This window comes from Candidatus Binatia bacterium, from assembly GCA_035631035.1.
Classification (GTDB): domain Bacteria; phylum Eisenbacteria; class RBG-16-71-46; order SZUA-252; family SZUA-252; genus DASQJL01.
The window spans coordinates 1-57671 of sequence record DASQJL010000072.1 but is presented as its reverse complement, the minus strand read 5'-3'; the positions used below and the strand labels follow the sequence as shown (position 1 = coordinate 57671).

The following is a 57671-nucleotide window of genomic DNA, read 5'->3' as shown; positions in this document are numbered from 1 at the left end:
GAGCCGGTCTCCGGCTTCGCGCTCGCCGACGTCGACCCGGCCTCCGTGCGCCTCACGGCGTGGACGGGATCGGGAACCGTCGAGGCGATCGCCCCCCTGGCCGAGAGCGTGGACGGCACGCACGACCGGGACGGAAACGGCGCCCTGGAGCTGCGCATGGACTTCGCGAAGGACGACCTGCGCGCGCTCTTCGCCAACCTGACCACGGAGGTCGCGGCGGACATGACGCTGCATGCGACGCTGCGGAGCGGAACCGCCGTCACGGCCCACGTCAGCACGTCGGTGGTGCCGGAGCGCGGCATGATCAAGAAGCTGGGCCCGAACCCGCTGAACCCCGAAGCGGTCGTGACCGTGCTGACGCCGCAGGACGGCGGGCTCACCATCCGGGTCTTCGACGCCCGCGGCCGGATGGTGCGGCTCCTGATGGACGAGTCGAACGTGCCGGCCGGGACGCACCTGGTCCGGTTCGACGGCAAGGACGATCGCGGCAAGACGCTCGCGTCGGGTCGCTACTACGTCCAGGCCCAGACGCCGTACACGAAGGACGTGAGCCCGGTCACGATCTTGAAGTAACCCGACAGCACGAGGCCGCGACCCCGCGGCCTGGGGCGGGAGCCGGACGCGCCAGCGTCACGCGCTCCCGCCCGCTTCGATTCCGGCGCTCGCGCCCAGGATCGAGCGAAGCCAGTCGCGCCAGATCGGCGCGAGCCACCACTTGAGAAAGATATCGAGGCCGAGCAGCAGGACGGCCACGATCAGGAGCCGGACCCACCGGCCCCTCGGCGCGCCGCGCGCCAGGAGACGCGGATAGCCCCAGAGCGCGGCGGCGGTGCCGGCGCAGACGAACGCGACGACGCGGGCGGCCGACCAGGGGGGCCAGGCGATGAGCGCGGCGGCGAGCGGCCCCACCCGCGCATCGGCGTTCGAGGCCACCCACCCCACGTAGCCGTTCATGTACCCGAGGAGTGCCGCCCCCAGGAGGAGCCCCGCCACGCCCGCGGTCGCGGCCGAGAGCGCGAGCACGAGCGCGAACTCGAGGAGCACGCGGGGAAGGAAGAGCCGGATGTCCCCCTCCGGGCCCACCCCGGTCGCGATCCAGCGCACCATCTCGTCCCGGAATTCCCCCGCATGCCAGATCCCGTGAACGGCCGCGTCCGGCCGCGCGGTGGCCGCGGCGATGGTGGAGACGCTGAAGGCCGCCGCCCAGGCGAGCGCCAGGGTGACGGCGCGCCCGGCGTCGCGCGCGGCGATGGCGCGAACGTAGACGATCGCGACCGGAATGACGGGGAGCACCGCGAAGAGGATCGGCATGGGCGCCAGGAACAGCGTCCAGGGCAGGAGGAGGGCCGGGATGACAGCCGTGGCGAGAGCGGATATCATGGGCGCCGCAGTATATCCCCCAACCACCTGAATGCTAAAGGAGCCGTCATGCTTCCCGAATTCCAGAACGCGGCGCTCCTCGATTTCTCGCGCCCCGAGAACGAGAAGGGCATGCAGTGCGGCCTCGAGACCATCCGGGGCCAGCTCGGCAAGACCCACCCCCTCGTGATCGGCGGTCGACGGATCGAGTCGAGCGACACGTTCCAGAGCGTCAATCCTGCCGACCCTTCCCAGTGCGTCGGCAACTTCGCCAAGGCCACGGCCGACCATGTGAACCAGGCGGTCGAGGCCGCCGAGCGCGCGTTCGAGTCCTGGCGCTGGGTGCCTCCGGCCGAGCGCGCCAACGTGCTGCTCCGCGTGGCGGGAATCATGCGGCGGCGCCGGAACGAGCTGTCGGCCGCGATGATCTACGAGGTCGGAAAGAGCTGGGCGGAGGCGGACGGCGACACGGCCGAAGCGATCGACTTCTGCGACTTCTACGCCCGCGAGATGCTGCGCTGGGGCGGCGAGCAGCCGGTCACCGCCTATCCCGGCGAGGCGAACGAATTCCTCTACATCCCGCTCGGCGTGGGGGCGGTGATCCCGCCCTGGAACTTCCCGCTCGCGATCACGACGGGAATGACGGTGGCCGCGGTCGTCACGGGGAACACCGTGGTGCTCAAGCCCTCGAGCGACGCGCCCTTCATCGCCTGGAAGCTCTTCGAGATCCTCGAGGAGGCGGGCGTGCCCCCCGGCGTCGTGAACTTCCTGCCGGGACCCGGCGGCGCGATGGGCGACGCCCTCGTCGAGCACCCGCGCGTCCGCTTCATCGCCTTCACCGGCTCGAAAGAGGTCGGCATCCGCATCCACGAGCGCGCGGCGCGCGTGCCGGCGGGACAGATCTGGCTCAAGCGGATGGTGCTGGAGATGGGCGGCAAGGATTTCACGATCGTGGACGAGGGGGCGGATCTGGATGCGGCCGCCGCCGGCGTGGCCGCGGGAGCGTTCGGCTTCCAGGGGCAGAAGTGCTCCGCCTGCTCGCGGGCGATCATCCATCGTTCCTTCTATGACGAATTCGTGCAGCGCCTGAAGGCGCGCGTCGACGCGATCACGGTCGGCCCCACGACCAGCCGGGAGAACTACCTCGGCCCCGTCGTGAGCGCGCGCGCCGAGAAGACGATCCTCGATTACATCGAGGTCGGGAAGAAGGAAGGGAAGACGCTGAACGGAGGGGGCAAGCACTCGGGCCCCGGATACTTCATCAAGCCCACCGTCTTCACCGACGTCCGCCCCGAGGCCCGCATCGCCCAGGAGGAAATCTTCGGGCCGGTGCTCGCGGTCATCCCCGCCGCGTCGTTCGAGGAGGAGATCGCCATCGCCAACGGAACGATCTACGGCCTGACCGGCGCCTACTACTCGCGCGACCGCGCCAAGGTCGTGGAGGCCAAGCGCCGCCTGCACGTCGGGAACCTCTACATCAACCGGAAGTGCACGGGTGCCTTGGTCGGCGTCCACCCCTTCGGCGGCTTCAACATGAGCGGCACCGACTCCAAGGCCGGCGGGCGGGATTACCTGGGGCTCTTCCTGCAGGGGAAATCGATCGCCGAGCTGGTCGGCTGACGTCGCCGATCGTCGGCGCGCGCGTTACCGCGCGTTGACGTTTCGTGATTTTGGGCTCCGTGCCATGGAAGCGGCGCGGAGCCCTTTTGTCGCGCCCGCACGCGCCGCCGCGCGCGCGGCTCCGGCTCGCTCGATCGCGGCACGCCTCTCGCAGTAGGCCCCGGTTCCCGACACCACCCATTCCCGGAGGCCTGCCGTGTCCCATCGTCGTCTGCTGTTCCCGTTTCTTGCCGTCGCATTCCTGCTCGGACCCGGATCGGCCGCGGCCGGGTTGATCTCGCTCACGCTGGTCGGTGGCGCGACCGCGACGGACGGATCGACCACGGTCGCGGATCCCCTCGCGCAGGAGTCGCTCAGCGGCACCACGCTCACCCAGCTCGGCGCGCCGCTTCTCTTCGACCCCTCGGGCGCGCTGGGCTTGACCGTGCGCGTCCAGAACACCTCCGACCAGGAGATCGCGTTCCCCGACGTCCTGCCCGGCGTCTCCGTGCTCACCGGGGTGAACGGGATCACGGGCTATTCGTCCAAGCTGAACGTCGGCGCGGGGGGCGCCGCGGGTAAATCGGGAGCCGCGGGAGCGGAGGGAGCCGTGAGCCGGACGGTGATCGACCTGACCGACTCCGTCTACGCGGTCAGCTCGCCCGCGTCGGGATCGAACGGCGGGGGCGGCGGCGCCTTGACCGGCGTCGCCGACAACTGGATCGGGCTCACCGGCGCCTCAGGCGCGGACCTCGCCGCCTACCTCGCCAACGTGCACCTGGCGCCCGGCCAGTGGATCGACATCCCCGATTTCGTGCGGATCTCGGCGTTCCAGCGGATGACCGAGGGAGCGCGCCTCGGGTTCGGGTTCGACATCCCCACCTTCTCGTTCGGGGGGATCAGCGTGACGTGCGGCGCGTGGACCGGCAGCTTCAGCGAGGCCGGCGAGACAGCGCCTCCGCCTCCCGATCCGATCTCGCTGCCCGAGCCCGGGTCGGGATCGCTCTGGCTGGCGGGACTAGGCGCGTTCGCGCTGTGCGGCCGGCGCGTCGTCGCGCGTGACTAGCGCGGCGTAGACCGACCGGGCGAAGGCGGGAAGGGTGTCGTCGCGGGCGCCCATGACCAGGAGCCGGTCGCCGGGCCGGAGCTCCTCGGTCATGGCCCGCGACGCCTCGTCCCGCGTGGGGGCGAGGACCACGGGAACCCCGCGGTCGCCCATGCTGCGGACGAGATCCTCGGAGCGGATCGAGCGGTCGGCCGTGCCCCCGGCGTCGTAGATCGGCGCCAGGTACAGGCGGTCGCCCGAGCGGAGCTCGTCGCGGAACGCCTCGGTCATCTCCTCGGCGAAAAAGCGCGTGGGGCCGTAGCCGTGGGGCTGGTAGTAAACGCGAAGCGACCCCGCGGGGCGGAGCGCGCGCAGCGCGGCCCGGATCTTCACGGGGTTGTGCGCGAAGTCGTCGAAGACGTCGACACCGTGATGGCCGCCGATCCGCTCCAGCCGGCGGCGCACCCCGCCGAAGGTGGCGAGCGCCGGTGCGGCGGTCTCGAGCAGCACCCCGGAGGCCACGGCCGCGCCGCAGGCGAGGAGCGCGTTCTCGACAGTGAGGATGCCGGGGAAGGGCACGCGCACCCCAACGCCGTTGATCGCGAAGCGGACGCCGTCGGGGGTGAGCTCGATCGCGCTCGCGCGGAGCGCGGGCTCGGCCCACGTCGCGCCAGGCATCGCCACGCGGAGGACGTCCAGACCCTCCGGGACGCGGACGTGCGCCAGCTCGGGATCGCTCACGTGGATCACGGCGCGCTCCCGCGTTCCGGCCAGGAGCGATTCGAAATTGCGGGCCGTTTCCTCGATCTCCTTGTGGTCGCGGCTCAGGTTTGTGAGCACGGCGACGGCCGGAGCGAACTCCGCGACGCTGCCGTCGCTCTCGTCGGTCTCGACCACGAACCAATCCGAGCCTCCGACACGCAGGCCGCCCGGGGGCGTGGCGCCCGCGAGGCCGGCGGCCGCGCCGCCCCCGAGGAAGCTGGGGTCGAAGCCGGCGGCGACCAGGATGTGCGCGGTCATCGCGGTCACCGTGGACTTGCCGCTCGTCCCGGCGATCGCCACGGCGCGCCGTGAAGCGGCGAGGCGCGCGAGGAAGGAGCCGCGCCGGACGCAGGCGATGTCCAGCGCCTGCGCTCGCGCGAAATCGGGATTGGAGGTCTCGACGGCCGTGGAATGGACCAGGGCGGTCAGCCCCTCGGTCACCCCCGAGCCGTCCTGGGGAAGGAGGTGGACGCCGGAGCGCCGCAGGTCCTCGAACACGTGCATCGCGACGCCCCGGTCGTGATTCCGGTCGGAGCCGGTCACGTCGGCGCCCAGGGCGACGGTGAGCATCGCGAGAGGGGCCATGCCGCTCCCGCCGACGCCGCTGAAGTGGTAGCGATGGCCGGTCAGCGGAGGCACGGGCGCATACTCGCCGCAGGGAAGCGCGGGGTCAAGGGCGGCACCGGGGGGCGGAAGTTCCAGTCCATGGTCGTTGACGGGCTCCGGAGCCAAGGGTACTCTCGTTCCGCTGCGACAGGATGGGGCTGTAGCTCAGTTGGGAGAGCGCTTGACTGGCAGTCAAGAGGTAGCGGGTTCGAACCCCGCCAGCTCCACCATCTTACTTTGTTCGCTCGCAAGCCTTCCGGCACCAAATGCTGTCGGCACCTTTCGCCCCTTCCTGTAGCTCCAAGAACGACAACAGCGGAAGACCCGGGCGGAGGGCCACGCAAATCCCATGATCCGACAAGCCGGCCGCGCGATCGTCGGGACCCGGTGGGAGGCGCCCGCCAAGCGGCTGTACGCCGCGATCACCGGAAACAAGAGCCATCTCTACGACGCGCAGACGATCGCGATCATGCGGCGCGTCCTCACGCCCGCCGCCAACGCGATCGACGCCGGGGCGTTCGAGGGGGGCATGCTGCGGCACCTCTGCCGGCTCGCGCCGCGTGGCCGCCATCTCGCGTTCGAGCCCAATCCCGAAAAATTCCGGAAGCTCGAGGCGGCCTTTCCCGATGTCCGTGTGCTCCCCTATGCCCTGGGCGATCGGCCGGGAGAGGTCCCGTTCCATCGCGCGATCGCCCATCCCGCCCTGAGCGGTTTGCGGCCTCGTCCGAAGTACTGGGGGGGAGAGCCCACCGAGGAGATCCGTGTTCCCATGGAGACGCTGGACCGCGTCGTGCCGCGCGAGCTTCCCATCGGCTTCGTGAAGATCGACGTGGAAGGGGGGGAGCTCGGGCTCTTGCAGGGCGGGGTCGAGCTACTCCGGCGCTGGCGCCCCGTGATCGTCTTCGAGTCGGGAATCGGCGGCGCGGACTACTTCGAGGCCCGGCCCGAGGCGATCTACGATCTGCTCGCGGACGCGATCGGACTCAAGGTGTCGCTCCTCGGGGATTGGCTGGAAGGAAAAGGGCCGCTGTCGCGGGGTGGCTTCACGGATCAGTTCGACGAGGGGCGGAACTACTACTTCGTGGCGGGTCCCTAGCGGTTCGGCGGTCTCGGCTCAGAGGATTGCGACGTCAGGGCGTCGAGGCCTCCGCCACGTCGGTCCGCCAGGCGACGGCCGCTTTCAGCGCGGTGTCCGCCTCGGCGAAGCTCATCCCGTTCTTGGCGGCGATCCCGACCCAGTTGTCCCGGAGCGATTCGATCAGGTAGCCCACCCCGCGCTGGAGCGTGATCCACGCCGGATTGCCGCGGGCGCCGGCGGCGAGGGTCTGGGCGAGGGTGTCGGCCCGCGAGAACAGCGCGAGCAGCGTGTCGGCGAACGCGGACTCGTCCAGGCGCCCGTTCGCAAGGCGGGCGCGGGCGGTCTCCAGGTCGGAGCAGATCCCCCGGAATTGATCGAGCGCGGCCTTGGGAACACCGGCGGCGTTGGCGAGCGTGGGGAAGGCGGGGGAAGCGGGCGCCGAGGCGGCGGGAGCGATCCGCGGCATCGCGGCCAGCAGGCTGATCGCCATGCCGGCGGCCAGGACGCAATTTCCGCGGCGAAGACGCGCGCGGTCCATGCCGAGACGTCCCATTTCGCCTTCCTCTCGTAAAGGCCCCCCGGCCTCATCTGAAAAATCGGCCTCGGCGCGGGCGAACTTAACGGGCGAAATGTCCTCGGGGGCGGTGTTTGCAAGGTACACACGGCGTGCACATCGCCCGCCGCGTTGACGGAGCGCGGTGGGTCTGCTATTCTCGGGAAAATGTCCCTGATCTCGAATCTTCTTTTGCCCAAACGACTTTCGCGGGTCGCCTCAGGCTGCGTCGTGGCTGTTTCCGGCCTTGTCGCGGCCCTGATGATCACCCTGGCCATGCCGGTCTCCACGGCCTCCGCCGGGCCGGCACCAGGCGCGTGCGTCCTCGCCCAAGCGGACCCGACCACCGCCCAGGCCTCGCCGGCCGCGCCTTCCGACACCGCCTCGGCCACCCCCGACTCCAGCCAGCCCGCCGAGGAGTTTCACGAGCGGGTCATGCCGGTGCTGCCCGAGCGGCCCCGCGTCGCGATGTACGACCCCGGCACCCCGATCTTCCGCAAGGTCCTCAAGAACGGCGTCGTGCTCATGGTCCAGGAGCAGCGGACCAGCGCGGACGTGGCGGGCATGGTGGCGTTGCGCATGGGGACGATGTACGAGGATGACCAGACGGCCGGCCTCTCGCAGGTGCTGATGCGCGCGCTCACGTCGGGGACGAAGAAGCTGCCCCCGGCCGAGCTGCAGCTCCGCCTCCTCGCCGACAAGGTCACTCTGGAATCGGGCGCGAGCGCCGACTACGGCCAGGTCGGCTTCCAGACCCTTCGCGAGGGTGCTACCAACGCGGTCGATCTCCTCGCGCAGATCGTTCTTTCGCCGTCCTTCCCCGACACCGCGGTCGAGAACTCGAGGAGCTACTTCCTGGCGCGCGCCGCCGACGACGTCGAGAACCCGCTCCTCGCGACCTACACCTACTTCCTCGGAGCGATGTACCAGGGGAGCCCGCTCGCGCGCCCGCCGCACGGCAGCGTGCAGTCGCTATCCGAAACGCGGCGCTCCGACGTCCTCGCGCTCTACAAGAAGCTCTTCGTCGGCGGGAACATGGCCGTGTCGGTCGTGGGGAACGTCGACGCCAAGAAGACGATGGCGCAGCTCGAGAAGCTCTTCGCCGCCGCACCTGCCGGCCCGCCTCCGGCGCCGCCGTCGGTGATGCCGCACGGACCTGCCGCCGACACCGTGATCACGGCCGAGCGCCCGATCCTGGCGCGCTCGCTGGTCTACGGCTATCCGGCTCCCGGCTATGCCGACCGCGACTACCCGGCGTTCATGGTGATCGACTCCTACCTGCGCTCGGCCGACCGCTCGCCGATCACGTTCTGGATGCCGCAGCGGGAGCAGGCCGCCGCCGTCGGCGTGATGTATCCGAGCTATCCGCATCGCTCGAGCGTGGCGGTCCATCTCGCCGCCAAGCCGGAGAACTATGCGGCGGCGCGCGACACGGTCGCCGCCGTCTTCGAGCAGATCAAGACCACGCCCTTCGACAAGGGCGAGTGGGGCGTCCAGGTGAAGCGCGTGCAGAACGGGTTCTTCTGGAAGCAGAACGAGCCGGTGATCCGGGCGCGCAACCTCTCCCGGTGGGAGGTCCAGGGCGTCACCACCGAGTTCCCCCGCCAGTTCGAGACCGCGCTCCTGCAGCTGAAGCCCGAGGACGTTCGGGATGCCGCCGCGCGCTGGTTCACGCACTCGGCGGAAGTGTCGCTGAAACCCTCCGGACGCGAGGGACAGCCCTAGGCTCGTTTCGGGCGCAGGGGCAGGGAGGACCGGGTGGACGGCGTCGCGGGGATGCTGCTGCTCATTCCGCCCATTCTCTTCGCGCTCACCGTCCATGAATTCAGCCACGCCTACGTTGCGTCGCGGATGGGCGATCCCACCGCGAGGCTGCTCGGCCGGCTCACGCTGAACCCGCTCGCGCACCTCGATCCGATCGGCACCATCCTGCTCCTCATCGCCGGCTTCGGATGGGCCAAGCCGGTTCCGGTGGACGCCCGCTACCTGGCGCACCCCCGGCGCGACATGATGTGGATCGCCCTCGCGGGCCCCGCGTCGAACGTCGTTCTCGCCGCCCTCTTCGGAACGCTCTTGCGCGCGGTGGACGGAAACGCGTATCTCTCCCAGACCATCATGGGCGCGGCCCTCGTGGACATGGTCCGGTACAGCGTCTATCTCAACCTCATGCTGGCGGTCTTCAACTTGATCCCGATCTTTCCCCTGGACGGCTCGCGCATCCTGACCGGGCTCCTGCCCGCGCGCGCGGCCGAGCGCTACCGCGCGCTCGAGCCGATCGGCCCCATGCTGCTCCTCGGGCTGATCCTGATCGGCAACCTGACGCGCATTTCGATCATCGGCATGCTGATCCTGCCGGTGGTCGCGGTCCTGACCCGCCTCTTCACCGGAGGGCTCGTCGGATGAGCGCCGCGCCGAAGCGCCCGCGCATCCTGAGCGGCATGCGGCCGACCGGGAGGCTGCACCTGGGGAACTACCTCGGCGCGCTCCAGAACTGGGTGGCGCTCCAGGACTCCAGCGAGAACTTCCACATGGTTGCCGACTGGCACGCGCTCACCACCGACTACGAGCACACCGACCAGATCCTTCCGAACACGCTGGAGATGGTGGCCGACTGGCTGGCCGCGGGAATCGATCCCGAGACGAGCCCGGTGTTCGTGCAGTCGCGGGTGAAGGAGCACGCGGAGCTGCACCTCTTGTTCTCGATGCTGGTCACGACCAGCCGCCTGGAACGGAACCCCACGGTGAAGGACCAGGCGCGCGACCTGGAGCTGGAGGACCGGATCTCCTACGGGCACCTGGGCTATCCGGTGCTGCAGGCGGCGGACATCCTGCTCTACAAGGCGAACCTGGTTCCGGTCGGCGAGGACCAGGTGCCCCACGTCGAGGTGACGCGGGAGATCGCGAGGAAGTTCAACTCCCTCTACGGCGAGGTGTTTCCGGTGCCCGAGCCCAAGCTGACCCGCTTCGCGCGCGTGCCGGGGCTGGACGGGCGGCGGATGAGCAAGTCGCTCGGCAATACGATCCTCCTCTCCGACACGCCCGAGGAGATCGCGTCCAAGGTGAAGACCGCCTACACCGATCCGAAGAAGATCCGGCTGACCGATCCGGGAAACCCGGACGGATGCGTCGTCTTCGCGTATCATCGCGCCTTCAACGCGGCGAACGCTCCCGGGATCGACCTGGCGTGCCGGGAGGGGCGCCTGGGATGCGTGGCCGACAAGCGGGACCTCTCCTCCATCCTCGCCGAGCAGCTCGCCCCGATCCGCGAGCGCCGGAGAGAGCTGGAGGCCCACCCCGAGCGGGTGGTCGAGGCGCTGCGCCACGGCGAGGCGAGGGCGCGCGCGGTGGCCCAGGAAACGATGCGCGAGGTGCGCGAGGCGATGAAGATCGGATGACCGAAGAGCGCGGGGACGTGACGACGACGCAGCCGGCGACCGAGAGCCAGCCGGCGACCGAGACGGGCATCCGCGTGCACGTTCCCGCGTTCGAGGGTCCGCTCGACCTCCTGCTCCATCTCATCCAGCAGAACGAGATCGAGATCACCGACATCCCGATCGCGAAGATCACGCGCCAGTACTTGGAGACGCTGGAGCTGATGCGCGAGCTGGACCTGGAGGTCGCCGGGGAGTTCCTGGTCATGGCGGCGACCCTCATGCGCATCAAGGCGCGCATGCTCCTGCCGCCGCCGATCACCGCCGAGGAAGAGGAAGAGGATCCGCGCGAAGGGCTGGTGCGCCAGCTCCTCGAGTACCGCCGCTTCAAGGACGCCTCGAAGGAGCTGGAGCGCCTGGAGGGAGACCGCCGCCTGCGCTTCGACCGCGGCGCCCCGGCGCAGCTCGAGGACCCGGAGGCGAGCGAGCTCCTGCCGGTCAGCCTCTTCCGCCTTCTCGACGCGCTGAAGGGGGTGCTCTCGCGCCAGGCGCCGGTGCCGGTCCACACGATCGTCGCCGAGCCGATCCGCCTGGAAGAGGCGATCGCGCTCCTCGCGAACAATCTTCGCGAGCGCCCGCGCATGCTGTTCGAGGAGCTGCTCGAGCCGTTCGTGAGCCGGATCGAGAAGATCACGGCGTTCCTCGGGCTTCTCGAGATGCTGAAAGCGGGGAACGTGCACGTCGCCCAGGAAGAGCTGTTCGGTCCGATCTGGGTCGAGTGGCGCGGCGAGGCGCCTCCGGAGGACGCGATGGACGAGTCCGCGCCCGGCGAGGGCGCCGGCCAGCCGGCCGAGGACCCGGCGTCCGAGTTACCGATGACCGATGACGGGGAGGGAGCGCGATGACCACCACGAAGCAAATTCTGGAGTCCCTCCTCTTTGCGAGCGACGCGCCGGTGGGGCTCTCGACCCTCGTCGAGGTTCTCGACGGTCCCGATGCCGCCACGGTCGCCGAGGCGCTCGAGCAGATGGCGCGCGACTACGAGCAGAGCGAGCGGGGCGTGACCCTGGCCGAGATCGCGGGCGGCTACCAGCTTCTGTCGAAGAAGGAATGCGCGCCGTGGATCGAGCGGATGCTCCGCTCGCGGCGCAAGGTGCGGCTCTCGCGAGCGGGGCTGGAGACGCTCGCCATCGTCGCCTACAAGCAGCCCGTGACCAAGGTGGAGATCGATTCCATCCGCGGCGTGGATTCCAGCGGCTCGCTCCACACGCTGCTCGAGCGCGGCCTGGTCGCCATCAAGGGGCGCTCCAAGGGCGTCGGCCGGCCGCTCGTCTACGCGACCTCGACGGAGTTCCTCTCCTACATCGGGATCAACGACCTCTCCGATCTGCCGGAGCTCAAGGAACTGGGCCCCGTGCTGGAGGAGCGCGAGCGGCTGGAGATGGAGCCGGAGGCGACGGCGGACGCCGCCGCGGAGGACGCTTCCGCGGGCCCGCCCGAAGCCGAGCCCGCCTCGGCCGCGGCCGAGGGCGCCGACCAGGAAGCGGAGCCCGCGCCCGAGGGTGCGGCTTAACCTCTTTCTCGCGCGCGCCGGCGGCGGATCGCGGCGCGAGGCCGACCAGTGGATCCGCGAGGGGCGCGTCACCGTGAACGGCCTCCCGCCTCACGGCATGGGCGCGCCGGTGACCCCGGGGCGCGACCAGGTCGCTCTCGACGGCGCGCTCCTCCGCCTTCCCGCCTCCGAGCGCTACGCCGCCTACCACAAGCCGCCCGGCCTTCTCGTCAGCCGCCGCTCCCAGGGGGGAAAGCCGACCATCTTCGATCGCCTCGGCGCGGAGGCTCGCGGGATGATGCCGGTGGGACGGCTCGACTACGACTCGGAGGGGCTCCTCCTCCTGACCACCGACGGCGCGCTCGCCGAGGCGCTCCTGCATCCGCGAAGCGCCCTCATCCGGAGCTACCGGGTCTGGGTGCGCCCCGTGCCCGATCCCGCGATCGTGCGCCTCCTGCGCGAAGGCGCCGTCGTCGAGGGGGTGCCGGTGCGTCCCGCGGCGGTCCTCCTCGAGGGAGCCGAGCGCGGCCGCGGCATCGTCCGCTTCGATCTCGCCGAGGGGAAGAAGCGCGAGGTGCGCGTGCTCGCCAAGCGGGCGGGGCTGGAGGTGGAGCGGCTCCTCCGGACCCGCTTCGGCCCGATCCGGCTGGGCGTGCAGCGCCGGGGCTCGCTCCGGCCGCTCACGGGACGCGAGATCGAAGCCCTGCGGCGCGCGGCGCTCGGCAGGGAGACGCGCGATGGGTGATCCCGAGCGGGACGAGATCCGCCGCGCGATCGACCGTTTGGATCGCGACCTCCTTCGCCTCCTCGAGGATCGGGCCGAGCTGGCGCGCCGGATCGGGGCGCTGAAGCAGGCCTCGGGGGAAGCGACGCTCGATGCGGCGCGCGAGCGCGATCTCCTCGAGCGGATCGAGCGCGAGGCCAAGGGCGCCTTTCCGCGCTCGGGGGTGCGCGCCATCTTCCGCGAGATCGTCTCCGCGTCGCGCGCGGCGCAGGGAGCCTTTCGCGTCGCCTATCTCGGCGCCGAGGGGGGATTCGCGCATCAGGCCGCCGTGCGCCGCTTCGGCGCCTCCTCGACCTACGCGGCCACCGCCTCGCCCCAGCACCTGCTCGAAGCGATCGGCTCCGAGCGGGCGGAGCACGGCGTCTTCGCGCTCGAGGGAGACGCCGAGGACCCGCCGTTCGACGCCTACGATCTCCTTCTCGGCGCCGAGGCGGCGATCACGGCGGAGTTCGTGGAGCGCGGCGGCTACGAGGCGCTGGGCCGGGCGCGGACGCCGAAGCGCCTGATCGCGCATCCGGCCGCGCTCGCCCTCTGCCAGCGGTGGCGCGTCGCGCTCGGTCCGGGCGTCGAGGTGGTCGCCGCGGCGGGAAGCCTGGAGGCGGGACGGCGCGCGGCGGACGATCCCGACGCCTGCTGCCTCGCGCCGGCGATCGTGGCCGATCTCGCGGGACTGCCCGAGGTCGAGCCCGAAGCCGAGGACGCGCCGCGCCGCACGCGGCGCTTCCTGGTGCTCGGCCGCGCGTCCGGCCCCGCGAGCGGGCGCGACAAGACGGCGCTCCTCCTCGCCCTCGACAACGCCCCGGGCGCGCTCCTCGAAGCGCTCCGCGCGCTCGCCGACCACGGCGTGAATCTCCTCTGGATCGAATCGCGGACGCATCGCTGGAGGCCCGGAGAGCACCTCTTCCTGCTCGAGGTCGCCGGCCATCAGGATGCCGATCCGCTCCGCCCGGCGCTCGCGGAAATGCGCGCGCGAACGCGCCTGTTCCGCGTGCTCGGAAGTTTCCCCGCGGCCGAATCGGGGTGGTAGACTGCGCCTCGGATCACGACCGGAAGGAGTGCTTCGCCATGACGCTCAAAGCGATGGATCCAATCCGTCCTGAGATTCGAAGCCTCACGCCCTACGTGCCCGGAAAACCCGTCGAAGAGCTGGAGCGCGAGCTCGGCATCACGGGCGCCGTCAAGCTCGCCTCGAACGAAAATCCGCTCGGCCCCTCGCCGCTGGCCGTGGCCGCCATCGCCGCCGCGGCGCACGGGGTGAACCGCTATCCCGACGGCTCGTCGTTCTACCTCCGCGAAGCGCTGAGCGCGCATTGGAACGTGTCGCCCGAGTGGATCGCGGTCGGCTCGGGGTCGAACGACCTGATCGACGTCCTCTGCCGCATCTATCTCGGCGCGGGGGACGAGGCGATCATGTCGCACCCGGCGTTCGTCATGTTCGCCGTCGCGGTGAAGGTGGCGGGCGGGACGCTGAAGCGCGTGCCCGGACGGGACCTGTTCCACGATCCCGACGCCATGCTGGCCGCCATCACCAGCCGCACCAAGCTGGTCTACTTCTCGAACCCCGACAATCCCACCGGAACGATCGTCCGGCGGCGCGCCATGGACGACTACTTCCGGCGCGTCCCCGACCACGTGCTCACGATCGTGGACGAGGCCTACTTCGAGTACGTCACCGATCCCGAATACCCCAACGCGCTCGACTACCTGCGCCAGGGGAAACGGGTCGCCGTGCTCCGCACCTTCTCGAAGATCTACGCGCTGGCCGGGCTCCGCGTCGGCTACGGCTTCTTCCCGGAAGATCTCGCGGCCGTGGTTCATCGCGTCCGGCTGCCGTTCAACGTCACCACGGTGGGGCAGGCGGCCGCGCGCGCCAGCCTGGCCGATCCGGAGCAGGTGCTCCGCAGCCGCCACGTGAACGCCGAGGGGATCTCCTTCCTCGAGCGCGCGCTCCCGGAGCGGGGGATCCGCGTGACCCCCTCCTGGGCGAACTTCGTGCTCGCGAAGTTCCCCGGCTCGGCGGTGGAAGCCACCCGCACGCTGGAGCGTCTGGGCGTGATCATCCGACCGATGACCTCCTTCGGGCTCCCGGCCGAGTACGCGCGGATCAGCGTCGGCACCCGGCTCGAGAACGACCGGCTGATCGAGGCGCTCGCCAAAGCGACGTGACGGAGCGCCCGACCCCGGACGCCCCGCCCCGGCGGGTCGCGATCCTCGGACTCGGCCTGATGGGCGGCTCGCTGGGGCTGGCACTCCGCGCGGCCGATCCCGGAGCGCGCGTCCTCGGCTTCGACGAAGACGACGCCGCGGCGCGCCGCGCGCTGGAGCGCGGCGCCATGACGGAGCGGCTGCGCGATCCCGGCGCCGTTCCCGCCGAGACCGAGGTCGTGGCGCTCGCCATGCCTCCGGGCGCCGCGGCCGGCTGGGTCCGCGGTCTCGGCGACGCCGTTCCCCCCGGAGCCATCGTGATGGATCTCTCGAGCATCATGCTGCCCGCCCTCGCGGCGTCCCTGGAGACGCCGTCCCTCGCCGACCGGTTCGTGCCGGCGCATCCGCTCGCCGGCTCGGAGTCCTCGGGGATCGAGTCCGCCCGCGCCGATCTCTATCGCGGCGCCGCCGTGCTGATCGGGCTTCCGCTGGAGGCGGGTAGGCCCGGGGGACGGGCGGCGGCGCTCTGGCGCGCGCTGGGCGCGCGCCCCGCCTCGATCGCGCCGGCGCTGCACGACGCGCTGGTCGCGCTCACGAGCCATCTGCCGTACGTCGCTTCGGTCGCGCTCGTGCGCACGCTGCGCCGTACGGGGTCGATGACGCGCGCGCTGGCCGAGACGGCGGGGCCCGGGCTGCGCGACACCACGCGCGTGGCGGGCTCGCCGCCGGCGCTCTGGGCGGAGATCCTCGAGCGGAACGGACCGAAGCTCCTTCCCGCGCTCGAGCTGCTCGAACGCGAGGTGCGCGCCCTGCGCCACGCCATCCAGGAAGGGGGGCCCGCGCTCCGCGCGTGCCTGGAAGAGGCCCGGTCGTTCCGGGAGGAGATCGTGCGATGAGCCGCGCCGCCACGCGTCCCGGAAAGCCGCTCCGCGGCGAGACCACGGTCCCGGGGGACAAGTCGGTCACGCAGCGCGCGGTGCTCCTAGGCGCGCTCGCGCCGGGAACGACGCGGATCCGCGGGGGAAACCCCGGCGCCGACGCGCGCGCCGCGCTGGGCCTCGCGCGGGCGCTGGGCGCGCGCGTCCGGACCTCCCGCGCCGAGTGGATCCTCGAGGGGGGAACGCTCGCCGAGAGCGACACGGTGCTCGACGCGAAGAACTCGGGGACCGCGCTCCGCCTGGCGACCGGCCTTCTCGCCGCGCAGCCGTTCCTTTCCGTGCTCACGGGCGACGCCTCGCTGCGCCGCCGGCCGGTGGACCGCGTCATCGCGCCGCTCCGCCTGCTCGGCGCCGACGTGCACGCGCGCTCGCGCGACCGCCTGCCCCCCGTCGTCGTCCGCGGAACCGCGCTCCACGGCGCGCACGTGGACACCAAGGTGGCGAGCGCCCAGGTGAAGAGCGCGCTCCTCTTCGCCGCGATCCAGGCGTCGGGAGCGACGATCGTGGAGGAGCCGGTCGCGACGCGCGACCACACCGAGCGGATGCTCCCGCTCTTCGGCGCGCGCGTCGTCCGCGAGGGGCGCGCCGCTCGCGTGACCGGTCCGGCCGCGCTCCACGGCGCCGAGATCGAAGTGCCGGGGGACCTCTCGGCGGCCGCCTTCCTCGTGGCCGCGGCCGCCCTCGTCCCGCGATCGGAGATCACGATCCGCGGCGTCGGCGCCAATCCGACCCGGACCGCGTTCCTCGATCTCCTCGCGCGGATGGGCGCCGTCATCGAGCGGCAGGAGCCGAGGGCCGCGGGCGAAGAGCCGGTGGCCGACCTCCACGTGAAGGCGGGCGGGCTCCGTCCCGTTACGGTCGGGGAGGACGAGGCGCCGCGCCTCATCGACGAGCTGCCGATGGTCGCGGTGCTCGCCGCGTTCGCGAAAGGGCGGAGCGAGATCCGCGGCGCTCGCGAGCTGCGCGTGAAGGAGTCGGACCGGATCGCAACCGTGGCCGTCGCACTCCGCGCGGCCGGAGGCGTCGTGGACGAGCTGGAGGACGGCTGGATCATCGAGGGGAAAGGCTCGCTGCGCGGCGGCCGCGTGGACGCGGCGGGGGACCACCGCGTCGCGATGGCCTTCCTCGTGGCCGGCCTCGCCGCGAAGGAAGGCGTCACGGTGGAAGGCGCCGACGCGGCCGCGATCTCGGACCCCGATTTTCTCGACAGGCTCCGGAGCCTTCGCCGTTGAAGGCTTTCGTGGTCGCCATCGACGGTCCCGCCGGCGCCGGGAAGAGCGCGACCGCGCGCGCCGTGGCGCGGACCCTCGCGCTGCCGCACGTGGACTCGGGGGCGATGTACCGCGCGGCCGCCTGGGTCGCGCTGCAGGCGGGCGCCGACCTCGACTCCGAAGCGGAGATGCTCCGCGCGCTGGAGGGGGTCCGCTTCGAGCCGACGCCCGAGGGCCTCCGCTGCGGCGGACGGCTCCTCGACGGCGAGATCCGCACTGCCGAAGCCGGAGACGCCGCCTCCCGCGTCGCCGTCCATCCCGGGCTCCGCCGCCGGCTGGTGGCCATCCAGCGCTCGTTCGCGCGCCCCCCGGGCGTGGTCATGGAAGGGCGCGACATCGGCACCGTCGTCTTCCCGAGAGCCGACCTCAAGATCTTCCTCGAAGCCTCGGCGGCGGTGCGGGCCCTGCGCCGCTTTCGGGAGCTGGAGGCCCGGGGCGAGCGTCCCGATCTGGCCGCGATCGAGGCGATGATCCGGGAGCGGGACGGCCGCGACCAGGGGAGAGCGGAGAGCCCGCTCCAGCCGGCGGAAGACGCCATCCGGCTCGACACATCAGACCTCGGGCTGGCCGAACAGGTCGAGGTGGTGACCCGCTGGGCCGAGCTGGCCCGCCGGGGACCCGGTCCGACGAGGCCCTTCTACTGGTTCGGAAGCCGATTCGTGAAGCGGTTTTCGCGGACTTTCCTCAAGTTCCGCATCGAAGGGCTCGATCATGTGCCGCGGAGCGGGCCCCTGATCGCCGCCTGCAACCACATCAGCTTCTGGGATCCGCCCCTGGTGGGGTCCAATTTCCCCCGGGTCCTGCACTTCGTGGCGAAGGCGGAACTCTTCCAAAATAAGGTGTTTGGGGCGATGCTCCGGGGGTATAATTCGATCCCCATTCAGCGAGGCACCCGGGCGAGGTCGGGTTTGCTCGGCGCCGAGGAAGTGCTGAACGGGGGAGGTGCGGTTCTGATTTTCCCGGAGGGGACCCGCAACAAGAGCGGTGCCCTTCTGGCGCCTCGGGCCGGTATCGGCCGTCTCGCGGTCGTGACCCGGTCGCCGGTGCTCCCCATCCGGATCTCCGGGTCCAACCAGATTCGGCGCTCCCTGCGTCGCCAGACGCTCGTCCGGATCGTCATCGGCACGCCGATGACGCCGCCGATCCGCGTCGAGGCGGACCGGGAGTCCATGAACACATTCGCGGCGGCCGTCATGGAAGCGATCGCCGCGCTGCCGGGTTGAGCCCGGCGGGGGACTGCATGGAAGTCGTCGTCGCGGACAACGCCGGGTTCTGCTTCGGGGTGAAGCGCGCCATCAAGATGGCGACCGACACCCTCGACCAGGCGCAGGGTCCCGTGAAGTCGCTCGGCCAGCTCATTCACAATCCGCAGGTGGTGAATCTCTTCCACCGGCGCGGACTGGAAGTGGTGAGCGATCTGACCGAGCTGGCTCCGGACGGCACCGTGGTGATCCGCTCCCACGGCGTCGGGCCCGAGGTGCACGAGCAGGCGGCGACGAGGGGGCTCAACGTGGTGGACACGACCTGCCCCTTCGTCACCAAGGCGCAGCAGTACGCGGCGAAGCTGATCGCCGACAACTACAAGGTCGTCATGATCGGCGACGCGCATCACCCGGAAGTGATCGGCGTGGTGGCGCACACGCAGGGCAAGGCGATCGTCATCGACACCGTCGAAGAGGCGGAGAAGCTGAAGTTCATCCCGCGCATGGGCGTCGTGTTCCAGACGACCCATTCGATCGGCCACGTGCAGGAGGTGGTCGGCGCGTTGCTGAAGCGCGGGAAGGAAGTGCGGGTGTTCAACACCCTGTGCGGCGCGACGACGTCGATGCAGAAGACGGCCGTCGAGCTCGCGCCCTCGGTGGACGCGATGGTGATCATCGGCGGCCGTCAGAGCGCGAACACGGCGCAGCTGGCCGAGGTCTGCCGCAAGGTGAATCCGCGGGTGCACCAGGTCGAGTCGGCCGAAGAGATCGACCCGTCCTGGTTCACCGGCGTCCGCCGGGTCGGCGTCTCGGCGGGGGCGTCCACGCCCGACGAAGTGATCGCCGAAGTGGTCGCACGCCTCACCGATCTGGAGCCGGGCCAGGCCCGCTCCGCGTAGCGCGACGAACGGCAGCACCGGCCCTTCGAGGCCGAAATTCATAGAAACAGGGGGTAACGTAACGGAATGGTTCGACGTCACGAAGAAGAGCTGGAAGTGAAGGACGATGGCGCGGATGAGGCGGAGGCCGAAGCCAAGCCGCGGAAGCGGCGCACGACCACCAGGCTGATCCATCAGGACGACGACGAGGAGCTGTTCACCTCGCCGGGCGCCGCGGGAGCGGTCGAGGTCGACGGCGAGGACGAAGCGGGCGCCATGGGGCAATGGCTCCAGCTCTACGAGGAGTCGCTTCAGGACCTCGAAGAGGGGGAGATCGTCCGCGGGCGGGTGCTCAAGATCGACGACAAGGAAGTCACCGTCGACGTGGGCTTCAAGTCCGAGGGGGTCATCCCGGTCGAGGAGTTCCCCGACCTCGAAGGCGTGAAGGTCGGCGACGAGATCGAGGTCTTCCTCGAGAAGACCGAGAACCAGGACGGCCTGGTCGTCCTCTCCAAGCAGCGCGCCGATTTCGTCAAGGTCTGGGACCGCGTCAAGGCGGCCGCCGACCAGGGCGAGCTGGTCGAGGGGCGGCTCATGCGGAAGATCAAGGGCGGCGTGGTCGTCGACCTCTATGGGGTCGAGGCCTTCCTCCCGGGCTCGCAGATCGCGCTGCGCCAGGTGCAGAACGTCGACTCGCTGCTCGGCCAGTCGATGGAATTCAAGATCATCAAGCTGAACAAGCGGCGCCGGAACATCGTGGTCTCGCGGCGCGCGGTGCTCGAGGAGCACCGGGCGAAGCAGAAGAGCGAGATCATCCAGGAGCTGGCCAAGGACCAGATCCGCGAGGGCCAGGTCAAGAACATCACCGACTTCGGCGCGTTCGTGGACCTGGGCGGCATCGACGGCCTGCTCCACATCACCGACATGTCCTGGGGCCGCGTCAGCCATCCCTCCGAGCTGGTCTCGATCGGCGACAAGGTGAAGGTGAAGGTCCTCTCCTTCGATCCCGAGAAGGAGCGCATCTCCCTCGGCATGAAGCAGCTCACGGCGTATCCGTGGGAGGACGTGGACAAGCGCTACAACGTCAGCCAGCGCGTGAAGGGGAAAGTAGTCTCGATCACCGATTACGGCGCCTTCGTGGAGCTGGAGAAGGGGATCGAGGGGCTCATCCACATCTCCGAGATGTCCTGGACTCGCCACGTGCGTCACCCGAGCAAGGTCGTCGCGATCGGGGACGAGGTCGAGGCGATGATCCTGAAGATCGACAAGGACAACGAGAAGATCTCGCTCGGTCTGAAGCAGATCGAGCCCGATCCGTGGCTCACGCTGGACGAACGCTTCCCGATCGGCACCCGGCTCTCGGGGAAGGTCCGCAACCTGACCAACTTCGGGGCCTTCGTGGAGATCGAGGAGGGGATCGACGGACTGGTCCACATCAGCGACATGTCGTGGACCCGCCGGGTCGCCCACCCCAGCGAGATCTTGAAGAAGGGCGACAAGGTGGACGTGGTGGTGCTCTCCATCGACAAGGACGCGCGCCGGATCAGCCTCGGGCTGAAGCAGGTGAGCGACGATCCCTGGCCCACGCTGGCCGAGCGCTACCTCCCCGACATCATCGTGAAGGGGACGGTGGTCCGGCTTCTGGACCGCGGCGTCATCGTGGACCTCGAAGACGGTCTCGAAGGGTTCATCCCGCTCTCGCAGCTGGGCGTGGACGGACTGAAGAAGCCGTCGGACAGCTTCAAGCCGGGTGACACGCTGGACCTCAAGGTCACGCGCGTCGACACGCAGGCACACCGCATCATCCTGAGCGCCAAGGCCTGGGTCGCCGATCAGGACCGGGCGGGCCAGGAGTCGTTCCAGGAGCGGTTCAAGCCCTCGCCCTCGGCAGCCGAGGAGCCGGGGGAGCCGGCGCCGGTCGCTGAAGGAAGCGACGACACGACGGTCGCGTAGCGTTCATGCCGTATTTCCAACGACCCGGGGCGACCGCGAAGGCGCCCCGGGTTTTCTATTTCACGCTGGGCTGCCGCCTGAACCAGCACGACACCGCGGCCATGCGCGCCTCACTCGGAGACGCCGGATGGGCCGAGGCGCGCGAGGGGGAAGCGGCGGACGTGGTGGTGGTGAACACCTGCACCGTGACCGCGCGCGCCGACCAGGAGGCGCGTCAGGCGATCCGGCGCCTTGCGCGCGAGCACCCCGGGGCCCGCGTCGTCGTGACGGGGTGCTACGCGCAGCGCGCGCCCCGCGAAGTGGCCGCGATCCCGGGCGTGTCGGACGTGCTCGGCACGGCGGAGCGCGACACGATCGCCGAGCGGCTCGGCGCGCCGCGCGCGGGCGCGCCTGCTGATCCGAACGCGCCGGCGGCGCCGCCCCGCGGGCCGGTGATCGCCGCGGCGCCGGCGCGCGCGAAGCGGCCGGCCGCTTCGGCTGCCGTCCCGGCCCCCGTCCCGATCGCATTCGGACGGACGCGCGCGCTGCTCAAGGTGCAGGACGGCTGCGACGCCTTCTGCTCCTACTGCGTGGTTCCGTACGTGCGCGGGAGGAGCCGGAGCCTGCCTCTCGCCGAGGCGACGGACCGGGCGCGGCGTCTTCTCGAGTCGGGATTTCACGAGATCGTCCTCACGGGAGCCGATCTGGGCGCCTACGGGCGCGATCTGGGCCGCCGCGGGCTCCTCGCCGCCCTGATCGAAGCGATCCTCGACCTCGGCGCCTCGCACCGGGTGCGGATCTCCTCCATCGAGCCGAACAAGGTGGACCCGTCGCTGCTCGCGCTGGCGGAATCGGAGCCGCGCCTCTGCCGCCATTTCCACCTGCCGCTCCAGAGCGGCTCGCCCGCGGTGCTCGGCGCGATGCGCCGCCCCTACGATCCCTCGGCGTACGCCAGGCTGGTGGAGCGGCTCGCCGGCGGCGGCCCCGCGGCGATCGGGGCCGACGTGATCGTGGGACATCCCGGAGAAGGGGAGGCGGAGTTCGAGGAGACGTACCGTTTCGTCGAGGCGCTCCCGGTCACGCACCTGCACGTCTTCCGCTACTCGCCGCGTCCCGGCACGCGGGCGGCGCTCCACAACGACGCGGCGCCCCTCGCGGTGGCGCGCGAGCGGTCGGAGCGGCTCCGGGTTCTGGCCGACGCCAAGCGCGACGCCTTTCATCGAAGCCTCATCGGCTCGCTTCGCCCCGCCATCGTCGAGGGGGCGCGCCCGTCGGTCGAGCCCTGCGTCGCGATGACCGACGTCTACGCGCCGGTCCGGCTCGAGCAGCGGCCTCCGGCGGGAGGCATCGTTCCCGTGCGCGTGGACGCGCTTCGAGACGGGGCGCTCCTGGGTTCCGCCCCCGGTTGACCCGGGCGCGGTACACCTCTATTCTGGCGCGGATCGGTGCGGCGTTCGCCCGCGCCCATCTCCCCCCAAGGAGGCCGTGCCATGTGGTTTCTCCGGAACGTCCTTTGGCTCGCCGTCATGATCCTCGTCGTGGGCTTCGCGATCCTGAACATGCGCGAGAGCGTGACGGCGATCAACCTGCCCGGGCACGTCTACCGCTCCATTCCGGTCAATGTCGCGGTGTTCGCCGCGTTCGCCACGGGAATGTTCCTCGCGTTCCTGCTGGTGCTCTTTCAGGTGTTGAAGGCCCGCTCCGAGGTCGCGGCGATCGAGCGGCAGAAGCAGGAGCTGGAACGGGAGCTGGCGGAGCTCCGTAACCTTCCGCTCGAGGGGCTGGCGCTCGGGTCCAAGGCCGGCGGGGGACGCTGATGACGGAGGGGGGCGGGGGGCGCTGATGGCGCCGCTGTTCACCTGGGTGGCGGTGGTGGGGGCGCTGGCGGCGGTGGGGTATGCGGCGTGGCTCTTCTCGCGCGACGCGAACACCGGCCCGCCCCGTCCGGAGACGCCCTACCAGCGCGGCGTGCACGCGCTGCTCGCGGGGGACAAGGACGCCGCGCTCGAGGCCTTCGCCGATACCGTCCAGGAAGACAGCGGGAACATCGACGCCTACATCCATCTCGGCAATCTCCTTCGCGAGCGCGGCGAGGCCGCGCGCGCCCTCGATCTGCACCGGAAGCTCACCGCGCGCGCGGCGCGCACCCCCTCCCAGGACAAGGCGATTCGCGAGGCCCTGGTGCTCGACTGGATCGCCGTGGGACGGCCCCAGGAGGCGATCGCGGAGGCCTCGGCGCTGCGCGAGCGGGAACGGAAGAACGGCAGCGGCCTCCCGCTCCTGCTCCAGGCCTACGAGGCGGGCGGCGAATGGGACCATGCCTACGACGTGCGGGTCGAGATGGCGAAAGCGCGCGGCGAGAAGGAGACCGCGGCGCTCGCCCGTTACCGGGCCGCGATCGGCGAGGTCTATCTCCGGAACGAGCAGCTGGAGGAGGCGGCGCGGCACTTCAAGGCGGCGCTCAAGATGGAGCGCGATCTCCCCGTGGCGCTGCTCCGGATGGGGGACATCTACTATGAGACGAACCATCCCGACCGGGCCATGGCGCTCTGGGAGGGACTCGCGGCCGCGCACCCCGAGCACTCGCACCTGGTGCTCGAGCGGCTCGAGGTCTCCTATTTCGAGCGGGGCCGCTTCGGCGACCTGGCGCCCCTCTACGAGCAGATGCTGCAGAAGAACCCGCGCGACGCGCGGATCCTGCTCGCGCTGGCGCGCATGCACATGAAGCGCGGCGATCTCTCCGAGGCGACGCACGCGGCGCGCGAGGCCCTGACCGTGGATCCCCATTCGCTCGAGGCGCGGCTGCTCGTGATCGAGATCCACCGCCGCCTGGGCGATCCCGCGCGGGCGTTGAACGAGGTGGACTCGCTGCTGCGCGAGCTGGGCGGCTCGGCGCCGCTCACCTGCCCCAAGTGCGGGGAGCGCGCCGAGGAATACTGGTCGCGCTGCCCCTCCTGTCTCGCCTGGATGGAGCGCGCGTGAGGCTCGGCCGCTTCCGCGCCGCCGCGCTCGCGCTGCTCGTCGCCGGCGCGGCCACGCTGGTCGCGGCGGCGCCCCGGAAGGAGGCGAAGAAGCCCTCCGCGCCGGAAGCGAACGCGGCGCTCCTCGCCTCGGCGCGCGAGGCCTTCGACCGGGGCCGCCCCGAGGAGGCGCGCGCCATCCTGATCCGGATTCCCGAGAACGGCCTGGCGCCCGACAAGGCCGACGCCGCGGCGTACCTGCGCGCGCTCCTGCTCGAGGACGGCAACGCCTACGACCAGGCGCTCTCGGAGTACCTGACCCGCTACCCGAAGGGCGCCTTCCGGCGCGAGGCGACGCTGGCCCAGGCCCGTCTCCGCTACGTGAGCGGCGACTACGCGCAGGCGGAGAACCTGCTCGCCATCTTCACCCCCGGCGTGGAGCGGAGCGCGACGGGACGGCAGGCCCTCGTGACGCGCGGGCTGGCGCAGCTCGGCCGCGGGGACGCCGCGGGAGCGCTCCAGTTCCTGGCCTCCGCCGAGTCCGATCTCCGGGGCTCGCCCGAGGAGGAGTCCTACGACTACGCCACGGCCCAGGCCGCGCTGCGCGCCAGCAAGCCCTCGGCGGCGATGGCCGCGCTCCGGACGCTTCTCGAGCGCCATCCCCAGGGGGAGTACGCGCCGCAGGCGCTCTACGCCATGGGCATCGCGCTCGAAGCGGTGGGGCGTCCGGCCGACGCGGCGAGCGTGTTCCGCCAGGTGGCGCAGCGCTTCCCGCTCTCCTACGAGGCGGCGCGGGTCCGCGACCGCGGCATCCGCCCCGGCGACACGGTGACGCCCCTCCTGCCGATCGGCGGCGGATACGCCATCCAGATCGGCGCGTTCACGAAGAAGGGGCTGGCCGACGCGCTGGCGGGCGAGCTGCGCCAGGCGGGGAACGACGACGTGTCGGTACGACAGGGGACCGAGACGCCGCCCCTCTTCCGCGTGCGCGCGGGCTCCTTCGCCACGCGCGACGAGGCGCGCGCGCTGGGCGAGCGGCTCCGGCGCGAGCGAGGGCTTTCCTACCAGGTCGTGCCCCACTAGCGTGGAGACCACCCCGGTCCGCACGGAAGCGAACGGCGCGGCGGAGAGCGTCGCCGCCCGCGGGGAGACGACCCCGATGCTCGAGCAGTACCGGAGGCTCAAGGCGGAGCATCCGGGGAGCATCCTCCTCTTCCGCATGGGCGACTTCTACGAGACCTTCGGCGAGGACGCGCTCGTCGCCTCGCGCGTGCTCGGCATCGCGCTGACTTCCCGCGACAAGAAGCGCGACCCGCTTCCGCTCGCGGGCGTGCCGCACCATTCGGTCGAGGGGTACCTCAAGAAGCTGGTCGAGCACGGCTACTCGGTCGCGATCGCCGAGCAGATGGAGAGCGCCGAGGAGGCGAAGGGGCTGGTCGACCGCCAGGTGGTGGAGGTGCTCACGCCGGGCACGGTCACGCGGCTCGGGCTTCTGGAGGCGACCGAGAGCCACTACATCGTGGCGCTCGCCCCCGGCGAGGCGCGCATCGGGGTCGCCGTGGCCGAGGTCTCGACGGGGGAATTTCGCGCGGGGACGGTGGACGCCGAGGGACTCGCCGCGCTCCCGCTCGCGTTTCCCGCGCGCGAGGTGCTGCTGCCGCTATCCGGTCGCGGCGGGCGCGACCCGGCGTGCGGCGACGGCGAGGGCTCGCCCTACGGCAAGGTGCCGATCACGCGCCGCGAGCCGGCGCGGTTCGATCCCGAGGCGGGACGCCAGGCGCTGCTCCGGCACTTCTCGGTGGCCCGCCTCGACGCGTTCGGGCTGGACGCGGGACGCGAGGGGCTGGGCGCGGCCGGCGCGCTGCTCGACTACCTGCGCTCGCTCGCGAAATCGGACCTGCCGCAGATCCGGGAGATCCGCCCGCTCCGCGAGGGAGAGCCGCTCGTCGTCGACGAGGTGACGCTTCGGAATCTCGAGGTCTTCGAGTCGCCGGCGGGGAAGGAGCACGCGCTGCTCCACCTGCTCGACCGCACCGAGACCTCGATGGGAGCGCGGGCGCTCCGGGCGCTCCTCAGGAAGCCGGCGCGCGAGCGCGCGGTGGTCACGTCGCGCCTCGACCGCACGGCCTGCTTCGCCGAGTCGGCGCCGCTCCGGGCCGAGCTGGCCGAGCGGCTCCACCGCTTCCCCGATCTCGAGCGCACGCTCGGACTCCTGGGCTCCGGACGCGCGGCGCCCCGCGACCTGGGCGCCGTGCGCGACGCGCTCCGGCGCCTGCCCGCCGTGCGCCTTACGCTGGAGGCGCGGACGGGGGCGGCGATCGGCGCCTGGCGCGAGGCGCTTCCCGACCTCTCGGGGCTCGCGGCGCTGCTCGAGGAAGCGCTGATGGAGGAGCTCCCGCTCACCGCGACCCAGGGGGGGATCATCCGTCCGGGGTTCGATCCCGACCTGGACGCCATGCGGAGCGACGCGGGCGACGGCCGCGAGCAGGTGCTCGCGCTCGAGGCGCGGGAGCGCGCGCGGTCGGGGATCTCCAATCTCAAGGTGGGCTACAACCGTGTCTTCGGCTACTACATCGAGATCACCCGCTCGCAGCTCGCCCGCGCGCCCGAGGACTACATTCGAAAGCAGACGCTGGCCGGCGCCGAGCGCTACGTCACGCCCGAGCTGAAGCGGATGGAGGAGCGGATCGAGGCGGCCAACGTGGAGAGCCGCCGCTCCGAGGCGGCGCACTTCCACCGCCTGCGCGAGCGGTGCCTGGAGTCGATCGGCGCCCTGCACGACGCCGCGCGCGTGGTGGCCGAGCTCGACCTGTACCGCGCGCTCGGCGAGACCGCCGCACGCGAGCGCTGGACGCGCCCGGTCCTGACCGAGAGCCGGAAGCTCGTGCTGAAGCAGTCGCGGCATCCGATGGTGGAGCGCGCGCTGGACGGCGGCGCCTTCGTTCCGAACGACTGCGCGCTCGACGGGGAGCGGGAGCAGATCTGGCTGATCACCGGCCCCAACATGGGGGGCAAGTCCACCTTCCTGCGCCAGGTGGGGCTCGCGGTCTATCTCGCGCAGGTCGGCTCCTACGTCCCGGCGGCGTCGGCCGAGATCGGGCTCGCCGACCGGATCTTCACGCGCGTCGGCGCCTCGGACCAGATCGCGCGCGGCGCCTCGACCTTCTTCGTCGAGATGGAGGAGACCGCGGCCATCCTGCGCCAGGCCACCGACCAGAGCCTGGTGCTCCTGGACGAGGTGGGGCGGGGGACCAGCACCTACGACGGGCTCTCCCTCGCGTGGGCGGTGACCGAGGCCCTGCACGAGGGCCCGCGCGCGCGCCCGCGAACCCTCTTCGCCACCCACTACCACGAGCTGACCGATCTCGAGGCGACTCTGCCGCGCCTCAAGAACCGGAACGTGCGGGTCTCGGAGACCGGGGGGAGGATCGTTTTCCTGCACGTGATCGCGCCGGGGCGCGCCGACCGCTCCTACGGGATCCACGTCGCCCAGCTCGCCGGCGTGCCGGGGGAGGTGCTCGCCCGCGCCGAGGAGATCCTGGCGCGCCTGGAGCGGGAGCACGCCGCCGGCCAGAACGGCGCGCGGGGGGACGCGGGGGGCGGCCCGGGGCGGGGCGTGGGGGCGGACGAGCGGGCGGCGCTCCTCGTCGAGCTGGCCGACGCCCCGGTGGAGCGGCTCACGCCGCTGGATGCGCTCCAGCGCCTGGCCTCGCTGCGTGACCGGGCGCGGGGATCGGGCGGGACTCGTTGACGGAACCTTCCTCCAGTCCGTATTGTTCCCACTACTAATGACCATTCGTCGCGCGCTCGGGCGCGTCCTACCGGCTCTCCTCCTCGCCTCCGGAATCGCTGGGGTCCTCGCGGGGGGAACGCTGCCCGGCGCCGCCTGGGCGGCCCCGCCGCCGCTCATCCCGCCCTCGGCCAGGCTCCCCGTCTCCGAGATCCGCGAGGGGATGGTCGGCACCGGCTACAGCGTCTTCTCCGGCACCCAGATCGACACCTTCTCGGTCACCATCGTGGGGGTGCTGAAGAGCTATCGCCCCGGCTTCGACCTCATCATGGCGAAAGCGTCGGGCCCGGTCGTGGACCGGACCGGCGTCATCGCGGGGATGAGCGGAAGCCCGGTCTACGTCGGGGGAAAGCTGATCGGCGCGGTCTCCTACACCTGGGCCTTCCTGAAGGAGCCGATGGCGGGGATCACGCCGATCGACCAGATGCTGAGCCTCCTCCCGGCCCCCGGCGCCCGGCCGTCGAACCCCGAGGACGCCTTCGGATCCCTCGGGGCGCCCAAGGAGCCGTCGGGCGACGTCGGCGGCGCGAGGCCGATCGCCACGCCGCTCGCGCTCGCCGGCTTCACCAGCGAAGCGATCCGCTACCTCCAGCCCTGGCTCTCCGAGCGCGGCTTCGTCGCAAGCCCCGGCGGGGCCAACGCCCCCGGGGGCTCCTGCGACTCGCTCCGCCCCGGCTCGGCCGTGGGGGTTCAGCTGGTGCGGGGCGACTGGTCGGCGGCGGCGATCGGCACCGTCACCTACCGCGACGGCGACCGCGTGCTCGCCTTCGGGCATCCCTTCCTCGCGATGGGCTGGATGGAGCTGCCGATGACGGCGGCCAGGATCCACACGATCATGTCCAGCCAGGAGATCTCGAACAAGATCGGCTCGCCCACGGTGACCTGCGGCACCATCTTCGCCGACCGGAGCACGGGGATCGCGGGGACCCTGGGCCCGTCGCCGTCGATGATTCCGGTCTCCGTCGCGATCACCGGGACCGGCGGGCGTTCCCGCTCCTACCGCATGGAGGTGGCGCGGAGCCGCTATCTCACGCCCGCGCTCGTAAGCGCGACCGTCGTGAACTCGATCTCCGAAGCGCTCTACGACGCCGGCGTGGCCACGCTGCGGTACGACTTCGCGCTCTACATGAACGGCGGCGCGCGCACGATCCACAAGGAAGACACCTTCATCAGCACGGCACCCGTCTCGGGGGTGGGAGAGACCGTGGGGCAGTCGCTCACGCTTCTCCTCGGAGACCGGTTCCGCCCCTCGCGGCTCGACTCGGCGCGCGTCAGCGTGCGCGTGGAGGAGGGGATCGACGAGGCTGCGCTGCTCGGGATCCGCGTCGCGCCCGCCGCCGTCATCGCGGGCGATTCGCTCGACGTGGACCTCACGCTCCGCCGCTCGAACCGCCTGGTCGAGACCCGCCGCGTGCGGGTCCGCGTCCCGCCCTCGACGCCGGCGGGCGATCTCACGGTGCGCGTCTGCGACGCGACCGAGACCGAGAAGTGGGAGATGCAGCGGGCGCCGGAGCGATATCAGCCCGAGACGTTCGACCAGCTCGCCGATCTGATCGAATCGGACCGTCCGTCCGACCGGATCTACGTGCAGCTCTATCGCGCCGCGGGCGGCGCCGTCGTGGGCGGCCGTGAGATGTCCCAGGCGCCCGGCTCCGTGCTCAACGTGCTCGGCTCATCGCCCAAGTCGGGCGAGTCGGCCGCCACCAAGGGCGCGACCGTGTCCGAGGCCGCGATCCCGCTGGGGCACGTCGTGCGCGGATGCGAGAGCGCCACCGTCACCGTCATTCCCGGAAACCGATGATCGCGCCTCGAGACGCCTCCCGATGACGCCGCGCCCGTCCCGCCGCGAAAGGAGAGCCATTCTGACGCCCCTTCGACCCTCCGCGCTCGTCGCGGCATGGAGTGCCGCGGTCCTTCTTCTCGCCTGCCACGCCCCCGGCGCGCTCGCCGTGAGCACCTCCTTCTGGCGGCTGGACAGCGCCGGAGACTTCCTCCAGGGAGAGCAGGTCGTGGGCGTCTCGATCGAGAGCGACGGCTACTTGAGCCTCGGACCGGGATGGGATTCGGTCGTGACGCGCCTTCCCGACGTGGCCTACATCTGGAGCCTCGCGCGCGACGCGAAGGGACGGGTCTATTTCGGCACGGGCGACAACGGCGCCATCTACCGCTGGACGCGCGGCGAGGGAGCGAAGCTTCTCTGGAGGACGGGCGCCAGCGAGATCACCGCGATGGCCGTGGACGCCAGGGACGACGTGTACGCCGCGTCGGCGCCCGGGGGCGAGATCTTCCGGATCACGGCGCGCGGCGACACGACGCGCTACTTCAAGACGGGCGAGGAATCGATCTGGTCGCTCCTGGTCGGCAAGGACGGCGCCCTCTACGCCGGCACCGGCCCCCGCGGGAAGATCTTCCAGGTGACGGGGCCGGGAAAGGGCTCCGTCTACGCGGAGACCAAGGACGTGAACGTGCTCGCCCTCGCCTGGGCCAAGGACGGCGCGCTCCTCGCGGGCACAGGGGCGAAGGGGCTCCTCGTGAAGGTCGAGGGCGCCGGGCGCCAGCGCGTGATCTACGACGCCGACGCCGACGAGATCCGGGCCATCGCGGTGCTTCCCGACGGCTCCGTCGCGGTCGGCGCGAGCAAGGGGCAGGCGTCCTCGCGCTCGGCGGGGGGAGGCGGCGCCAGTCCCTACGCCGTCGACGTCACGCCCACGAGCGGCGGGCGGAGCGGCGTTTACCTGGTGCAGCCCGACGGGAGCGCGCGGCTGCTCTACGCGCCCACGGCCGATTACATCTACTCCATGATTCCCGCCGACGACCAGTCGGTGTGGGTGTCGACGGGCGACCCGGGCGCGCTCTTCCGCGTCTCGACCAATCGCAAGTACGCGCTGCTCGGCGCCCCGGACGAAAAGCAGGTGCTCGCCCTGATCCGCTCCGGCGGCGAGACCTTCGCCGCCACGGGGAACCCGGCCATCCTCTACGCCCTGGGCTCCGGCCCCGCGGCGCAGGGGACCTATCTCTCCGACGCGCACGACCTCCGCTCGGTGGCGTCCTGGGGACGCGCGCTCGTCTCCCTTCGCGACGGCGAGGCGACGTGGTCCTCGCGCAGCGGCCTCAGCCAGACGCCCGACGAGGGCTGGAGCGACTGGAGCCCCGAGACCCCGATCGGTCCCGGAGGGGCCGAGATCAAGAGCCCTCCCGCGCGCTTCCTCCAGTTCCGCCTGCGTCTCAAGAAGACGGGGAGCGATCTTCCGTTCCTCTCGATGGCCGAGGTCTCCTACCGGCAGCGCAACCTGCCGCCGGAGATCGGGAACATCCAGGTGTTCGGACCCGACCAGCCGTTCATGGAGGGGGGCCCGGAGTACCGGCCCCCGCAGATCTCGCAGACCTTCCCGAACGGATTGAAGGTGGAGTACTCGCTGCCGAAGACCGGCCCCCGCGCGGTCTCCGACGCGAGCGCGGCCTGGGCGCGCGGCGTGCGCACCGTGACCTGGGACGCCGCCGATCCCAACGGCGACGACCTCACGTACGACGTGCTGATCCGGAGCGACGACGAGAAGGAGTGGCGGAACCTGGCGACCGACAAGAAGGATCGCATCGTCTCGTGGGACGCCGAGTCCTACGCGAACGGGACCTACCGCATCAAGGTGATCGCCTCGGACAGGGTGGACAACCCGCCGGACGTGGCGCTCTCCTCGGAGCGGACCGGCCCGGCCGTCACGATCGACAACGTCCCGCCGCGCATCGAGGGGATGAAGACCTCCTCGGGCGGCGGGCTCGGCGGCCGCGGCGTCGTGGTGAGCGGCACGGCCGTGGACGCCGACTCGCGGATCGCGGTGATCGAGTATTCGGTCGACGGCGGCGACTGGGTCCAGATCTTTCCGGAGGACGGCCTGTACGACCAGCGCACCGAGAACTTCCGGATCCCCGTCCCGAGCCTTCCCCCCGGGGAACACACCGTCACGGTCCGCGCGTCCGACCAGGACCGCAACGTGGCGATCGCGAAGGTGCTAACCGTAGCGAAGTAGCCCCTCCGGGCCGTCGTGCAAAGCGCACGTCGCCGCGCACGATGCAACCCGCGCTCGCGCTTCCGGCGCGCCCCCGTGCGGTTTCCGGGGTGGTACACTCTTTGCGTTCTCGGCCTCGGACCATTCCGCCTACCAAACGGGGCCGGCACAACCAAATCCAATGAGACTCGCTTTCCTGGACCTGCCCGACGACCGGGTGGACCTCATTTCGACCGCGAGGGGTGCGGACGGGGTGGAGCTGGTCCTCGTCGCGAGCGCCGATCCCGAGGCCCTCTCGCTGCGCATCGCGGAGGTGCTCCAGATCCCGCGCTCCACCGAGCCGCTCGATCTCCTCGCGCTGAAGCCCGATCGCGTGGCCCTGCCGTCCCTGGAGTCCCCGGGCGCTTCCGCGCTCCTGCGCGCCGGGATCTCCCCGAACATCTTCCTGCCGCTGCCCGACCTGCTGGCGATCCTGAACGACGGACCGGCCGAGCGTCCCGCGGATCCGCAGCCCGCGCCGATCGACGAATGGGAGCGCGAATTCGAGGTGGCCGCGGGGGCGGGGAACCGGCTCACGGAGATCCGCGACGCGCTCGCCCTCTCCGACGACCGGCAGCGGCTCTTCCGCGAGGTGCTCGCCCTCTCGATCGCCGAGACGGGCGCCGACGCCGGCTCGCTCATGCTGGTGGACGAGGACGAAGGGGAGCTCCGCATCGCGTTCGCCGACGGGCTCTCGCACGACACGGTGCGGACCGTGCGGCAGAAGATCGGAGAGGGGATCGCCGGAACGGTCGCGCAGAGCGGAAAGCCGCTCATCGTGAACGAGCGGGTGCTGGATCCGCGCTACAAGGACCGGGAGCGTCCGCGCATCGCGTCGGCCATGTCCGCGCCGATCCAGCTGGACGACCGCGTGATCGGCGTCCTCAACGTCTCCAGCAACCGCCAGGGAAAGCGATTCAAGGACGAGGACCTCGACCGGCTGGTCGAGATCGGCGCCCAGATCTCCGCCATCCTCGACCGCGTGGTGCGCCGCTCGCGCAGCGACCTCGAGGCGCTGGAGTTCCGCGCGCGCCAGGGACTGGACCGGGTCTTCAAGGCGGAGAACGGGCCGCGCGCCGAACGGCTCCGCGCGGCCGCCACCCGCCTCGCGATGCGGCTGGGCGCGCAATCGGTCACGGTGTACGCCGCCGAGGCGGGCGCGCGGGAGTTCGCGGTGCTGGCGTCGGGGTCGGGCGCGGGGGAGACGGGCATGCTGCCGGTCCACGCGGCCGGTCTCGTCGGACGCGCCCACCGCGAAGGCGAGAGCGCCTGCCTCACGGGTGAGATCGTCCGCCCGGGCGAAGAGGGGATGACGCGCCCCGCCGTGCTCCTGGTCACGCCGCTCCGGGGCCGGGACGTGCACGGCGTGCTCGCGGCCGAGTTCGCGGGCGCCGGGGATTACGACCCGGAGGCGCTCGCGCACGTGCTCGACCGCGTCGCCGCCTATCTCGTCTCGCTCCTCGAGCATCGGAAGCCCGACGCGGGCGCGGACCGGCGCGGGACGATGGTCTCGCAGCTCGCCGACATCGCGCCGCGTCTCATGGTCACGCGCGAGATGGAGGGGCTGGCGCTGGAGACGATCGCGGCGCTGCGCGCGCTGTTCCCCAGCGGGCTCGCCGTCGCGCGGCTTCTGGACAGGAATGGCGACGTCGTCCTGCGCACCGCCTACGAGGGCGCCGAGGAAGGGCGCGAGCCGGCGCGCGAGCGCGAAGCCGCGCTGGCCGCCAGGTCGATGGCCGATGGGGTGGAGCTTTCGCCGGCATCACCCGTCGACCTCGACTCCCTGGGCGGGATGGGCGCGATGGGCGACGCCGACCAGGGGGACGCGGCGACGGTCCCCGTGCGCACCTCCGACCTCATCGCGGGCTCGCTCGGGATCGTGCTTCCTCCGCACGCGGGCCGGGGCGGCGGCCTGGGCGAGCCCGAGATGGACGCGCTCCGGAAGCTCGCGCTCTACGTCTCGATCGCGTGGGACCACGTGCGCGGACTGGGCGGCCAGGAGCCCGAGTCGCTGGACCGCGTGACCGGCCTTCTCACCGGATCGGGGCTGGAGGCGCGCATTCAGGACGAGGTGAAGCGCGCCGAGCGCTACCACGAGGGGTTCCTGCTCACGCTCTGCGCGATCGCCGAGTTCCCGCTCATCGCCGAGCGGCACGGTCCTGCGTTCGCGGAGCGGCTGCTCAGGGAATTCGGCGCCTCGCTGGGACGGAACGTGCGCGAGGTGGACACGGTGGCCCGCGTCGGCGAGGGGCGCTTCGCGGTGCTCTCGCCCGAGACCGACAAGGATTCCGGCGCGCTCCTGAAGCGGCTGGACCTCCTCCTCCCGCGTCTCGATTGCGTGCGCGAGATGGAGACCCCGAGCGAGATCCGCCTCCTCGGGCGGCAGTACGCCTACCCCGACGAGATCGCCACCGGCGGAGAGTTGATCGCGCTGATCCGCGGCGAATAGCCGCAACACTCCCGCTTGCCGCTCCTCGCCGCAGACCTTATTGTCCCTGCATGCCACCGACCGTCGCGACGCGCGCCCCCTCGCTGGGCGCGCAGAAGCTCGCCCAGGCCCAGTCGCTCCTCGCCGAGCACGACCTGGACGCCTGGCTCACCGTCGTGCGGGAGTCGAAGGAGCGCCCCGATCCGATGCTCCGCTACTTCCTCGACGTCGAGTTCACGTGGACGACCTTCTTCCTGGTGACCGAGCGCACCTCCACGGCGCTCGTCGCCACGTTCGACGCGCCCGACGTGCAGAAGGCGGCCATCTTCGACGAGGTCCGGACGTACAAGGAAGGGCCCAAGGCGGCGCTCCTCGAGATCCTGGACGGCGCGAAGCCGCGGAGCATCGGGATCAACGTCTCCGAGGACGACGCGCTGGCCGACGGGCTCACCGCCGGCCTCCGCGACTATCTCGGGAACGTCCTCTCGGCGACGCCGCACGCGGCGCGCCTCACCCCGGCGGGGAAGTTCCTCGCGCATCTCCGCTCGGTGAAGCTGGACGAGGAGCGGCAGCGGATCGAGCGCGCCATCCAGCAGACCGAGGGGATCTTCGACCGCGTCCGGGATGCCCTCGCGATCGGGATGACGGCGCGGGAGATCGCGGCCCTGGCGCACGCCGAGGCCGACCGGCTGGGAGCGCCCACGGCGTGGCCGCGCCGCCACTGCCCGACCGTGACGGTGGGGCCGCACGCGGCCGTCGGGCACGTCGCCCCGGGCGAGGAGAAGGTGACCCCCGGCTGCCTCGTCCACATGGACTTCGGAATCGTGCTCGATGGCTACTGCTCCGACCTCCAGCGGCTCTGGTACGTCGCGGCCGCGGGGGGCGCCGACGCTCCGGCCGAGGTCCGCCGCGGCTACGCCGCGGTGGTCGAGGCGATCGAGCGGTCCGCCCGGTCGCTTCGCCCCGGCGCGGCCGGATGGGAAGTGGACCAGGTCGCGCGGGGACACCTGACCGGCAGCGGCTACCCGGAGTACGCGCACGCGCTCGGCCACCATCTGGGCCGCGCGGTGCACGACGGGGGCGGCGTGCTGGGACCCCGCTGGGAGCGCTACGGGAACGAGCCGTTCGAGCCGGTGCGCCTCGGCAACGTCTACACCCTCGAGCCGAGTCTCTGGCTGGAGGGGCACGGCCTCGTCTCGCTGGAGGAGGACGTGGTCGTGGGCCCAGAGGGCGCGCGCTTCCTCTCCCGCTTTCCCCGAGAGCTTCCCATCCTCCGCCGCGCCTGATGACCTCCATCCGGGTTCTCCCTCCGGAGGTCGCGTCCAAGATCCGCGCCGGGGAAGTCGTCGACCGTCCCGCCGCCGTCGCGAAGGAGCTGATCGAGAACGCGATCGACGCGGGGAGCCGCCTCGTCGCGGTCCAGGTCGCCGCGAGCCCCGACAAGCTGATCCGCGTCCAGGACGACGGCGCCGGCATGTCGCGCGAGGACGCGCTGCTCTCGGTCCGCCGCCATGCCACCAGCAAGCTCTCCTCCGAGGAGGACCTCGAGGCGATCCGCACGCTCGGCTTTCGCGGCGAGGCGCTGGCGTCGATCTCCGAGGTGGCGCGCGTCTCCCTCTCGACCCGCTCCGCCGGCGAGCTGACCGGGACCCAGGTCGAGGTGATCGGCGGCACGGTGATCGGCGTCTCGGGGGTCGGCCGCGCGGTCGGCACCACCGTCACCGTCGAAGATCTCTTCTTCAACACGCCCGCGCGGCTCCGCTTCCTGAAGTCGAGGGAGTCGGAGATCCGGGCCGTCGCGCGCGCGGCGTGGGGCTACATCCTGACCTATCCCGCGATCCACTGGCGCTTCACCTCGGCCGGCCGCGAGGACGTGGACCTGCCCGCGGCCGAGGATCTCCTCGAACGCTGGCAGGTCCTCTACGGACGCGGAGCCTCCGAGGGAGCCTCGGCGTTCAGCGACGAGTCGGGTGAGATCGTCGTCCGCGGCGTGCTGGGCGCGCCGGAGCAGGCGCGCGCGGGACGGGAGCAGCAGGTCCTCACCGTGAACGGCCGCCTCGTGGTCTCGCCCGCGCTGGGCACGGCGCTGCGCCAGGGATACGGAAACCTCGTCCCCGGCGACCGCCACCCGATGGCCGTCCTCATGATCGAGATCGACCCCACGCAGGTGGACGTGAACGTCCATCCCACGAAGCGCGAGGTGCGCTTCCGCGACGAGGGACGCGTCTTCCAGGCCGTGAAGCGCGCCGTGGACGCGACGATGCGCCGCCACGTTCCGGTGTCGCTGGACATCCCGGAGGTGCGCGCGCCGCGGCCCGCCGCCGCGCAGCCCTCTCCACCGGCGGGGACGCAGGTTCAGGGGGCCGGCGTTCCCGGCTCCGCGGGCCCGGACGCCCTGGCCGGCGAGGGCGCCGCCTACTGGGGCGCGCAGGGCGCGCTCCTTCCGCGTCCCGGGGGCGCCGAGACCGCGACGGCGCTGGGCTCGGCGCCGGCGGCGACGCAGACCGTGATCGAGGAATACGCCGCGGCGCCGCGACTCGCCCCCGAGCGCGTGGAGGAGGGCGGGCAGGCCGCGGTTCGCGAGAACCTCCTCGAGACCGAGATTCCGATCTGGCAGCTCCACGACCGCTACCTGCTCGCGCCGATCCGCGGCGGACTGGTCGTCGTGGACCAGCACGCGGCCCACGAGCGGATCCTCTACGAGCAGGCGCGCGCCCGCCTGTGTGGGGAAGAGGCCGACAGCCAGCACCTCCTCTTTCCGCGCGTGCTCGACGTGACCCCCGACGAGCTGGACCACCTGCTTCTGCTGGAGGTGCAGATCCGGCGCCTCGGCTACGAGGTGTCGCTCTTCGGCGAAAAGCAGATCGCGATCCGCGCGGTCCCGGCCTCGGTGCCCGAGGAGGCGGCCGTGGAGGCGCTCCGCTCGCTCCTCGTGGGGGAGGAGGCGCACGGCGCGGGCGACGAGCCCCCCGAGGAGCGCGTCGCGAAATCGTTCGCCTGCCACGCCGCGGTCCGCTCGGGACAGCCGCTCCGCCCCGAGGAGCGGCGCGCGCTGATCGACCGCCTCTTCGCCACCGACCTGCCGCACGGCGACCCGCACGGGCGCGCGACGTACGTCCGCGTTTCGATGGAGGAGCTGGACCGCCGCTTCGGCCGCCGCTGACGTGCCCGCCGTCCCTGTCGTCCTCCTCGGTCCGACCGCCGGGGGGAAGAGCGAGATCGCCCTCCACCTCGCGGATGCGATCGGCGCCGAGATCGTCGGAGCCGATTCCCGCCAGATCTACCGCGGACTCGAAGTCGGCACGGCGGCGCCCAGCGCCGCCGACCGCGCGCGGGCGCCCCACCACATGGCGTCCTTTCTCTCCCCGGCCGAGACCTACAGCGCGGGACGCTACGCCCGGGAGGCGCGCGCCGCCCTGGCCGGGGTCGAGAGCCGTGGCGCAACCGCCGTCGTCGTCGGGGGATCGGGCCTCTACCTTCGCGCACTGCTCGAAGGGCTTTTCGCCGGGCCCGAGCGGAACGACGCGATCCGGGCGGAGCTCTCCGCGCGCCTGGAAGCGGAGGGGCTGGAGGCGCTCCGCGCCGAGCTCCTGCGCGTTGATCCCGCGGCGCACGCGAAGATCTTTCCCGGGGACTCGGTGCGGGTGATCCGCGCGCTCGAGGTCTACCGACTGACCGGGACGCCGATCAGCGTCCTGCGCCGGGAGCGCCGGAACCAGCCGACGGCGGCCCGGCGCTTCGGCATCCGCTGGGCGCGCCCCGCGCTCGCGCGCCGGATCGAGGACCGCATCCTCCAGCAGCTCCGGGACGGGTTCCTGGACGAGGCGCGGGTCCTCGAGCGCGCGGGCCTCCCGCCGGACGCTCCGGGCCTCCATACCCTGGGCTACCGGGAGCTGCTGCAGCACCTGCGCGGGAAGGCCACGCTGGAGGAGGCGATCCAGACGATCGCCCTGCGGACGCGGCAGCTCGCGAAGCGGCAGGAGACCTGGTTTCGACGCACCGCCGGCGTGCGCTGGTTCGACCTGGAATCGCCCGAGGAATTCCCCGGGGTGGCGCTCCAGATCCGCCGGGAGATGCTCCTTGACCCCGGGGAGGAAACCCCGTAATCTTCGGTCGTCACAGTTGTGGGAGCGGGCATAACTCAGTGGTAGAGTGTCAGCTTCCCAAGCTGAAGGTCGCGGGTTCAAATCCCGTTGCCCGCTCCAGTTTCCTTCGCCCGCCCGGCGTCCACCTCACGAAACCGTCGATGGGTACGAACGCGAAGTCACGCCTATGATCGGTCTGAGCGATCCCTTCACCATTGCCAAGGTCGAGCCGGGAAGCCTCGGCGAGCGACTGGGCCTCCTCCCGCGCGAGCGGATCCTCGAGATCAACGGGGTTCTTCTCCACGACGAGATCGATTTCGGGTCGCAGATCTCCGAGGAGCATCTGCGCCTGCGGCTCCGCTCCGAGGACGGCACGGAGCGCGAGGTGGAGGGTCTCCGCGAGTACGGCGTGCCTTTCGGGGTCGAGTTCGAGGCCCGCCAGCCCAAGCGCTGCCACAACAACTGCGTCTTCTGCTTCGTGTACCAGCACCCCAAGGGGGTCCGGCGCGAGCTGTTGATCAAGGACGACGACTACGTCTTCTCGTTCGTGCACGGGAATTTCATCACGCTGACGAACCTGGGCGAGGCGGAGTTCCAGCGCATCCTGGACGAGCGCCTGTCGCCCCTCTACGTGTCGGTGCACGCCACCGATCCCGCCGTGCGCGTCCGCATGATGAAGAATCCCAAGTCGGGGAAGATCCTCGCCGACATCGACCGGCTCGCCGCAGGCGGGATCGATCTCCACACGCAGCTCGTCGTGGTGCCGGGGATGAACGACGGGGCCGTGCTCACGCAGTCGATCGAGGAGCTGTCGGCCCGCCACCCCCGCGTCAAGACGATCGCGGTCGTGCCGGTCGGCCTCACGAAGCACCGCGGCCGCCTGCCCGACCTGCGCACCTTCACGCGCGAGGACGCGATCGGCGCGCTGGAGGTGGTGCACGCCTTCCAGGCCTCGCTCCAGAAGCGCCACAAGACGCGGATCGTCTTCGCCGCCGACGAGATGTACGTGCTGGCGGAACAGGCGGTGCCGCCCGCGCGCGCCTACGAGGGCTTCCCGCAGCTCGAGAACGGGATCGGGATGCTGCGCCAGACGATCGACGCCTGGTCGAAGGGAGCCGAGGCGATCCGGCCCCGGAACGGGACGCGCGAACGCGTCGCCGTCGTGACCGGGACGAGCGCCGCGCCGACCCTTCGCCGTCTCCTCGACGAGCGCCCGCCTCAGGGCGTGGACGCCTCGCTCTGCGTGGTCACGAACGAGTACTTCGGCGACACCGTGACCGTCAGCGGGCTCCTGGTCGGCGCCGACATCGAAGCGGCGCTGCTCCGTCACGGCCCGGTGGATCGCGTGCTCCTTCCGCCGAATTGCCTGAAGGAGCGCGAGATCTTTCTCGACGACCGCACGCGCACCGACCTGGAGCGCGCGGTCGGCGCGCCGGTGCAGATCGGCTTCGATGAGAGCGCCCGGTCGGAACGGGCGGCCTAGCCTCCTTGCTCCCGATCGTCGCGATCGTCGGCCGCCCCAACGTCGGCAAGTCCACCCTCTTCAATCGCATCCTGGGCCAGCGCCGCGCCATCGTGGACGAGCTCTCGGGGCTCACGCGCGACCGCCACTACGCCGAAGGGGAGTGGAGCGGGCACAAGTTCCTGCTCGTGGACACCGGCGGGATCGATCCGCAGAGCGCCCATCCCATCCAGAAGCAGATCCTCCAGCAGACGCAGGTCGCCCTGGACGAGGCCGACGTCGCGATGGTCGTCGCGGACGCCCAGACCGGCGTGACGCCGCTCGATCGCGAAGTCGCCGAGCGCGTGCGGCGGCGCGGAAGGCCGACGCTCCTCGTCGTGAACAAGGCCGACCAGCCCTCGCGCGAGGAGGTGGTCGCGGAATTCTTCTCCCTGGGCCTGGGCGAGCCGATGCCGGTGTCGGCATTGCACGGCCTCCGCTCCGGGGATCTCCTCGACGAAGTGGTGCGCCTCCTTCCCGATCACGAGGCCGAGCCCGAGGAACCGGACACCATCCGGATCGCCGTGCTCGGGCGGCCGAACGTGGGGAAGTCCTCCCTGGTGAACCGCCTTCTGGGGCAGGAGCGGATGGTCGTGGATTCGGTGGCTGGAACGACGCGGGACGCGGTGGACACCACGCTGCAGGCGCACGGCCGTTCCTTCCGCCTGGTGGACACGGCGGGGCTTCGCCGCGAGACCAAGGTGAACGATCCGGTCGAGTTCTACAGCGTGACGCGCGCGCTCCGCGCCGTGTCGCGGGCCGACATCGTGCTCCTCGTGATCGACGTCGGCCGGGAGCCGGCGCGCCAGGACGCGCGGCTGGCGGCGCTGGCCGAAGAGCAGCGGAAGGGCCTGGTCGTGGTCTTCAACAAGTGGGACCTGGTCGAGGAGCCCGCCGCGGCGCGCGCCGAGATCGAGGAGGAGTTCACGAAGGTCTATCCCTTCCTCGAGCACGTGCCGCGGCTCTACGTGTCGGCCCTCTCGGGGCGCGGCGTGGGCAAGATCCTGCCGACCGCCGTCACGGTGTTCGAGGAGTACACCCGCTCGATTCCCACCTCGACCCTGAACGAGGCGATCGGGACGATCCTGAACCGGGTCAGCCCGCCCGCCACCGCCGAGGGCCGGCACCTCAAGTTCTACTACGCCGCCCAGATCGGCACGCGCCCGCCTTCATTCGCGCTGTTCGTGAACAATCCTCGATATCGAGCTAAGAATTATGTAAGTTACCTGGAAAGCGGCTTGCGAACCCGCTTCGGCTTCCAGGGGACGCCGATCATCTTGGAGTGGAAGCGAAGCGAATAGTTCGAACTCGGGTCCGGTTCGGGGGAAATCGCGATTCCGTTCCATCCCATCCCCGTCATCCTGGGCTTCCTTCTGGGCTCGATCCCTTCGGGCCTCTGGATCGCGCGCGTCCGCGGCGTCGACCTTCGCAAGGTCGGAAGCGGGAACATCGGCGCGACGAACGCGATCCGCGGGCTGGGCCCGCGATGGGGCGGCCTCGTCTTCGCGATCGACACCGCGAAGGGCGCGGTGGCGGCGCTGCTGGGCCAGGGCCACGTCCCGACCGCGCTCGCGGCCGGAGCGGCGGCCATCCTCGGCCACGTCTTCTCCCCCTGGGCCCGTTTCAAGGGAGGGCGCGGCGTGGCCACCAGCCTCGGCGTCTTCCTCGCGATCCTTCCGGTCCCGGCCCTGCTCGCCCTCGCGATCTGGATCGTTCTCTTCGCGCTGTCGCGCCGCGTGTCGGTGGGCTCCCTGGGCGCCGCGATCGCGTATCCGCTCCTCGTGCTGTGGCTCGCTCCGCACGACGAGTATCGCCTGGCCCGGGTCGTCGCCGGCATCCTGGTGGCGCTTCTCGTCGTGATCCGGCACATCCCGAACATCCGCCGGCTCGCCGCGGGAAACGAGGCGCCCAGCTTCGGGGGGAAGGGAGCGAAGCCGTGAACGTCGCGGTGATCGGAGGCGGAGGCTGGGGCACGGCGCTGGCGGCCCTCCTCGTGAAGAACGGGCACGCGGTCCGCCTCTGGGTCTACGAGGCCGATCTCGCCGAGCGGATGCGGCGCGATCGGCGGAACGACCTGTTTCTCCCCGGCGTGGCGATCCCCGAAGCGGTCGCGATCACCTCCGACCTCGCCGAGGCCGCCACCGGCTGCGCCACGGTTCTCTTCGCCACCCCCTCGCACGCGCTCCGCGCGACCGCGACGCGCCTGGCCGCGGAGAAGACGGCGCTCGCCGCGGCCCGGCTCGCCGTGATCGCGACGAAGGGGCTGGAGCAGGACACGCACCGCCGGATGAGCGAGGTCGCGCAGGAGACGCTGCCGGCGCCGCTCGGCAGCGATCCGGTCGTGCTCGCGGGGCCGAGCCACGCCGAGGAGGTGGCGCGCGGCATTCCGACCGCCGTCGTCGCCGCGTGCCGGGATCACGCGCGCGCCGCGTCAGTGCAGGAGGCCTTCTCCAGCGAGACGTTTCGCGTCTACACCAACGACGACGTGCTGGGCGTCGAGATCGCTGTCGCCCTGAAGAACGTCGTCGCGATCGCGGCGGGGATCAGCGACGGGCTGGGCTTCGGCGATTCGACCAAGGGAGCGCTCTTGACCCGCGGCCTTGCCGAGATCGCGCGGCTCGGCGAGGCGCTGGGCGCGCGCCCGGAGACCTTCTCGGGTCTCGCCGGGATGGGGGACCTGATCGCGACGGCGACCAGCCGACACAGCCGGAACCGCCGCCTGGGCGAGGCGGTCGGACGCGGCGCCACCCTCGCTGAGGCGCTGGCGGCGTCGCCGATGGTGGCCGAGGGGGTCGGCACCGCGCAGGCGGCGGTGGACCTCGCGGCGCGGCTCGGCATCGAGCTCCCGATCGCGGAGCAGGTGCGCGCAATCCTGTACGAAGGAAAGAGTGCCCGATCGGCCATGCGCGAGCTCTTGACGCGCGATCTCAAACCGGAGGCCCGAACCGTTTCGAGGAGGTGAACCCGTGAAGTCGCTTCCGACCGGAAAACTCTACTACTCGATCAGCGAAGTGAGCGACTTGGTGGGCGTCAAACCCCACGTGCTGCGCTACTGGGAGACCCAGTTCAAGATGCTCCACCCGCGCAAGGGGCGCGGCGGCGCGCGCATGTACCGGAAGCGGGACATCGAGGTGCTGTTCGACATCAAGCAGCTCCTCTACGACCAGCGGTTCACGATCGCCGGCGCGCGGCGGAAGATCCTGGACGACAAGCAGGACGGCAAGGACCAGATCGAGCTCCCGTTCACCAAATTCGACAAGGAGGAGACGATCCGATCCCTCAAGAAGGACATGGAGTCGCTGCTCCAGATGCTGAAGCAGGACATGACGAAGCGCGCCCGCGGGCGCTAGGCGCCCGCACGGTGCGCGGCGCCGGCCGGGGGCGACTTGTCGCCGCGAGGCGCCCTCGTGTAGGATGGACCTGAGGCCGATCGTCGCCGCCGGCTTCGGGTCGGGGCGTAGCGCAGCCCGGTAGCGCACCTCCTTGGGGTGGAGGTGGTCGCAGGTTCAAATCCTGTCGCCCCGACCATTTTGATTCCCGCTGTCCCTCGCCCCGGCGCGAACCGTCCGGGGCGTCCGTGTTTCGGGGCCCGGCGCCGCGCGCCGCCGGCCCGCCGTTTCCGTGGGGGAGCATGACGGATCTGGGCTACCACATCGCCTCGATCGCGGCGCGCCGCCTGCCGGTCTGGATGACCGACCGGATGGCGGCGTGGATTGCCGACGTCTACGTCTCCACGCATCCCTCCCGCGCGCGCGAGGCGTCGCACCGCGTCGGGCGCGCGTGGCGCGCCGCCGGCCTCGGCGGACCCCCTCCGCCCGCGCGCGAGACCTTCCGCGCCTTCGCCTGGGCGCTCCGCGACTTCCTCGCGGCGCGCGGGGGAGGCGCCCGCGTCCCCGCCGTCCGCCTGGACGCCGAGGCCGCACGCCATCTCGCCGCGGCGCGCGCGGCCCAGGCTCCGACCCTCGTCGTGAGCGGACACTTCGGCCCCTGGGAAATGGCGCTTTGGTGGCTGGCGCGCGAGGTCGGCCCCATGGAGGCGCTCTCGGCGCCCCACCGCCTGGAAGCGGTGGAGCGCTTCTTCCGCTCGCGGCGCGCCGCCTTCGGCGTGCGCACGCTGGGGGGCGGGCGGCCCGCGGTCGAGGCCCTCCGGCGGCTTCGCGCGGGGGGTTGGATCGCGGCGCTCGCCGATCGCTCGTGGCGGCCCGCCGCTCCGGAGACGACGCCCTTGGGCGAGCGGCTCGTCGCCGTGGATGCCGCCCCGCTCCGGCTGGCGCAGCGCGCGGGAGCCCAGGTGCTCCCGGGAGCCGCGTGGCGGGATGCCGACGGGCAGATCGCGGTCCGCTTCCACGCGCCGTTCACCCTCGATCCGGAGCGGGGCGGCCTCTCCGTGGAGGAGGCCCTCGCTTCGCTGTCTCGCTTCTTCGACGGTCACGTCCGCGCCCATCCGACGCAGTGGTTCGACTGGAGCATCCGCAGCGCGCGCCAGGAGCCGCGCGGCCGCTCCGCGCGGGAACGCTCCCTCGCGCGGAGCCGCGTCCGCTGATGCGCGTCTGCGCGGTGATTCCCGCGCGCGACGCGGCGGGCACCGTCGGCCCGGTGGTACGAGGCCTCAAGACGACCCTTCCCGAAGCGACCATCCTCGTCGTGGACGACGGCTCGTGCGATGAGACGGGAGCGCGCGCGAGGGAGGCGGGCGCCGAAGTGATCCGGCACACGCTGAACCAGGGGAAGGGGGCCGCGCTGCAGACCGGCTTCGACGAGGCGGTCCGTCGCGGGGCCGACGCGGTCCTCGCCCTGGACGCCGACGGGCAGCACGATCCCGCCTGGGCGCCGCGGCTTCTGGCCGGGCTCGCGGGCGCCGACCTGGTCGTCGGCTCCCGCCTCCAGAGCCGGGAGGGGATGCCCTGGCTAAGGCGCGTGACCAACGACGTGACGAGCTGGTGGGTGTCGCGCCTCGCGCGCACGCCGATCGAGGACTCGCAGTCGGGCTACCGCGCGATCCGCGCTCCCGTGCTGCGCCGGGTGCGTCCCGAGGCGCGCCGCTTCGAGTACGAGTCGGAGTTCCTGGTTGCCGCCGCGCGCGCGGGGTTCCGGATCGCCGCGGTCGGGATCCCCACCCTCTACAACGCGCCGGGGAGCCACATCCGCCCCGTCCGCGACACCGTGCGGTTCGTCCGCTTCGTGCTGCGTCACCTCTTCCGATGATCCTGGTCACGAACGACGACGGCATCGCGGCCGAGGGGCTCCGCACCCTCGCCGACGCGATGCGCCCCCTCGGCGAGGTGACGATCATCGCCCCCGACCGGGAGCAGAGCGCGACCAGCCACTCGCTCACGCTCCATCGTCCGCTCCGCCTGCGGAAGACCGGCCCGGGAATCCTGAGCGTGGATGGCACGCCCACCGACTGCGTCCTCCTCGCCGTCCACGGGTTCCTGAAGGAGCCGCCGAGGCTGATCGTCTCCGGCATCAACCACGGCCCCAACATGGGGAACGACGTGCTCTACTCGGGCACCGTGTCGGCGGCCAGTGAGGGATCGTTCCTCGGGATCCCCTCGATCGCCTTCTCGCTCGCGACCTGGGAGCCGACCGACTTCGCGGCGGCCGGACGGGTCGCGGCGGCGCTGGTCCGGCTGCTCCTCGCGCGCGGGCTCACGCCGGGGATGTGCCTCAACGTGAACATCCCGCCGCTGCCGTACGGCGAGATCCGGGGCCTGCGCGTGGCGCGGCTCGGGCGCCGCGTCTTCCACGACGTGATCGTCGAGAAGACCGACCCGCGGGGAAAGTCGTACTATTGGATCGGAGGGGAGAACCCGACCTGGGACCCCGACGAGGCGAGCGACTTCCACGCGGTCTCGCACGGCTACGTGTCGGTGACGCCGCTCTCGTTCGACGTGAACGACTACAAGGCGATCGTCGAGCTGGAAACGATGGGGCTCGCGATCCATGACGAATGAGATGAATCCGTCCGAGCAGGGCGCCGCCCGGCGGCGCATGGTGCAGTCGCAGCTGCGCGAGCGGGGCATCCACGACCCGCACGTGCTCCGGATCATGGAGGCGATGCCGCGCCACCTCTTCGTGGACGAGGCGCTGGAGGCCAAGGCCTACAGCGACAGCGCGCTCCCGATCGGAGCGTCGCAGACGATCTCGCAGCCCTACATGGTCGCCCTGATGACCCAGGCGCTGGAGCTGAACGGCGAGGAGAAGATCCTCGAGATCGGCACCGGATCGGGGTACCAGACGGCGATCCTGGCCGAGCTGGCCGACCGCGTCTTCACGGTCGAGCGGATCGCGTCGGTGGGGGTCGCCGCCCGCGACCGGCTCACGACGATGGGTTACACGAACATCGTCTTCCGCATCGCCGACGGATCGGTCGGATGGCGCGAGATGGCGCCGTTCGACCGCGTGCTGATCGCGGCGGGCGCTCCGCGCATGCCGCACTTCCTGGACGAGCAGCTGAAGCCCGGGGGCATTGTGGTCATGCCGATCGGGGTGGGGGAGAACCAGATGCTGGTGAAGGCGGTCCGCACCGAGACGGGATGGCAGCGCCGCGAGCTGTGCGGGTGCGCCTTCGTGCCGCTGATCGGAAGGGATGCCTGGGAGCGGCGCGAGTCCCGTTGACCCGGCGGCGGAGGGGTTGCTACACTGCCCCGGCAAAGGCGACCCCCTCCGCGAGGGGATATCCTTTGACTTCCATAAGACTCGATTCGATCGGGGCGTGGCTCAGCCTGGTAGAGCACCTGGTTCGGGACCAGGGGGTCGGAGGTTCAAATCCTCTCGCCCCGATTTTTTTGTCGGAGGCCCAGCATGACGGCGCCGCGTGAAGCGGCCGCATCCCGGGCCGATGGGCCGCGCGCCCGCTTCGTGGCGGTCGTCGCGGGAAGGGTGCAGGGGGTCGGCTACCGTTTCTTCGCCCAGGAGCGGGCTCGCGCCCGAGGGCTCGCGGGCTCGGTCCGGAACCTGCCTTCGGGCGGCGTCGAGGTCGACGCCGAGGGCCCGGACGCGATGCTCCGGGCGTACCTGCTCGACCTTCACCAGGGTCCCCCCGCCGCGCGCGTCCGCGACGTGACCGTGCGCTGGCTCTCGGCGCAAGGCGCTCGCGACTTCGTCATCCGGACTTGAGCGAGGCTGGAATGGGACCCCGGCGGTTCGTCTCCGATCTCTCCGAAGCCATGCGGGAGGGCCTGTCCCTGGGCTCCCTGGACGAGGGGGCGCTCGACCGGCTGCTCCACTCTCCCGATTTCGACGCGAGCGCGTTCGATCTCTTCCTGGCCGAAGCCCGCCGGCAGGGGATCGCGCTTCCCGAGGGCGCCGCCGCCCCGGAGATGCCCGTTCCCGACGAGGCCGGACACGGCATCGGCGACCTGGAGCGGCGCTACCTGAAGGAGATCCAGCGCTATCCCATCCTCCAGCGCGACGAGGAGCGTGCGCTGTGGGACTCGATGCGGCTCGGCGTCGAGGACGCGCGGAAGCGCCTCATCCTCTCCTATCTCCGCCTGGTGGTCTCGCAGGCGCGCGCCTACCGGAACCGCGGCGTGGAATTCCTCGACCTGGTCGAGGAGGGGAATCTCGGACTGATCACCGCGGTGGACCGCTACGACGTGGACCGCGGCATCCATTTCGCGACGTACGCCACCTGGTGGATCCGCCAGGCGCTCGCGCGCGGCGTAGCCAACCAGTCGCGCACGGTGCGCATCCCGATCCACGTGCTCCAGATGATGCGCCGCTTCATCGCGACGCAGCGGCGGCTGGAGACGGAGCGGCGCCGGGCCCCCGACCTGGAGGAGATCGCGCGGGTCATGGGCGTTCCCATGACGCGGGCGAAGCGCCTCGAGACCCTGGTCCACTCGGTCCGGTCGCTCGACGTGGACCTGTCGAACGAAGCGTTCCATGGCCTGGTCGAATCGGAGGCCGTGGAGCAGCCGCCGACCCTGGACGAGATCGTGGAGCTCCAGCTCCGGGACCAGCAGGTGAACGAGGTGCTGAAGCAGCTCTCCGAGCGGGAAGAGGCGATCCTGCGCTTCCGCTACGGCTTCTTCGACGACCGGCCGCGCACGCTGGCCGAAACCGGCGCCCAGTTCGGCCTCTCGCGCGAGCGGATCCGCCAGCTCGAGCAGCGCGCCCTGGTCAAGCTGCGCACCCTGCTCGAATCCGAATCGACGGAGTCGCAGCCATCGGTGCACTGAACGCGCTCGCCGCGATCGCGGGCGCGCTGCTGGTCCTGATCCCGCTCTGGGACGCCTACGAGACGATTCTCCTGCCGCGCCGGCTGCCGGGCGACATCCGTGTTTCCCGGCTGGTCTTCCGCCTGCTCTGGACGGTCTGGAAGTTTCTGGGCCGCGGGATCCACGCGCGGAATCGCCGCGAGCTCTTCCTCAGCTTCTACGCCCAGATCTCTCTGATCCTCGTCTTCGCCATCTGGGCGACCGGAATCATCGTGGGCTTCTCGCTCCTTCATTGGTCGCTGGGCTCGACGGTCCAGGGATCGAGCGGCATGAGCGGCTTCCCGGCCGATCTCTACTTGAGCGGGAGCACCTTCTTCACGCTGGGTCTCGGGGACGTGGTGCCGATGACGGGGCTCTCGCGCTTCCTGACGGTGCTGGAGGCGGGGCTGGGCTTCGGCTTCCTGGCCCTGGTGATCGCGTACGTGCCGGTGCTCTATCAATCCTTCTCGCCCCGCGAGGCCCGGATCACGATGCTGGACGAGTGGGCGGGAAGTCCGCCGACGGCGGGGCAGATCCTGAGACGGGCCTTCGAGAGCAAAAATCCCGGGGCGGAGCTGAACCGGCTCTTCCGCGACTGGGAGGCGGGGGCCGCCACCATCCTCGAGAGCCACCTCTCCTATCCCATCCTCGCGTTCTTCCGGTCGCAGCACGACAACCAGTCGTGGCTGGCGTCGCTCTGCTCCGTGCTGGACGCGGCCGCCCTGGTGAGCGCCGGCGTCGAGGGGGTCGATCCCTTTCAGGCCCGGCTGACCTTCGCCATCGGGCGGCACACCCTCGTCGACGTGAGCCAGGTGTTCCGGCTGGCGCCGCTCCGGGACGGGTTCGAGCGGATCGGCCCGGATCGGATCGCCGAGCTGCGACGCTGGCTCACCGCCGCCGGCGTGCCGCTGGACGAGAGCGCGGAGGCGGGCGCGCGGCTCGAAGAGCTGCGGGGGCTCTACGCGCCGTACGTCGCGGCGCTCTCCCAGTACCTCGCCATGCCGCTCCCGGCCCTGATCCCCGCCGAGAAGTCGCGGTTCAACTGGAAGACGAGCGCGGTGGGGCAGGTGCACGACGGGGCGCATTGACGCGCTCCGTGCCCGCCGGCCGTGCCGGCGCGGCGAGGCTAGGATTCCAGCTTCGCGTCCATCGTGATCTTGGCGTTCAGGAGCTTCGAGATCGGGCATCCCGTCTTGGCCTGCTCGGCCGCTTTCTGAAAGGCCGCGCGGTCGCCGCCCGGGATGCGGGCGGTCACGTCGAGGTGGCTCGCGGTCACCGAAAATCCGTCGCCCACCTTCTCCAGCGTCACGGCCGCCGAGGTGCGCACGCTCTCGGGGGTGATGCCGGCCGCGCCGAGCTGCGCCGAGAGCGCCATGGAGAAGCACCCGGCGTGCGCCGCCGCGATCAGCTCCTCGGGGTTCGTCCCCTTGCCGTTCTCGAAGCGCGTGCTGAAGGAGTACTGCGCGTTGGCGAGCACGCCGCTGTCGGTGGAGACCGTCCCCTGGCCGTCCTTGAGCCCGCCGCGCCATTCCGCCGATGCCTTGCGAATCATGGGTCCTCCGATCGAAAGGGAAGTCTTCGTTCCGCGCGTCCACGACAGGGCGGCAATGGTAAACCGGAAGCGTGGCATGCGTGGCGCCCATTCCGGGGTCCGCGGGCCGCTGCTCTTTTTCCCTTGCGCCGAGGGCGTGTGCCGGTAGAAAGTAAGTACACACTTAGCAGCAGGCGCAGGCGCGCGAGGCGCGACACCGAAAGGGGCCATGGGCACACCGGAGTTCTTTCCCAAGCTTCGACTCAAGTCGGACGACCGCCGGTCCCAGATCCTGGCGGCGGCGCTCGACGTCTTCGCGGAGCTGGGGTTTCACGGTGCCCGCACCCGGGACCTGGCCGAGAAGGCCGGGGTGAGCGAGGCGCTCCTCTTCCGCCACTTCCCGACGAAGGAGGATCTGGTCCGGGCGATCCTCGAGTCGGTCGGGTTCGAGGAGCGGATCGCGATGATGGAGGAGCACTTCACGAAGCTCTCTCCGCGGGAAGGCCTGTGCCGTATCGCCGAGTACAGCCTGACCGCCCTCCGGGACGACCCGCGCGTCTTCCGCGTGATCTTCTTCGGCGTGCTTGAAGTGCCCGACCTCGCGGGAGAGTTCTACCGGAGATTTCTCTCCCGCCTCCTCGCCCTCGAGACGCGCCTCTTCGAGCGCGCCTTCGCCGAGCGCGGTGCCCGGCGCGGGGCGCAGGAAGCCGCGGTCGCCGCCCGCTCGTTCCACGGGTCGCTCTTCTTCTACCAGATGACCGGCGCGATCGTCCGGATCGAGCCGCTGCCGAAGAACCCCAAGGAGCGCGCCGAGGCGATCGTGAATCTCTATCTTCCCGAGGAGGCGGCGTGAGGCGAGCCGGGTTCCTCATCGCCGCGCTGGCCGTCGCGGCCGCTCTGGCCGGGGCGCTCCCGGTCCGCGCGATCACGCTCGAGCAGTGCATCGCCCTCGCGAGGCAGAACGCGCCGGCGCTCCGCGTCTCGGAAGCGGGGGTCTCCCGCGCCGACCAGGCGATCCGCGAGGCACGCGCGGCCCTTTCGCCCACGCTGCGGGTGGCGGGAAGCGCGATCGAGCGCAGCGAGCCACCCAAGTTCATCATCCCGGTCCCCGGGTCGCCGAGCCCCGCGGTGGTGAAGACCGGGAGCGCGACCAGCGTGGACCTGCGCGCCGAGGCCCGGCTTCCGATCGACGCGAGCGGCCAGAGCCGCGCCCTGGTGCGGGCGGCCGAGGCCGCGCACCGGAGCCAGCAGCGCGCCGCCGAGGAAGCGGACGCCGATCTGGTGCTCCGGGTCTCCCAGGCCTACTACCGCGCCATCGCGGCGGGACGGCTGGAGAACGCGGCGGGGGAGGCGGTCCAGGCGGCGGGCGCCCGGCGACGCCTGGCGGCCTCGCAGGTGCGCGCCGGCGTGGCGCAGCGCCTCGATTCGCTCCAGGCGCGCGTGGACCTCTTCCAGCGCGAATCGGCCCTGATCCGCGCCCACGAAGCGGTGCGCACCTCGCGCGTCGAGCTGGAGACCGCGATCGGCGCCCCGCTCGACTCCACCGAGACCCTGGATCCGCCGGGATCGCCCGAGCCCGCGATCCCCGATGCCGTGGAGCTGGAGGCGTCGGCGCTCCAGAACCGCGCGCAGCTGGCCGCGTTCGACGAGCAGCTCCGAGAGAACGAGCAGCGGATCCGGGCGGCCCGCGCGGCGCGGGGCCCGCAGCTGGGCCTTACGGGCACCGCGCAGTATCTCGGGCCGAACCGGCAGGAGGAATTCTTCAACACGCAGGACCCCGGCCTGAAGACCTACAACCTGTGGGCGGGGGTCGACGTCTCCTACGCGCTCTTCGACGGAGGGCTTTCCTCGGCGCGGGCGGGGGAGCTTCGCGCCGATCGCGAGGCGCTCCAGGCGCGCCGGCACCAGGTCGAGCTGGAGGTGAGGCGCGACGTGGAACGCTCGCTCTCGGATCTCCGCGTGTCGCTGGCCATCTGGCAGTCCGATTCCTCGCGCGTGACCGCGGCGCGCGAGGCGCTTCGCCTGGCCGAGGCGGGCTATCGCGGCGGGACGTCCACGGCATCGCAGGTGCGCGACGCCGAGAGCGCGCTCGCCGACGCGCGCGCCCAGGAGGCGCAGTCGCTCCTGGACACCTGGTCCGCGCGCGCGGCGCTCCTGCGCGCCGCCGGACCGACCACTTCGACGGGGGGACGGTAGCGTCATGGCCGAAAAAGCGGCGCCCTCGCGCGCCAAGCGGATCCGCGGCCTCATTCTGCTGCTGGTCATCGTGGGGGGCGGCATCGCCATCTGGAAGTACCAGCACCGCCGCGAGGGGTACACCGGCGGGGACGTCACCACCACCGGCACCGTGGAAGCGGTGCAGGTGAGCCTGGGCTTCAAGGTGCCCGGAAGGCTCGCCGACGTGCCGGTGAACGAGGGGGATCGCGTCCAGCCGGGGCAGGTGATCGCGCAGCTCGACGCGCAGGACCTGGACGTGGCGGTGCGGAGCGCGCAGGCCTCGCTGGAGTCGGCCCGCGCGGCGCTGGGCCAGGCGCGGGCGAATCGCCAGAAGGCCGCGCGCGACCTCGCCCGCATGCGCGAGCTCTCGCGGGAGGGGGCCTCGACCCAGCAGCAGCTGGACGCGGCGGTCGCGGCCTCCGACGTCGGGCGCGCGCAGGTGGACGCCGCTTCCGCTCAGGTCCACCAGGCCGAGAGCGCGCTGGCGCAGGCGCAGCTCACCCGCTCCTACGCCGTGATCCGCGCGCCGCAGGCCGGACAGGTGACGGAGAAGATCCACCATCCGGGCGAGATGGTCACCGTGGGGACGGCGGTGGTCACGATCGCCGATCTCGACACGCTCAAGGTGCACGCGGCCGTGGACGAGACGCGCGTCGGGGCGGTGCGCCCCGGCGACCGGGTCTCGGTGCGCGTCTACACGTTCGACAAGAAGGTCTTTGCCGGGGTCGTGACCGACGTCTCCCCCTCGGGGGACTTCGCGACACGGAAGGACTGGGGCGCCCAGCGCCGCGACATCCGGACCTTCGACGTCACCGCGCGCATCCCCAACCCCGAGGGGCTGCTGAAGGACGGCATGACGGCCGACGTGACGATCCACGTGGGCTCGGCCGCCGGGGCGGTGCCCGAGGCGCGCGCCGAGGGGACGCGGTGATCCCGGGCGAACCGAGCGATCCGGCGGCGCCGGCCATCGTCGTCGAGCACCTCACCAAGAAGTTCGGAGAGTTCACCGCCGACGACGACCTCAACTTCACCGTCGCCCGGAACGAGATCTTCGGCATCCTGGGCCCCAACGGCGCGGGGAAGAGCACGCTGGTGCGCATGCTGACGACGCTCCTCCGCCCGACCTCGGGGCGCGCGCTCGTGATGGGATTCGACGTGGCGCGGCGCACGAACGCCGTCCGCCACTCGATCGGCGTGATCCCGCAGGCGAACACCGTCGACTCCGACCTCTCGGCCTGGGAGAGCCTCGACATCTACGGGAAGTTCTACGGCATGTCGCGGAAGGAGCGCATCGACCGCTCCACCGAGCTTCTCCAGGCCGTGGGGCTCTGGGACTGGAAGGACCAGCCCGCCGGAACGTATTCGGGCGGGATGCGCCGCCGCCTCGAGATCGCGCGCGGGCTGGTCCACCGGCCCCACGTCTTCTTCCTGGACGAGCCGACCACCGGGCTCGACCCGCAGAGCCGCCGCGTCATCTGGGAGCTGCTCGAGAAGCTGCGCGGGGAGAGCGAGCTGACGGTGCTGATCTGCACGCACTACATGGACGAGGCGGACCGGCTCTGCGATCGGCTCGCGATCATCGACCACGGCAAGATCGCCGCGCTCGGCACCCCCAAGGAGCTGAAGGAGTCGGTGCCGGGGCAGGAGGCGGTCCGGATCGAGTTCTTCCGCGAGGTGGCCGAGCCGCTGCGCGAGGCGCTCCGCGCGCTGCCGGACGCGAAGGACGCGGCGCGCGACGGGGACCATGCCGTCCGGATCGTGCTCACCACGGACGTCGTGCCGCTGGAGGCGATCCTCGACGTGGCCCGGCAGGCCGACAACAAGGTGAAGAGCGTCACCCTCGAGGAGCCGACCCTGGACGACGTCTTCATCCACTACACCGGGCGCGGACTGCGCGACACGGTCAGCACCGAGTACGTCCGGCCGCTCCCGTCGATCATGAGGTAGCGCGTGACGTTGCCCTTCAACGTGAGCCGGACCTTGGCGGTGGCCGAGCGCGACCTGCGCCGCTTCCGGCGCAACATCCAGCTCGTGATCCCGATGGTCATGATGCCGATCATCTACCTGCTCATCCTGGGCAAGTCGATGGGCGGCGATCTCCATCACCTGCCGGTCGCCCTCGTGGTCGAGGACGAGGGGGCCGCGGCCGCCGCGGTCCGAAAGCAGATGGTGACCCTGGAGACCACGCGCCAGCTCTTCCTCGTGCGCGACGAGAGCGATGTCCGGGCCGCGGTCGCCGGCCTGCGGCAGGGCCGCTACCGGGCGGTGGTGATCGTGCCTCCCAACTTCAGCGAGGATTTCGCCCGGGGCGAGCGCGCCGAGCTGGGCCTGGCGGTCGACAACACCGACGCCACCTCCTCCAACACGATCGAGGGGGAGATGCGACGCGCGATCGCCGACATGCGCGTCGAGGGGCGGGCGGTCCCCACCGCCCGGGTCGGGGTCGCGGTCGAGCGTGTCGACGTCTACGGCCACAAGAACTACATGCAGTACCTGGTCCCGGGGGTGATCGCGCTGGCGCTCTTCTTCGTCGCCATGGTCGCCGGCGGCATCATCCTGGTGGACGACCGAGCGCGGGGGATCCACGAGGGCTATTTCGTGACGCCGCTCACGTCGCTCGACCTGGTCATGGGGCTCACCCTGTCGGCGACGACCCTCGCCCTCTGCATGGGCACCCTGGTGACCTTCTCCTCCATCGCGATCGCGCAGCTGCCCCTCATCGGTGGATTGCCCACCCTTCTCATGGTGGAGTTCACGATCCTGCTCCTCGGGCTGGGGCTGGTGCTCTTCATGTTCACGCTGATGGCCCGGGTGTCCAATCCGATGACCCCCCGAGCGCTGTTCGGGATCCTGAACGTGGTCACCTTCTTCCCGAGCGGAGCGCTCTATCCCACGGAGAGCTATCCGGGGTGGCTCCAGGCGATCTCGGTCGTGAACCCGATGCGCTACGCGGTGCACGCCCTCCGCAACCTCCTCCTCAAGGGGGTCGGCTTCCAGGCGGTGCTCCCCGACTTCGTGATCCTGATCCTCTTCGCGAGCGTGATGTTGGTGCTCGCCTCCACGCTGTTCAAGCGCACCCTGTAGAGCGGCCCCCGCGGGATGGTCCCTCCGGCCCGCCGGCCATGATCCCTCGGTAGCAGGGCGTCTCCCCCCGTCCCAGGCCGTACCATGGTTGTCGGCCGGGGAGGGCTCGGGACATGGCGAAATACAGGATCGCTTGGCTGCCGGGGGATGGGATCGGCGTCGAGGTCATGGAGGCGGCGCGCCTCGTCCTCGACGCCGTTCAGTTCGACGCCGAGTACACGCATGGCGACATCGGGTGGGAGTTCTGGCGGCGTGAAGGGGATCCCTTCCCGCAGCGCACCATCGAGCTTCTCCGCCGCGTCGATGCCGCGATGTTCGGCGCCATCACCTCGAAGCCGCTCCGGGAAGCCGAGCGCGAACTCGAGCCCTGGCTCCAGGGGAAGGGGCTGGTCTACCGCTCGCCGATCGTCCGGATGCGCCAGCTCTTCGACCTGTACGTCTGCCTGCGCCCCTGCCGCGCCTTCCCCGGCAACCCGCTCAACTACAAAGAGGGGATCGACCTGGTGGTGTTCCGCGAGAACACCGAGGACCTCTACGCCGGGGTCGAATTCGCGACGGTGCCCGACCGGCTCCGCGACACCCTGACCGCGCTCTCCCCGGCGTTCAAGCCGTTCTCCGAGATGGCCGGCGACGAGTACGCCATCTCGTGCAAGGTGAACACCAAGCACGGCTCGGAGCGGATCGTGCGGGCCGCCTTCGAGTTCGCCCGGAAATTCGGCCGGAAGAAGGTCACCGTGGTGCACAAGGCCAACGTCGTGCGCGCCACGGACGGGCTCTTCCTCGAGGAAGCCCGCCGCGTGGCCCAGGACTTCCCGGAGATCGCCATGGACGACGCGAACATCGACGCCATGACGATGTGGCTCCTCAAGAATCCCTTCAACTACGACGTCATCGTGGCCCCCAACCTCTACGGCGACATCATCTCCGACCTGTGCGCCCAGATGGTCGGGGGGCTTGGATTCGGCTGCTCGGGAAACATCGGCGGCACCGTCGCCGTCTTCGAGCCGACGCACGGCTCGGCCCCCAAGCACGCGGGGAAGGACAAGGCCAACCCGATCGCAACGATCCTCGCCGCCGCGATGATGCTGGACTGGCTGGGCGAGGCGGAGCGCGCCCAGGCGATTGCGAGCGCGGTCGCCGCCGTGATCCGCGAGGGAACCGTTCGGACCTATGACATGGGGGGGGCGGCCGGCACGCTCGATATGGCGCGCGCCATCGAGGCGAAGTGCCGCGCCGCCTTCCCGACATCGAACCGCGCGGGGGTCGCCCCCGCCTAGAGCGGCCCGGGCTTGCCCGTGCCCCGAGAGGCGCCATGAATCGAATCGTCCTGCACGAGGTCGGACCCCGGGACGGCCTCCAGATGGAAAAGCAGATCGTCTCGACGGCCAAGAAGGAGTCGTGGATCCGGAAGATCATGGCCTCGGGCGTGGATGCCGTACAGGTGGGCTCGTTCGTCCACCCGGACAAGGTTCCGCAGATGGCCGACACCGACAAGCTCTTCCGCCGCCTGATCCCGACCCCGGGAGCGAAGTCCGGCGGCCCGGTGCTCTCCGGCCTCGTGCTGAACGAGCGGGGGCTGGATCGGGGCCTGGCGTGCGGCGTCGAGCTGTTCTGCATGGGCGCCTCGGCCAGCGAGACGCACAGCCTCGCCAACACCGGGATGGGGAGCGAGGAGGCGACAACGCGGATCCTCGCGACCGCGCGGAAGGCCGTCGCGGCGGGCCACCGCGTGCAGCTCTCGGTGCAGTCGGCGTTCGGGTGCGGGTTCGAGGGTCCGATCCCGGAGGAGCGCGTGCTGGAGATGGTGCGCGCCTACGTGGACGCGGGCTTCCGCTCGATCAGCCTGGCCGACACGGCGGGGCACGCGCGGCCGAGCCAGGTGGAGCGGCTCTTCGGCGCCGTGTTCGGGATCGATCCCACGATCGAGTGCGCCTGCCACTTCCACAACACCTACGGCCTGGGGATGGCGAATCTCTTCGCCGCCATGCGCGCCGGCGTCACCTCGTTCGAGACCTCCTTCGCGGGGCTGGGCGGCTGCCCCTTCACGAAGGTCGCGGCCGGCAACGTGGCGACCGAGGACTTCGTGCACGCGCTGCATCTGGAGGGGCTGCGGCCGGACGTCGATCTGGACCGCCTGATCGAGCTGGCGCGGGAGGTCGCGGCGCACTTCGGGCGCGATCTGCCCGGCTTCGTGTACAAGACCGGCCCGGTCCCCACCCAGGTGCCCGCGTGAGCGGACCGGGAGGCAACGGGACGAGCCGCCCGATGCTGGAGGGGATTCGCGTCCTCGACCTGACCAACGTGCTCGCCGGTCCCTTCGCGACGCTGCACCTGGCGCTCCTCGGCGCCGACGTCGTCAAGATCGAGAACCCCAAGGACGGGGACCTGGCCCGGAAGCTCGGCATCGTGCCCGAGCTGAACGAGCAGCTCATGGGCACCTCGTTCCTCGCCCAGAACGCCAACAAGAAATCGGTCACGCTGAACCTCAAGACGCCGGAGGGGAAGGAGATCTTCCTCCGCCTGGCCAAGGACGCCGACGTGCTGGTCGAGAACTACCGCCCCGACGTCATGGAGCGGATGGGGCTGGGCTACGCGACCCTGGCCGCGCAGAACCCGCGGCTGATCTACTGCGCCATCTCGGGGTTCGGACACACCGGCCCCGACGCCCTGAAGCCGGCCTACGACCAGATCATTCAGGGGTTGAGCGGGGTGATGGCGGTGAACGGGGACGAGCGGCTGAACCCGCTCCGCGCCGG

The 57671-nt window shown here is 71.3% G+C and carries 52 protein-coding genes and 4 tRNA genes (1 of these 56 running past the window's edge); 52 read left to right on the top strand and 4 right to left on the bottom strand.

All coding sequences use genetic code 11. The features are described 5' to 3' along the window. Nucleotides 1-573, top strand: partial view of an Ig-like domain-containing protein gene (locus VE326_07780; GenBank protein HYJ33102.1) — the final stretch only. It extends 1344 nt beyond the left edge of the window; 573 of the gene's 1917 nt are visible here — the last part of the coding sequence; its start codon lies beyond the left edge, outside the window; it ends in the stop codon at nt 571-573. A gap of 57 nt (nt 574-630) precedes the next feature. On the opposite strand, the gene VE326_07775 is transcribed toward VE326_07780, so the two are convergent. Continuing rightward, nucleotides 631-1380, bottom strand: a complete 750-nt coding sequence (locus VE326_07775; GenBank protein ID HYJ33101.1) for a hypothetical protein — start codon at nt 1378-1380, stop codon at nt 631-633. A 48-nt stretch (nt 1381-1428) separates the two neighbouring features. Between VE326_07775 and pruA the strand changes: the two genes are divergently transcribed. Both pruA and VE326_07765 read left to right on the top strand, forming a co-directional pair. Then, on the top strand, nt 1429-2979 hold the full coding sequence (gene pruA, locus VE326_07770) for an L-glutamate gamma-semialdehyde dehydrogenase (GenBank protein ID HYJ33100.1): 1551 nt from the start codon (nt 1429-1431) through the stop codon (nt 2977-2979). Between the two features lie 196 nt (nt 2980-3175). Next, nucleotides 3176-4024: a PEP-CTERM sorting domain-containing protein gene (locus tag VE326_07765; GenBank protein HYJ33099.1), complete on the top strand. Its 849-nt coding sequence runs from the start codon at nt 3176-3178 to the stop codon at nt 4022-4024. On the opposite strand, the gene VE326_07760 is transcribed toward VE326_07765, so the two are convergent. Next, complete coding sequence (locus VE326_07760; GenBank protein ID HYJ33098.1) at nt 3977-5404, bottom strand: Mur ligase family protein; 1428 nt, start codon at nt 5402-5404, stop codon at nt 3977-3979. The two genes, VE326_07765 and VE326_07760, sit on opposite strands and share 48 nt — an antisense overlap. Nucleotides 5405-5525: 121 nt before the next feature. Here VE326_07760 and VE326_07755 point away from each other — a divergent pair. Both VE326_07755 and VE326_07750 read left to right on the top strand, forming a co-directional pair. Then, nucleotides 5526-5601: transfer RNA gene (locus VE326_07755), tRNA-Ala, on the top strand. A 119-nt stretch (nt 5602-5720) separates the two neighbouring features. After that, nucleotides 5721-6467: an FkbM family methyltransferase gene (locus tag VE326_07750; GenBank protein ID HYJ33097.1), complete on the top strand. Its 747-nt coding sequence runs from the start codon at nt 5721-5723 to the stop codon at nt 6465-6467. A 34-nt stretch (nt 6468-6501) separates the two neighbouring features. Here VE326_07750 and VE326_07745 read toward each other — a convergent pair whose 3' ends face one another. Next, nucleotides 6502-7002, bottom strand: coding sequence for a hypothetical protein (locus VE326_07745; protein HYJ33096.1), 501 nt, complete (start codon nt 7000-7002; stop codon nt 6502-6504). A 231-nt stretch (nt 7003-7233) separates the two neighbouring features. Here VE326_07745 and VE326_07740 point away from each other — a divergent pair, with 231 nt between their 5' ends. The 39 genes from VE326_07740 (at nt 7234) to VE326_07550 (ending at nt 49171) form a co-directional block, all read left to right on the top strand. Beyond that, complete coding sequence (locus VE326_07740; GenBank protein HYJ33095.1) at nt 7234-8727, top strand: pitrilysin family protein; 1494 nt, start codon at nt 7234-7236, stop codon at nt 8725-8727. A gap of 33 nt (nt 8728-8760) precedes the next feature. Then, the gene (locus tag VE326_07735; protein HYJ33094.1) at nt 8761-9405 is read left to right on the top strand and encodes a site-2 protease family protein; all 645 of its coding nucleotides are present in this window, start codon (nt 8761-8763) and stop codon (nt 9403-9405) included. Then, a complete protein-coding gene (gene trpS, locus VE326_07730) occupies nt 9402-10397 on the top strand; it encodes a tryptophan--tRNA ligase (protein ID HYJ33093.1) in 996 nt (331 codons plus the stop codon). Before VE326_07735 ends, trpS begins: the two co-directional genes overlap by 4 nt. Next, nucleotides 10394-11278 carry a segregation/condensation protein A gene (locus tag VE326_07725; protein ID HYJ33092.1) on the top strand — a complete coding sequence of 295 codons (885 nt, stop codon included), beginning with the start codon at nt 10394-10396 and terminating at the stop codon, nt 11276-11278. The genes trpS and VE326_07725 overlap by 4 nt, the downstream gene beginning before the upstream one ends. Beyond that, nucleotides 11275-11946, top strand: a complete 672-nt coding sequence (gene scpB, locus VE326_07720) for an SMC-Scp complex subunit ScpB (protein HYJ33091.1) — start codon at nt 11275-11277, stop codon at nt 11944-11946. Before VE326_07725 ends, scpB begins: the two co-directional genes overlap by 4 nt. After that, nucleotides 11936-12670, top strand: a complete 735-nt coding sequence (locus VE326_07715) for a pseudouridine synthase (protein HYJ33090.1) — start codon at nt 11936-11938, stop codon at nt 12668-12670. The genes scpB and VE326_07715 overlap by 11 nt, the downstream gene beginning before the upstream one ends. Next, a complete protein-coding gene (locus tag VE326_07710) occupies nt 12663-13736 on the top strand; it encodes a chorismate mutase (GenBank protein ID HYJ33089.1) in 1074 nt (357 codons plus the stop codon). The genes VE326_07715 and VE326_07710 overlap by 8 nt, the downstream gene beginning before the upstream one ends. A 38-nt stretch (nt 13737-13774) precedes the next feature. Continuing rightward, complete coding sequence (gene hisC, locus VE326_07705; protein ID HYJ33088.1) at nt 13775-14875, top strand: histidinol-phosphate transaminase; 1101 nt, start codon at nt 13775-13777, stop codon at nt 14873-14875. Next, nucleotides 14872-15750, top strand: a complete 879-nt coding sequence (locus VE326_07700) for a prephenate dehydrogenase (GenBank protein HYJ33087.1) — start codon at nt 14872-14874, stop codon at nt 15748-15750. The genes hisC and VE326_07700 overlap by 4 nt, the downstream gene beginning before the upstream one ends. After that, complete coding sequence (gene aroA / locus VE326_07695; protein ID HYJ33086.1) at nt 15747-17024, top strand: 3-phosphoshikimate 1-carboxyvinyltransferase; 1278 nt, start codon at nt 15747-15749, stop codon at nt 17022-17024. Before VE326_07700 ends, aroA begins: the two co-directional genes overlap by 4 nt. Beyond that, nucleotides 17021-18286: a (d)CMP kinase gene (cmk, locus tag VE326_07690; protein HYJ33085.1), complete on the top strand. Its 1266-nt coding sequence runs from the start codon at nt 17021-17023 to the stop codon at nt 18284-18286. The genes aroA and cmk overlap by 4 nt, the downstream gene beginning before the upstream one ends. Before the next feature lie 17 nt (nt 18287-18303). After that, complete coding sequence (ispH, locus tag VE326_07685; GenBank protein HYJ33084.1) at nt 18304-19164, top strand: 4-hydroxy-3-methylbut-2-enyl diphosphate reductase; 861 nt, start codon at nt 18304-18306, stop codon at nt 19162-19164. A 66-nt stretch (nt 19165-19230) separates the two neighbouring features. Further along, the gene (locus VE326_07680; protein ID HYJ33083.1) at nt 19231-21096 is read left to right on the top strand and encodes a 30S ribosomal protein S1; all 1866 of its coding nucleotides are present in this window, start codon (nt 19231-19233) and stop codon (nt 21094-21096) included. Nucleotides 21097-21101: 5 nt separating this feature from the next. Continuing rightward, nucleotides 21102-22484 (top strand): tRNA (N(6)-L-threonylcarbamoyladenosine(37)-C(2))-methylthiotransferase MtaB, encoded by a 1383-nt coding sequence (mtaB, locus tag VE326_07675; GenBank protein ID HYJ33082.1) that lies wholly within the window; start codon nt 21102-21104, stop codon nt 22482-22484. Between the two features lie 81 nt (nt 22485-22565). Then, on the top strand, nt 22566-22892 hold the full coding sequence (locus VE326_07670; protein HYJ33081.1) for a LapA family protein: 327 nt from the start codon (nt 22566-22568) through the stop codon (nt 22890-22892). A gap of 25 nt (nt 22893-22917) precedes the next feature. Then, nucleotides 22918-24057, top strand: coding sequence for a tetratricopeptide repeat protein (locus VE326_07665; GenBank protein ID HYJ33080.1), 1140 nt, complete (start codon nt 22918-22920; stop codon nt 24055-24057). Continuing rightward, nucleotides 24054-25118 carry an SPOR domain-containing protein gene (locus VE326_07660; protein ID HYJ33079.1) on the top strand — a complete coding sequence of 355 codons (1065 nt, stop codon included), beginning with the start codon at nt 24054-24056 and terminating at the stop codon, nt 25116-25118. Before VE326_07665 ends, VE326_07660 begins: the two co-directional genes overlap by 4 nt. A gap of 1 nt (nt 25119) precedes the next feature. Continuing rightward, a complete protein-coding gene (gene mutS / locus VE326_07655; GenBank protein ID HYJ33078.1) occupies nt 25120-27786 on the top strand; it encodes a DNA mismatch repair protein MutS in 2667 nt (888 codons plus the stop codon). 37 nt (nt 27787-27823) lie between these two features. After that, complete coding sequence (locus VE326_07650; protein HYJ33077.1) at nt 27824-29626, top strand: SpoIVB peptidase S55 domain-containing protein; 1803 nt, start codon at nt 27824-27826, stop codon at nt 29624-29626. Between the two features lie 22 nt (nt 29627-29648). Next, nucleotides 29649-31850, top strand: a complete 2202-nt coding sequence (locus tag VE326_07645; GenBank protein HYJ33076.1) for a hypothetical protein — start codon at nt 29649-29651, stop codon at nt 31848-31850. A gap of 160 nt (nt 31851-32010) precedes the next feature. Further along, nucleotides 32011-34317 (top strand): GAF domain-containing protein, encoded by a 2307-nt coding sequence (locus VE326_07640; GenBank protein ID HYJ33075.1) that lies wholly within the window; start codon nt 32011-32013, stop codon nt 34315-34317. Nucleotides 34318-34367: 50 nt separating this feature from the next. Beyond that, nucleotides 34368-35582: a Xaa-Pro peptidase family protein gene (locus tag VE326_07635; GenBank protein HYJ33074.1), complete on the top strand. Its 1215-nt coding sequence runs from the start codon at nt 34368-34370 to the stop codon at nt 35580-35582. Next, nucleotides 35582-37459 (top strand): DNA mismatch repair endonuclease MutL, encoded by a 1878-nt coding sequence (gene mutL, locus VE326_07630; protein HYJ33073.1) that lies wholly within the window; start codon nt 35582-35584, stop codon nt 37457-37459. The genes VE326_07635 and mutL overlap by 1 nt, the downstream gene beginning before the upstream one ends. A 1-nt stretch (nt 37460) precedes the next feature. After that, complete coding sequence (miaA, locus tag VE326_07625) at nt 37461-38402, top strand: tRNA (adenosine(37)-N6)-dimethylallyltransferase MiaA (GenBank protein ID HYJ33072.1); 942 nt, start codon at nt 37461-37463, stop codon at nt 38400-38402. 24 nt (nt 38403-38426) lie between these two features. Next, nucleotides 38427-38501 (top strand) — tRNA-Gly (locus VE326_07620). Between the two features lie 67 nt (nt 38502-38568). Further along, nucleotides 38569-39864: a DUF512 domain-containing protein gene (locus VE326_07615; GenBank protein ID HYJ33071.1), complete on the top strand. Its 1296-nt coding sequence runs from the start codon at nt 38569-38571 to the stop codon at nt 39862-39864. 5 nt (nt 39865-39869) lie between these two features. Then, a complete protein-coding gene (der, locus tag VE326_07610) occupies nt 39870-41183 on the top strand; it encodes a ribosome biogenesis GTPase Der (GenBank protein HYJ33070.1) in 1314 nt (437 codons plus the stop codon). 27 nt (nt 41184-41210) lie between these two features. Beyond that, complete coding sequence (gene plsY, locus VE326_07605) at nt 41211-41822, top strand: glycerol-3-phosphate 1-O-acyltransferase PlsY (GenBank protein HYJ33069.1); 612 nt, start codon at nt 41211-41213, stop codon at nt 41820-41822. Beyond that, nucleotides 41819-42844, top strand: a complete 1026-nt coding sequence (locus VE326_07600) for an NAD(P)H-dependent glycerol-3-phosphate dehydrogenase (GenBank protein ID HYJ33068.1) — start codon at nt 41819-41821, stop codon at nt 42842-42844. Before plsY ends, VE326_07600 begins: the two co-directional genes overlap by 4 nt. Nucleotides 42845-42848: 4 nt before the next feature. Then, nucleotides 42849-43232 carry a MerR family transcriptional regulator gene (locus VE326_07595; GenBank protein HYJ33067.1) on the top strand — a complete coding sequence of 128 codons (384 nt, stop codon included), beginning with the start codon at nt 42849-42851 and terminating at the stop codon, nt 43230-43232. A 101-nt stretch (nt 43233-43333) separates the two neighbouring features. Then, nucleotides 43334-43410 (top strand) — tRNA-Pro (locus VE326_07590). A gap of 103 nt (nt 43411-43513) precedes the next feature. Further along, nucleotides 43514-44425 (top strand): lysophospholipid acyltransferase family protein, encoded by a 912-nt coding sequence (locus VE326_07585; protein ID HYJ33066.1) that lies wholly within the window; start codon nt 43514-43516, stop codon nt 44423-44425. After that, nucleotides 44425-45087, top strand: a complete 663-nt coding sequence (locus VE326_07580) for a glycosyltransferase family 2 protein (GenBank protein ID HYJ33065.1) — start codon at nt 44425-44427, stop codon at nt 45085-45087. Before VE326_07585 ends, VE326_07580 begins: the two co-directional genes overlap by 1 nt. Further along, on the top strand, nt 45084-45836 hold the full coding sequence (gene surE / locus VE326_07575; GenBank protein HYJ33064.1) for a 5'/3'-nucleotidase SurE: 753 nt from the start codon (nt 45084-45086) through the stop codon (nt 45834-45836). The genes VE326_07580 and surE overlap by 4 nt, the downstream gene beginning before the upstream one ends. Beyond that, the gene (locus VE326_07570; GenBank protein HYJ33063.1) at nt 45826-46500 is read left to right on the top strand and encodes a protein-L-isoaspartate(D-aspartate) O-methyltransferase; all 675 of its coding nucleotides are present in this window, start codon (nt 45826-45828) and stop codon (nt 46498-46500) included. Before surE ends, VE326_07570 begins: the two co-directional genes overlap by 11 nt. Nucleotides 46501-46591: 91 nt before the next feature. After that, nucleotides 46592-46665 (top strand) — tRNA-Pro (locus VE326_07565). A 21-nt stretch (nt 46666-46686) separates the two neighbouring features. Further along, a complete protein-coding gene (locus VE326_07560) occupies nt 46687-47001 on the top strand; it encodes an acylphosphatase (GenBank protein HYJ33062.1) in 315 nt (104 codons plus the stop codon). Between the two features lie 11 nt (nt 47002-47012). Next, the gene (locus VE326_07555; protein ID HYJ33061.1) at nt 47013-48065 is read left to right on the top strand and encodes an RNA polymerase sigma factor RpoD/SigA; all 1053 of its coding nucleotides are present in this window, start codon (nt 47013-47015) and stop codon (nt 48063-48065) included. A gap of 251 nt (nt 48066-48316) precedes the next feature. Then, nucleotides 48317-49171, top strand: coding sequence for a potassium channel family protein (locus tag VE326_07550; protein ID HYJ33060.1), 855 nt, complete (start codon nt 48317-48319; stop codon nt 49169-49171). Nucleotides 49172-49209: 38 nt separating this feature from the next. Here VE326_07550 and VE326_07545 read toward each other — a convergent pair whose 3' ends face one another. Further along, nucleotides 49210-49635, bottom strand: a complete 426-nt coding sequence (locus tag VE326_07545) for an OsmC family protein (protein HYJ33059.1) — start codon at nt 49633-49635, stop codon at nt 49210-49212. Nucleotides 49636-49843: 208 nt separating this feature from the next. On the opposite strand from VE326_07545, the gene VE326_07540 reads away from it, so the two are divergent. From VE326_07540 to VE326_07505, 8 genes are all read left to right on the top strand, one after another. Beyond that, a complete protein-coding gene (locus tag VE326_07540; protein HYJ33058.1) occupies nt 49844-50467 on the top strand; it encodes a helix-turn-helix domain-containing protein in 624 nt (207 codons plus the stop codon). Beyond that, a complete protein-coding gene (locus VE326_07535) occupies nt 50464-51810 on the top strand; it encodes a TolC family protein (protein ID HYJ33057.1) in 1347 nt (448 codons plus the stop codon). The genes VE326_07540 and VE326_07535 overlap by 4 nt, the downstream gene beginning before the upstream one ends. Nucleotides 51811-51814: 4 nt before the next feature. Then, the gene (locus VE326_07530; GenBank protein ID HYJ33056.1) at nt 51815-52762 is read left to right on the top strand and encodes an efflux RND transporter periplasmic adaptor subunit; all 948 of its coding nucleotides are present in this window, start codon (nt 51815-51817) and stop codon (nt 52760-52762) included. Further along, a complete protein-coding gene (locus VE326_07525; GenBank protein HYJ33055.1) occupies nt 52759-53778 on the top strand; it encodes an ATP-binding cassette domain-containing protein in 1020 nt (339 codons plus the stop codon). The genes VE326_07530 and VE326_07525 overlap by 4 nt, the downstream gene beginning before the upstream one ends. A 3-nt stretch (nt 53779-53781) precedes the next feature. Beyond that, nucleotides 53782-54915 carry an ABC transporter permease gene (locus tag VE326_07520; GenBank protein ID HYJ33054.1) on the top strand — a complete coding sequence of 378 codons (1134 nt, stop codon included), beginning with the start codon at nt 53782-53784 and terminating at the stop codon, nt 54913-54915. Nucleotides 54916-55028: 113 nt separating this feature from the next. Then, on the top strand, nt 55029-56192 hold the full coding sequence (locus tag VE326_07515) for an isocitrate/isopropylmalate dehydrogenase family protein (protein HYJ33053.1): 1164 nt from the start codon (nt 55029-55031) through the stop codon (nt 56190-56192). 35 nt (nt 56193-56227) lie between these two features. Further along, the gene (locus tag VE326_07510; GenBank protein HYJ33052.1) at nt 56228-57148 is read left to right on the top strand and encodes a hydroxymethylglutaryl-CoA lyase; all 921 of its coding nucleotides are present in this window, start codon (nt 56228-56230) and stop codon (nt 57146-57148) included. 32 nt (nt 57149-57180) lie between these two features. After that, a partial coding sequence (locus tag VE326_07505; GenBank protein ID HYJ33051.1) for a CoA transferase occupies nt 57181-57671 on the top strand: 491 nt, incomplete at its 3' end.

Bases quoted from the DNA above. Each gene is read 5' to 3' on its own strand.
- VE326_07775 (HYJ33101.1), bottom strand. From the start codon at position 1,380: ATGATATCCGCTCTCGCCACGGCTGTCATCCCGGCCCTCCTCCTGCCC.
- pruA (HYJ33100.1), top strand. From the start codon at position 1,429: ATGCTTCCCGAATTCCAGAACGCGGCGCTCCTCGATTTCTCGCGCCCC.
- VE326_07750 (HYJ33097.1), top strand. From the start codon at position 5,721: ATGATCCGACAAGCCGGCCGCGCGATCGTCGGGACCCGGTGGGAGGCG.
- VE326_07745 (HYJ33096.1), bottom strand. From the start codon at position 7,002: ATGGGACGTCTCGGCATGGACCGCGCGCGTCTTCGCCGCGGAAATTGC.
- trpS (HYJ33093.1), top strand. From the start codon at position 9,402: ATGAGCGCCGCGCCGAAGCGCCCGCGCATCCTGAGCGGCATGCGGCCG.
- VE326_07725 (HYJ33092.1), top strand. From the start codon at position 10,394: ATGACCGAAGAGCGCGGGGACGTGACGACGACGCAGCCGGCGACCGAG.
- scpB (HYJ33091.1), top strand. From the start codon at position 11,275: ATGACCACCACGAAGCAAATTCTGGAGTCCCTCCTCTTTGCGAGCGAC.
- VE326_07710 (HYJ33089.1), top strand. From the start codon at position 12,663: ATGGGTGATCCCGAGCGGGACGAGATCCGCCGCGCGATCGACCGTTTG.
- hisC (HYJ33088.1), top strand. From the start codon at position 13,775: ATGACGCTCAAAGCGATGGATCCAATCCGTCCTGAGATTCGAAGCCTC.
- aroA (HYJ33086.1), top strand. From the start codon at position 15,747: ATGAGCCGCGCCGCCACGCGTCCCGGAAAGCCGCTCCGCGGCGAGACC.
- ispH (HYJ33084.1), top strand. From the start codon at position 18,304: ATGGAAGTCGTCGTCGCGGACAACGCCGGGTTCTGCTTCGGGGTGAAG.
- VE326_07680 (HYJ33083.1), top strand. From the start codon at position 19,231: ATGGTTCGACGTCACGAAGAAGAGCTGGAAGTGAAGGACGATGGCGCG.
- mtaB (HYJ33082.1), top strand. From the start codon at position 21,102: ATGCCGTATTTCCAACGACCCGGGGCGACCGCGAAGGCGCCCCGGGTT.
- VE326_07670 (HYJ33081.1), top strand. From the start codon at position 22,566: ATGTGGTTTCTCCGGAACGTCCTTTGGCTCGCCGTCATGATCCTCGTC.
- VE326_07665 (HYJ33080.1), top strand. From the start codon at position 22,918: ATGGCGCCGCTGTTCACCTGGGTGGCGGTGGTGGGGGCGCTGGCGGCG.
- VE326_07650 (HYJ33077.1), top strand. From the start codon at position 27,824: ATGACCATTCGTCGCGCGCTCGGGCGCGTCCTACCGGCTCTCCTCCTC.
- VE326_07645 (HYJ33076.1), top strand. From the start codon at position 29,649: ATGACGCCGCGCCCGTCCCGCCGCGAAAGGAGAGCCATTCTGACGCCC.
- VE326_07640 (HYJ33075.1), top strand. From the start codon at position 32,011: ATGAGACTCGCTTTCCTGGACCTGCCCGACGACCGGGTGGACCTCATT.
- VE326_07635 (HYJ33074.1), top strand. From the start codon at position 34,368: ATGCCACCGACCGTCGCGACGCGCGCCCCCTCGCTGGGCGCGCAGAAG.
- mutL (HYJ33073.1), top strand. From the start codon at position 35,582: ATGACCTCCATCCGGGTTCTCCCTCCGGAGGTCGCGTCCAAGATCCGC.
- VE326_07615 (HYJ33071.1), top strand. From the start codon at position 38,569: ATGATCGGTCTGAGCGATCCCTTCACCATTGCCAAGGTCGAGCCGGGA.
- VE326_07585 (HYJ33066.1), top strand. From the start codon at position 43,514: ATGACGGATCTGGGCTACCACATCGCCTCGATCGCGGCGCGCCGCCTG.
- VE326_07580 (HYJ33065.1), top strand. From the start codon at position 44,425: ATGCGCGTCTGCGCGGTGATTCCCGCGCGCGACGCGGCGGGCACCGTC.
- surE (HYJ33064.1), top strand. From the start codon at position 45,084: ATGATCCTGGTCACGAACGACGACGGCATCGCGGCCGAGGGGCTCCGC.
- VE326_07570 (HYJ33063.1), top strand. From the start codon at position 45,826: ATGACGAATGAGATGAATCCGTCCGAGCAGGGCGCCGCCCGGCGGCGC.
- VE326_07560 (HYJ33062.1), top strand. From the start codon at position 46,687: ATGACGGCGCCGCGTGAAGCGGCCGCATCCCGGGCCGATGGGCCGCGC.
- VE326_07555 (HYJ33061.1), top strand. From the start codon at position 47,013: ATGGGACCCCGGCGGTTCGTCTCCGATCTCTCCGAAGCCATGCGGGAG.
- VE326_07545 (HYJ33059.1), bottom strand. From the start codon at position 49,635: ATGATTCGCAAGGCATCGGCGGAATGGCGCGGCGGGCTCAAGGACGGC.
- VE326_07540 (HYJ33058.1), top strand. From the start codon at position 49,844: ATGGGCACACCGGAGTTCTTTCCCAAGCTTCGACTCAAGTCGGACGAC.
- VE326_07530 (HYJ33056.1), top strand. From the start codon at position 51,815: ATGGCCGAAAAAGCGGCGCCCTCGCGCGCCAAGCGGATCCGCGGCCTC.
- VE326_07515 (HYJ33053.1), top strand. From the start codon at position 55,029: ATGGCGAAATACAGGATCGCTTGGCTGCCGGGGGATGGGATCGGCGTC.
- VE326_07510 (HYJ33052.1), top strand. From the start codon at position 56,228: ATGAATCGAATCGTCCTGCACGAGGTCGGACCCCGGGACGGCCTCCAG.